This is a genomic window from Streptomyces sp. NBC_00988, assembly GCF_045162645.1.
In the GTDB taxonomy this organism is placed as follows: Bacteria; Actinomycetota; Actinomycetes; order Streptomycetales; family Streptomycetaceae; genus Streptomyces.
The window spans coordinates 3,613,186-3,670,062 of the sequence record NZ_CP108730.1; the positions used below are offsets into that span (position 1 = coordinate 3,613,186).

50 protein-coding genes (1 of these 50 only partly in view) are annotated in these 56,877 nt (G+C 69.1%); 16 read left to right on the top strand and 34 right to left on the bottom strand.

The window, feature by feature from the left end:
* Nucleotides 1-88: 88 nt before the first annotated feature.
* From OG496_RS16430 to OG496_RS16440, 3 genes are all read right to left on the bottom strand, one after another.
* A complete protein-coding gene (locus tag OG496_RS16430; protein WP_405971373.1) occupies nt 89-808 on the bottom strand; it encodes a hypothetical protein in 720 nt (239 codons plus the stop codon).
* A 208-nt stretch (nt 809-1,016) separates the two neighbouring features.
* Nucleotides 1,017-2,720, bottom strand: coding sequence for a tetratricopeptide repeat protein (locus OG496_RS16435; RefSeq protein ID WP_405971374.1), 1,704 nt, complete (start codon nt 2,718-2,720; stop codon nt 1,017-1,019).
* A complete protein-coding gene (locus OG496_RS16440) occupies nt 2,717-3,154 on the bottom strand; it encodes a hypothetical protein (protein WP_405971375.1) in 438 nt (145 codons plus the stop codon). The genes OG496_RS16435 and OG496_RS16440 overlap by 4 nt, the downstream gene beginning before the upstream one ends.
* Before the next feature lie 694 nt (nt 3,155-3,848).
* Between OG496_RS16440 and OG496_RS16445 the strand changes: the two genes are divergently transcribed.
* Nucleotides 3,849-5,591 (top strand): IS481 family transposase, encoded by a 1,743-nt coding sequence (locus OG496_RS16445; protein WP_405971376.1) that lies wholly within the window; start codon nt 3,849-3,851, stop codon nt 5,589-5,591.
* A gap of 8 nt (nt 5,592-5,599) precedes the next feature.
* On the opposite strand, the gene OG496_RS16450 is transcribed toward OG496_RS16445, so the two are convergent.
* The 4 genes from OG496_RS16450 to OG496_RS16465 form a co-directional block, all read right to left on the bottom strand.
* Nucleotides 5,600-6,043 carry a hypothetical protein gene (locus tag OG496_RS16450; RefSeq protein ID WP_405971377.1) on the bottom strand — a complete coding sequence of 148 codons (444 nt, stop codon included), beginning with the start codon at nt 6,041-6,043 and terminating at the stop codon, nt 5,600-5,602.
* A gap of 134 nt (nt 6,044-6,177) precedes the next feature.
* Complete coding sequence (locus OG496_RS16455; protein ID WP_405971378.1) at nt 6,178-6,900, bottom strand: SMI1/KNR4 family protein; 723 nt, start codon at nt 6,898-6,900, stop codon at nt 6,178-6,180.
* A gap of 430 nt (nt 6,901-7,330) precedes the next feature.
* On the bottom strand, nt 7,331-7,849 hold the full coding sequence (locus OG496_RS16460; protein ID WP_405971379.1) for a GNAT family N-acetyltransferase: 519 nt from the start codon (nt 7,847-7,849) through the stop codon (nt 7,331-7,333).
* Nucleotides 7,849-9,105, bottom strand: coding sequence for an XRE family transcriptional regulator (locus tag OG496_RS16465; protein WP_405971380.1), 1,257 nt, complete (start codon nt 9,103-9,105; stop codon nt 7,849-7,851). The genes OG496_RS16460 and OG496_RS16465 overlap by 1 nt, the downstream gene beginning before the upstream one ends.
* 158 nt (nt 9,106-9,263) lie before the next feature.
* Between OG496_RS16465 and OG496_RS16470 the strand changes: the two genes are divergently transcribed.
* Both OG496_RS16470 and OG496_RS16475 read left to right on the top strand, forming a co-directional pair.
* On the top strand, nt 9,264-9,686 hold the full coding sequence (locus OG496_RS16470; protein WP_405971381.1) for an ATP-binding protein: 423 nt from the start codon (nt 9,264-9,266) through the stop codon (nt 9,684-9,686).
* Complete coding sequence (locus OG496_RS16475; RefSeq protein WP_405971382.1) at nt 9,683-9,901, top strand: hypothetical protein; 219 nt, start codon at nt 9,683-9,685, stop codon at nt 9,899-9,901. Before OG496_RS16470 ends, OG496_RS16475 begins: the two co-directional genes overlap by 4 nt.
* 110 nt (nt 9,902-10,011) lie before the next feature.
* Here the strand turns inward: OG496_RS16475 and OG496_RS16480 are convergent, their stop codons facing one another.
* On the bottom strand, nt 10,012-11,166 hold the full coding sequence (locus OG496_RS16480; RefSeq protein ID WP_405971383.1) for a right-handed parallel beta-helix repeat-containing protein: 1,155 nt from the start codon (nt 11,164-11,166) through the stop codon (nt 10,012-10,014).
* Nucleotides 11,167-11,430: 264 nt separating this feature from the next.
* Between OG496_RS16480 and OG496_RS16485 the strand changes: the two genes are divergently transcribed.
* Nucleotides 11,431-13,668 carry a family 43 glycosylhydrolase gene (locus OG496_RS16485; protein WP_405971384.1) on the top strand — a complete coding sequence of 746 codons (2,238 nt, stop codon included), beginning with the start codon at nt 11,431-11,433 and terminating at the stop codon, nt 13,666-13,668.
* On the opposite strand, the gene OG496_RS16490 is transcribed toward OG496_RS16485, so the two are convergent.
* A complete protein-coding gene (locus OG496_RS16490; RefSeq protein ID WP_366494292.1) occupies nt 13,665-14,456 on the bottom strand; it encodes an HAD family acid phosphatase in 792 nt (263 codons plus the stop codon). The genes OG496_RS16485 and OG496_RS16490 overlap by 4 nt on opposite strands.
* A gap of 477 nt (nt 14,457-14,933) precedes the next feature.
* Here OG496_RS16490 and OG496_RS16495 point away from each other — a divergent pair, with 477 nt between their 5' ends.
* Nucleotides 14,934-15,398 (top strand): hypothetical protein, encoded by a 465-nt coding sequence (locus OG496_RS16495; protein WP_405971385.1) that lies wholly within the window; start codon nt 14,934-14,936, stop codon nt 15,396-15,398.
* A gap of 45 nt (nt 15,399-15,443) precedes the next feature.
* Here OG496_RS16495 and OG496_RS16500 read toward each other — a convergent pair whose 3' ends face one another.
* The 16 genes from OG496_RS16500 to OG496_RS16575 all read right to left on the bottom strand — a co-directional run bounded on the left by OG496_RS16500 (nt 15,444) and on the right by OG496_RS16575 (nt 33,563).
* Complete coding sequence (locus tag OG496_RS16500) at nt 15,444-16,556, bottom strand: right-handed parallel beta-helix repeat-containing protein (RefSeq protein ID WP_405971386.1); 1,113 nt, start codon at nt 16,554-16,556, stop codon at nt 15,444-15,446.
* Between the two features lie 66 nt (nt 16,557-16,622).
* Nucleotides 16,623-17,645, bottom strand: coding sequence for a pectinesterase family protein (locus OG496_RS16505; RefSeq protein WP_405976636.1), 1,023 nt, complete (start codon nt 17,643-17,645; stop codon nt 16,623-16,625).
* A gap of 7 nt (nt 17,646-17,652) precedes the next feature.
* The gene (locus tag OG496_RS16510; RefSeq protein ID WP_405971387.1) at nt 17,653-18,825 is read right to left on the bottom strand and encodes a pectinesterase family protein; all 1,173 of its coding nucleotides are present in this window, start codon (nt 18,823-18,825) and stop codon (nt 17,653-17,655) included.
* An 88-nt stretch (nt 18,826-18,913) separates the two neighbouring features.
* The gene (locus OG496_RS16515; RefSeq protein ID WP_405976637.1) at nt 18,914-20,212 is read right to left on the bottom strand and encodes a polysaccharide lyase family 1 protein; all 1,299 of its coding nucleotides are present in this window, start codon (nt 20,210-20,212) and stop codon (nt 18,914-18,916) included.
* Between the two features lie 29 nt (nt 20,213-20,241).
* Entirely contained in the window at nt 20,242-21,030 is a 789-nt protein-coding gene (locus OG496_RS16520; protein WP_405971388.1) for a rhamnogalacturonan acetylesterase, read from the bottom strand.
* A gap of 99 nt (nt 21,031-21,129) precedes the next feature.
* Entirely contained in the window at nt 21,130-22,467 is a 1,338-nt protein-coding gene (locus tag OG496_RS16525) for a sugar ABC transporter substrate-binding protein (protein WP_366494285.1), read from the bottom strand.
* 114 nt (nt 22,468-22,581) lie between these two features.
* Nucleotides 22,582-24,090, bottom strand: coding sequence for a family 43 glycosylhydrolase (locus OG496_RS16530; protein ID WP_405971389.1), 1,509 nt, complete (start codon nt 24,088-24,090; stop codon nt 22,582-22,584).
* Nucleotides 24,087-24,932 carry a PmoA family protein gene (locus OG496_RS16535; protein WP_405971390.1) on the bottom strand — a complete coding sequence of 282 codons (846 nt, stop codon included), beginning with the start codon at nt 24,930-24,932 and terminating at the stop codon, nt 24,087-24,089. Before OG496_RS16535 ends, OG496_RS16530 begins: the two co-directional genes overlap by 4 nt.
* Entirely contained in the window at nt 24,932-26,137 is a 1,206-nt protein-coding gene (locus OG496_RS16540) for a Gfo/Idh/MocA family protein (protein ID WP_405971391.1), read from the bottom strand. The genes OG496_RS16535 and OG496_RS16540 overlap by 1 nt, the downstream gene beginning before the upstream one ends.
* Nucleotides 26,138-26,186: 49 nt before the next feature.
* On the bottom strand, nt 26,187-27,071 hold the full coding sequence (locus OG496_RS16545; RefSeq protein ID WP_405971392.1) for a carbohydrate ABC transporter permease: 885 nt from the start codon (nt 27,069-27,071) through the stop codon (nt 26,187-26,189).
* Nucleotides 27,068-28,003, bottom strand: a complete 936-nt coding sequence (locus OG496_RS16550) for a carbohydrate ABC transporter permease (RefSeq protein WP_405971393.1) — start codon at nt 28,001-28,003, stop codon at nt 27,068-27,070. Before OG496_RS16550 ends, OG496_RS16545 begins: the two co-directional genes overlap by 4 nt.
* Nucleotides 28,004-28,093: 90 nt before the next feature.
* Nucleotides 28,094-29,824 (bottom strand): L-arabinonate dehydratase, encoded by a 1,731-nt coding sequence (gene araD / locus OG496_RS16555; RefSeq protein WP_405971394.1) that lies wholly within the window; start codon nt 29,822-29,824, stop codon nt 28,094-28,096.
* A complete protein-coding gene (locus OG496_RS16560) occupies nt 29,812-30,720 on the bottom strand; it encodes a dihydrodipicolinate synthase family protein (RefSeq protein ID WP_405971395.1) in 909 nt (302 codons plus the stop codon). The genes araD and OG496_RS16560 overlap by 13 nt, the downstream gene beginning before the upstream one ends.
* Nucleotides 30,717-31,430 carry a GntR family transcriptional regulator gene (locus OG496_RS16565; RefSeq protein ID WP_405971396.1) on the bottom strand — a complete coding sequence of 238 codons (714 nt, stop codon included), beginning with the start codon at nt 31,428-31,430 and terminating at the stop codon, nt 30,717-30,719. Before OG496_RS16565 ends, OG496_RS16560 begins: the two co-directional genes overlap by 4 nt.
* A 161-nt stretch (nt 31,431-31,591) precedes the next feature.
* Nucleotides 31,592-32,341 carry an MBL fold metallo-hydrolase gene (locus tag OG496_RS16570; RefSeq protein WP_405971397.1) on the bottom strand — a complete coding sequence of 250 codons (750 nt, stop codon included), beginning with the start codon at nt 32,339-32,341 and terminating at the stop codon, nt 31,592-31,594.
* Nucleotides 32,342-32,972: 631 nt separating this feature from the next.
* Complete coding sequence (locus OG496_RS16575) at nt 32,973-33,563, bottom strand: TIGR03086 family metal-binding protein (RefSeq protein ID WP_405971398.1); 591 nt, start codon at nt 33,561-33,563, stop codon at nt 32,973-32,975.
* A 153-nt stretch (nt 33,564-33,716) separates the two neighbouring features.
* Between OG496_RS16575 and OG496_RS16580 the strand changes: the two genes are divergently transcribed.
* Nucleotides 33,717-35,024: an MFS transporter gene (locus tag OG496_RS16580; protein ID WP_405971399.1), complete on the top strand. Its 1,308-nt coding sequence runs from the start codon at nt 33,717-33,719 to the stop codon at nt 35,022-35,024.
* Here OG496_RS16580 and OG496_RS16585 read toward each other — a convergent pair.
* Complete coding sequence (locus OG496_RS16585; RefSeq protein WP_405971400.1) at nt 34,961-36,124, bottom strand: hypothetical protein; 1,164 nt, start codon at nt 36,122-36,124, stop codon at nt 34,961-34,963. The genes OG496_RS16580 and OG496_RS16585 overlap by 64 nt on opposite strands.
* Nucleotides 36,121-37,086 carry a 5-dehydro-4-deoxyglucarate dehydratase gene (locus tag OG496_RS16590; RefSeq protein ID WP_405971401.1) on the bottom strand — a complete coding sequence of 322 codons (966 nt, stop codon included), beginning with the start codon at nt 37,084-37,086 and terminating at the stop codon, nt 36,121-36,123. Before OG496_RS16590 ends, OG496_RS16585 begins: the two co-directional genes overlap by 4 nt.
* Before the next feature lie 241 nt (nt 37,087-37,327).
* On the opposite strand from OG496_RS16590, the gene OG496_RS16595 reads away from it, so the two are divergent.
* The 7 genes from OG496_RS16595 (at nt 37,328) to OG496_RS16625 (ending at nt 44,768) form a co-directional block, all read left to right on the top strand.
* Nucleotides 37,328-38,137, top strand: a complete 810-nt coding sequence (locus OG496_RS16595; RefSeq protein WP_405971402.1) for an NAD-dependent epimerase/dehydratase family protein — start codon at nt 37,328-37,330, stop codon at nt 38,135-38,137.
* Nucleotides 38,138-38,448: 311 nt separating this feature from the next.
* Nucleotides 38,449-39,219, top strand: a complete 771-nt coding sequence (locus OG496_RS16600; protein WP_366494267.1) for a DeoR/GlpR family DNA-binding transcription regulator — start codon at nt 38,449-38,451, stop codon at nt 39,217-39,219.
* Between the two features lie 105 nt (nt 39,220-39,324).
* Entirely contained in the window at nt 39,325-40,695 is a 1,371-nt protein-coding gene (locus tag OG496_RS16605) for a sugar ABC transporter substrate-binding protein (RefSeq protein WP_366494265.1), read from the top strand.
* Nucleotides 40,692-41,630 carry a sugar ABC transporter permease gene (locus tag OG496_RS16610; protein WP_366494264.1) on the top strand — a complete coding sequence of 313 codons (939 nt, stop codon included), beginning with the start codon at nt 40,692-40,694 and terminating at the stop codon, nt 41,628-41,630. Before OG496_RS16605 ends, OG496_RS16610 begins: the two co-directional genes overlap by 4 nt.
* A complete protein-coding gene (locus OG496_RS16615) occupies nt 41,627-42,475 on the top strand; it encodes a carbohydrate ABC transporter permease (RefSeq protein ID WP_366494263.1) in 849 nt (282 codons plus the stop codon). The genes OG496_RS16610 and OG496_RS16615 overlap by 4 nt, the downstream gene beginning before the upstream one ends.
* Nucleotides 42,472-43,461: a zinc-dependent alcohol dehydrogenase family protein gene (locus OG496_RS16620; RefSeq protein ID WP_327404972.1), complete on the top strand. Its 990-nt coding sequence runs from the start codon at nt 42,472-42,474 to the stop codon at nt 43,459-43,461. The genes OG496_RS16615 and OG496_RS16620 overlap by 4 nt, the downstream gene beginning before the upstream one ends.
* Nucleotides 43,462-43,574: 113 nt before the next feature.
* On the top strand, nt 43,575-44,768 hold the full coding sequence (locus OG496_RS16625) for a TerD family protein (RefSeq protein WP_405976638.1): 1,194 nt from the start codon (nt 43,575-43,577) through the stop codon (nt 44,766-44,768).
* A 48-nt stretch (nt 44,769-44,816) separates the two neighbouring features.
* On the opposite strand, the gene OG496_RS16630 is transcribed toward OG496_RS16625, so the two are convergent.
* Nucleotides 44,817-45,398 (bottom strand): helix-turn-helix domain-containing protein, encoded by a 582-nt coding sequence (locus tag OG496_RS16630; RefSeq protein ID WP_366494262.1) that lies wholly within the window; start codon nt 45,396-45,398, stop codon nt 44,817-44,819.
* 137 nt (nt 45,399-45,535) lie between these two features.
* On the opposite strand from OG496_RS16630, the gene OG496_RS16635 reads away from it, so the two are divergent.
* Nucleotides 45,536-46,990: an MFS transporter gene (locus tag OG496_RS16635; RefSeq protein WP_405971403.1), complete on the top strand. Its 1,455-nt coding sequence runs from the start codon at nt 45,536-45,538 to the stop codon at nt 46,988-46,990.
* Nucleotides 46,991-47,067: 77 nt separating this feature from the next.
* On the opposite strand, the gene OG496_RS16640 is transcribed toward OG496_RS16635, so the two are convergent.
* Both OG496_RS16640 and OG496_RS16645 read right to left on the bottom strand, forming a co-directional pair.
* Nucleotides 47,068-48,597 (bottom strand): amino acid permease, encoded by a 1,530-nt coding sequence (locus OG496_RS16640; protein WP_405971404.1) that lies wholly within the window; start codon nt 48,595-48,597, stop codon nt 47,068-47,070.
* Nucleotides 48,594-49,934, bottom strand: coding sequence for an aspartate aminotransferase family protein (locus OG496_RS16645; protein ID WP_405971405.1), 1,341 nt, complete (start codon nt 49,932-49,934; stop codon nt 48,594-48,596). Before OG496_RS16645 ends, OG496_RS16640 begins: the two co-directional genes overlap by 4 nt.
* 91 nt (nt 49,935-50,025) lie before the next feature.
* Here OG496_RS16645 and OG496_RS16650 point away from each other — a divergent pair, with 91 nt between their 5' ends.
* Complete coding sequence (locus OG496_RS16650; protein WP_405971406.1) at nt 50,026-50,940, top strand: LysR family transcriptional regulator; 915 nt, start codon at nt 50,026-50,028, stop codon at nt 50,938-50,940.
* Between the two features lie 167 nt (nt 50,941-51,107).
* On the opposite strand, the gene OG496_RS16655 is transcribed toward OG496_RS16650, so the two are convergent.
* The 4 genes from OG496_RS16655 to OG496_RS16670 all read right to left on the bottom strand — a co-directional run bounded on the left by OG496_RS16655 (nt 51,108) and on the right by OG496_RS16670 (nt 56,305).
* Complete coding sequence (locus OG496_RS16655) at nt 51,108-52,124, bottom strand: 1-aminocyclopropane-1-carboxylate deaminase (RefSeq protein ID WP_405971407.1); 1,017 nt, start codon at nt 52,122-52,124, stop codon at nt 51,108-51,110.
* Between the two features lie 13 nt (nt 52,125-52,137).
* On the bottom strand, nt 52,138-52,785 hold the full coding sequence (locus tag OG496_RS16660; protein WP_405971408.1) for a GntR family transcriptional regulator: 648 nt from the start codon (nt 52,783-52,785) through the stop codon (nt 52,138-52,140).
* Nucleotides 52,786-52,894: 109 nt separating this feature from the next.
* The gene (locus OG496_RS16665) at nt 52,895-54,478 is read right to left on the bottom strand and encodes a TROVE domain-containing protein (protein WP_405971409.1); all 1,584 of its coding nucleotides are present in this window, start codon (nt 54,476-54,478) and stop codon (nt 52,895-52,897) included.
* A 375-nt stretch (nt 54,479-54,853) separates the two neighbouring features.
* Nucleotides 54,854-56,305 carry an alkaline phosphatase PhoX gene (locus tag OG496_RS16670; RefSeq protein ID WP_405971410.1) on the bottom strand — a complete coding sequence of 484 codons (1,452 nt, stop codon included), beginning with the start codon at nt 56,303-56,305 and terminating at the stop codon, nt 54,854-54,856.
* 436 nt (nt 56,306-56,741) lie between these two features.
* Here OG496_RS16670 and OG496_RS16675 point away from each other — a divergent pair, with 436 nt between their 5' ends.
* Nucleotides 56,742-56,877: the start of a hypothetical protein gene (locus OG496_RS16675; protein WP_399396562.1), read on the top strand. Its footprint extends 1,028 nt past the window's final position; only the first 136 of its 1,164 coding nucleotides appear in the window; its start codon is at nt 56,742-56,744; its stop codon lies beyond the right edge, outside the window.

Below are 56,877 nucleotides of genomic sequence, written 5' to 3' on the forward strand. Positions count from 1 at the left end.
GGCCTTGCCCGGCCCAGGCCGCCTACACCGTGGTTCCCCGCTCGACCTGGTGCGGTTGTGGTGCGACCGCTGAGACTTGGCAACGAGGTCAGTGCTCGCGTCGGCCGCACTCAGCTGGGTAGAGGACCGAACCCGGGAGGGCCTCGTACTGTATGCGGCCGAGTTGGAAGCACGCGGCGCCTGAGACGTCGGCCGTCAGTGCGTCGATCCACACGGAGGCTGCAGGTCGTTCGGAAAGCGGGCTGTGAAACTCGGCCTCGCCCGGTGTTTCGAAGGGTGTGCCTTCGAGCATGGCGAGGGCGGTCAGAGTGCCGCCAGGCTGGAGTTCTGTCTCCTCGATGGTCATCCGCCAGTGAAGCTCTGCCTCTGCCAGGAGTCGCTTACCGCGATTCCCGTGGGCGAGGAGAGCGCTGCGACGGCCGCGGATGAGGCGCGCGATGGCGCAGCAGAGCGGGATGTCTGTGCCGTAGGGAGTGTCCACCCGGTTGTGGCCGGCGGTCGGGAAGTAGCCCAGTGCGTCTGCCAGGAGCCCGAGGGCTGCCTCCTTGATGCGCGGCCGCTGGCCATGCTCGACGAGATCCAGCAGGATCGGGGTGGCAGCGTAGGCCGCTGGGAACACCATGGCAGCGTGGCTGCAGACGAATCCTCCATCGGCAAGCAGAGACGCGGCGTCGCCCGTCTCGTTGGCCGTGGTGGACACCGTCAGCAGTCGTAGTGCGTGAGCAACCCGTTCCGGTTCGTCGCACTGGTCCCACGTTGGGTTGGGTATCGTCGACCAGTCCACGGAGTCAATGGCGTCAAGGGACACCCCCGCATTCTGTCGGACTGAGCCCTGAGCTTGGGAAGCTCAGGTGATCCACGGCGGTTCACGCGGCTGACCTGTGGCGGGGCCACATTGTGCTCTGTAGGTCGCTGTCTTGATCCCCGTGGTTCCCCGCACGATCTGGCACGGGTCTGGCACGGTCTCTTCGATCCGGACTACGGGCGGGGCCAGTCGCTGAGGTCCACTGGACTGGTCACGCGGCTGGTGGGGGTTGTTGAGGGCTGGTGGCAGTTGCTGGGGTTGTTGGATTTCCTTGCTGTTCAGCTTCGGCTTCTCGGCGGGCGGTCGCGAGGTTGTTGCGGCTGGTCAGGGTGTAAGGGTGGGTGTCGCCCAGTACCTGCTCGGACTGGGCGAGGGTGGCCTCGTACAGGGGGATGGCCCGGCCCAGGTCTCCCGCCGACCGGTAGGCAAGGGCGAGGTTGTTGCGGCTGGTCAGGGTGTCGGGGTGGGTGTCGCCCAGTACCTGCTCGGACTGGGTGAGGGTGGCGGTGCGCAGGGGGATGGTGTGGGCGTCGCGGCCTTGCCGGTACAGGTACTGGGCGGCCTGATAATAGGTGTCGGCGGTGTCGGCCGAGGCGGGGCTGTCCGGTGGTGTGGACTCGGCCAGGGCCAGGACGTGCGGGAGCAGGCGCTCCCACGGGGCGGCGGGTTCGGGCAGGTGGCCGTCCGGCGGGGTGGGCAGGGCCTGGCGGACGGCCTGTTCGGCCTCTGAGCGGCCCGGGGCGTAGGCGTCGGTCTCTGGCTCTGCCGGGGTGCGGGTGCGTAGGACGGTCTGTACGAGGCGGTGGACGCTGACGCCGTGGCGGTCGTCGGTGAAGGCGATCATGTTGTAGGTGTGCAGGTCTCCCAGCGCGTTGCCCAATGCGATCGGGTCGGGGGCGAGGGGCGTGAGGAGGGTGCGGGGGATGTCGTTGGGGGCCAGCCAGGCCATGGTGTACAGGAGGGTGACGGCCAGCGGGTCGCGGCCGGTGATGGCGGTGAGTGTCTTCTCCCAGATCCGGGCGATAGTCCGCGCGGGGTCGATGACGTCACGGTCCTCATCCAGGACCAGCCCCAGGGAGCGGCGGTAGGTGTCCAGGTCGATGCCGGTCCGGTAGGCGTAGGCGCCGGCCTGTTCCAGTGCCAGCGGCAGACGCCCCAGATCCTCGGCCAGCCGCCGCGCCTGTTCCCTCTGTTCACCCGTGGGGGTACGGCTGGGGAAGGCGATGGTGCACAGCAGGTCGGCGGCTTCGTCCAGGGGAAGCAGGCCCAGGGCCATGGTGGGGGCCAGGGTGTGCCATCCGGTGGCCTTGCGGCTAGTGGCCAGATGGTGCCCGCCAGCCAGGGTGCCCAGGTAGGGGCGCAGGTGCGTGGGGTCCTCGACGTTGTCGAAAACCAGCAGCCAGCCCGGATGTGCCTGCAACCAGGTGATCGCCCACCCCGCCCGCTCGTCCGGCCCGGCCGCCTGCGCCCACTGCGGACACAGCCGCATGGCCAGATCCGCCAGGCTGGTCACGATTGATTCAGGGGATTCGGCGGTGATCCACCACACCAGTGTGTACGCGCTGCGGTAGCGGTCGGCGTAGTGCAGGGCCAGGGCACTCTTGCCCACCCCGCCCAGCCCGTGAATCGCCCGCACCCGCGACTGCACCACCGCTGCCGAGCCCCCGCCCGCCAGCATCGCCCGCAGGTCGGTCAGTTCCTGCTCACGGCCGACGAAGACCCCCGACACCGACTCCGGCAAGAACCCTGCCCCCGGGTGAGCCTGAACGGTTCGCGCCCAGTGCACGGCCTCAGGCAGCAGCATCACGACGCGAGCGTTGTCCCCGCTGATCGCCACCCCGATCGACTCGGCCCCGATCGGCCGCTCACCGGACGCCTCCACCCGTACCGGCTCACCCGGGACCGGCGCGCTCACTGCTGGGCTGGGTGGATGGTGGTGTTGTCGCCGGAGGCCGCGATGCCGATGTGCTGTGCGCCGATCGCCCGCGTCCCCGACACGTTCACCGTCACCCCACCCGCTGCGGGCAGCAAGGCAGCCACCTCACGCGCCAGCTCCGCGTCCTCCCGCAAGGCCCGCTTGAGCTGCTGCCGCAACGCCGCTGCCGCATCCTCCTCGTCCGGCTCCTCGGCAGCCTCCTGTACAGCCGTCTCCAAAGCGGCGCGGCCCTGGTCGTCCCGGCGGTGCCAGACTGCCCGCAGAATCCGCTGCCCCAGACTCGCTGTCGCATCGGCCGCCGCGTCCACAGCCACGTCCTGGGCCCGGCTGAATACCGCTGCCCCGTATGCGCCCACCGCGGCCGACAGATAAGGCTCGGCCTGCTCCACCAGCTGAACGATCTCCGCACTCATGCCTGCCCCTGACTGCCCGTCACTTGACCTGTGCCGGTGGCCCAGCGTAGGAACACACGACACTCCGTGAGTGCAAAACGCCGAAACCGCCCGCTGCGGTTCCGCGACACGACCGCGCATGTGGGGTGGGTCCCTCCTCGGTCGGGCAGCTTCGCCGGACCAGGGTTCTCCAGGGGCCGCCAAGGCTCACATCGTGACGCTTGCGCTTGGCCTTGGCGGCCCCTGGAGGTTCCTGGTACGCCTCCGGGGCCCGGCCGAGGAGGGACCCACCCCACGCCCCACCACCCCCAACCACGACGCACCTGCACATGACCTCGGGCCGCCTCCCCTCCGAGAGAGGGCCGGGGTGTGGGGCGGAGCCCCGCGTCTGTGACTAACTTCCCTTGGGTGGCTGCCTGGCTGCGGCGCCGGCCGGGTCGCGCGCCGGAGCGGGGCGAAGACAGGAGCGGCGGCGCGCGGGCCGGACGAGCGCCGCGCGCCGCGCTCGCGCGGCGCCTTGAACCAGTAGAGAAAGTTGTAACTCAGTCGGTCGCGTGGGGCTTGTCCTGTCTCGGTTGATAGTTGACACTGCGGCTTCACCTGATGCTTGACACCGCTTGCCTCGGCTTGGCTGTGCGCCTGGATGTGGCGCATGGGGAGGGCCGGGGCCGTGCTGGTGGAGTTGAGCGTGGTCGAGTAGCGGTATCACGCGGTGATGGAGGTTGCCGCGGGGGTTGCGGTCACTCAGGTCGCGGCCCGGTATGGGGTCTCCAGGCAGTCGGTGCATGCCTGGGTGCGCAAGTACGAGGAGTTGGGCCTGCCGGGGCTGGCGGACCGGTCGCATCGGCCCGTCTCGTGTCCGCACCGGATCGCCGGGGAGGTGGAGGCGGTGGTGTGTGAGCTGCGGCGCCGGCATCCCGGCTGGGGTCCGCGCAGGCTGGTGCACGAGCTGGAACGGCGGGGCATCTCCCCGGTTCCCTCGCGGGCGACGGTCTATCGGGTCCTGGTGCGCAACGGGCTCGTCGAGCCGGGCACTCGCAGGCGGAGACGGTCGGATTACCGCAGGTGGGAGCGGTCTGCGGCGATGGAATTGTGGCAGATGGACATCGTCGGCGGGGTGCTGCTCGCGGGCGGTGGCGAGTGCAAGATGGTCACCGGGATCGACGACCACTCACGGTTCATGGTGATCGCGAAGGTGGTGGAGCGGGCCACGGCCCGCGCGGTGTGTCTGGCCTTCGGGGAGGCACTGCTGCGGTTCGGAGTGCCGGAAGAGGTGCTCACCGACAACGGCAAGCAGTTCACCGCCCGGTTCGGTTCCGGCAGGCCCGGGGAGACGATGTTCGACCGGATCTGCCGGGAGAACGGCATCGCCCACCGGCTCACCAAGCCCAGGTCCCCGACCACCACGGGGAAGATCGAGCGGTTCCATCAGACGCTGCGGCGTGAACTCCTCGACGGCTGCGCCCCGTTCGCGGACCCGGCGGCAGCGCAGGCGGCGGTGGATGTCTGGCTGGCGGACTACAACCGGATGCGGCCGCATCAGTCCTTGGACATGGCCGTCCCGGTCAGCCGGTTCGTTCCCAGGCCGCGGGCCGAGCAGGAAGCACTGCCGGTGATTCTGCCTGCCCGCCTCGACCTGGTCGCCTCCGCGGCACCGCCGGATCCGCCGCCTGAACCGGCGCCCGCAGCCTGGCCGTTGGCCGAGGGAGAGATCGGTGCCGTCGAAGTGGACCGGGTGGTGCCCGCCTCGGGGAACCTGAGCCTGCGCGGGCAGCAGATCTGGTTCGGTCCGGCCCTGGCCGGCACGGCAGTCACCTTGCGCATCGACGTCAACCGGCTGCACGTCCTCATCGGCGGGGCCCGCCACAAGACCCTGCCCTCGAAGCTGTGCGGCCGGGACCTCAAGGCCCTGCTGGCCAGTGGTGACGCCCGCCGGGCCGGGCCCTGGCCGGACGACCCCGGCCCGGCGCAGAAGACGGGTGGGGCGGTGGAGGTGGACCGCACCGTCAACGCGGTCGGCTACGTCGGCCTGGGCGGCGACAAAGTCCTGATCGGCTGGCCGTTCGCCGGACAACGCGTCACCCTGCGGCTGGACGGGCGGGTGCTGCAGGTCCTCGACGGACAGAGGGTCCTCAAGGCCACCCTGCGGAGCCCGCTGCCGCCCTCGGCCTGCAGCCGTCTGCAAGGCGGCCGTCCGGCCGGACCGCCACCGCAACTACCGCCTCCCACTGCGCAGATCCCCGAGCGCACGGTCAGCAGCACCGGCGGCTTCATGGTCGCCGGACAGCGCATCCAGCTCGGCCGCGGTCATGCCCGCCAGGTCGTCACCGCCCACCTGGACGAAGAAGCGATCCGCGTCTTCCAGGGAACCGAGCTGATCACCACCGTCCCCCGTGTCACCAGGAAGGAGGTGGTCGTCCGTAAATCCGGCGAACACAACCGCCGGAAGATCGTGTGATCGCTCCGTCAGGAGGGTTCGGACGGCTGCACGGACGGCCAGTTGGCCAGCCGGGCGAGGGCTTCCTGCGCAATGACCGGCCACGGGTCATCAACCAAACGCACTACCGCCGACCGTGGCGAGTTCGGATGGCCTGCAACGAGCCTCCGCACGGTGTCATGCGGATCGTCGACCAGCCGTTCCAGCAGCTCAGGCGGGCAGTTGCGCTTACTGGCCACCCGGTCTCGAACCCGCCAGTCCGGATCATTGATCAGTTCGGTCAGGATCTCCGACGGCACCGTCCTGCTATGCGCAGCCCAGAAACGCATGTCGGGATGGTTACGCACCAGGTCCCACCAGACAGGCAGCGGCATCGCTGCCCACGCCGAGCGGTTGTACTCCGCCGGGTCCTCGCTCTCCCGCAGCCGGATGAACTCCTGCACGGAGGTGATCTCAGGGAAACGGTCCGCCATGGCAGCCAGTAAGCCACGATGTCTAGGACAGACGTCAAGCATCACCCGACGCCAACCCGTCAACCATCAACTGAGACTCGACACGGTTGCGTGGGGCTTGTCTTGTCTCGGACGGTGCTTGCCTCGGCTTGGGGTCAGTAGACCCACGGCCCAGGGAGCTCTGCGCGGATGGCTTCGAGATCGGCAGGTGTATGTCCATGCGCGTGAATCCAGGACTGGTCCTCGATGCCGTCGCGGCGTATCAGTCGGCCGGGAGCTGCGTACCAGCGCAGCGGTGAATCGTCCTTGCTCGCCCACATCGGATGATCGGGCAGGTCTACCCGCGCATAGCGAGCGTGCAGGCTCGGCACCAGTGCATCCGGGAGCTCGCAGGCGTCGTAGAGGCTGTCCGTCCCGAAGAGTGACTCACTCAGCACGAGTTCCACCCAGGCCAGGGACATCCGATCGAGGAAGGGAATCCAGCCTTCGCGCGATTCCACCACCACTGGCGGATCCTCCTGCTCGATCTCGTCCAGTCGGATCCCCCAGCACGCGCAGTCCTGGTTCTCGCGCCGGAAGACCAGAACACCGTTCAAGGCGTCATGGACGTAAAGTCCAGTCGGCTGGACCAGGGGGTCCTGCTGTCGGGTCAGGTCGTCCCGCCGGCCGAAGAGATGAAGACCTTCGCGCAAGGCGGCCGGGAGTTCGAAGCCCAGATCGGCTTCTGTGACGGCCAACTCGCCCTCGGTGCAACCGTCTTCCGACCGCAGTGGACAGCCCGTCCACGCGTCGGCGAACCAGCGCACGAAGTCGCATGCCTGGGAGCGAGTTTGTACCCCGCCCCGCAGCACCGCAGACACGTCAGGGTCGTCCAGCATGCCGAGGACGCTACCGCCCCCTCCACTACCCGACCACACAGGGAGGCCTCGGGGCCCGGCCTCGTGACCGTTCACGCCTCGACTTGACCCACCGCCCACATAAGATTTCGAGGTCAGACAACTCAAGCCTCCCCCGACGCCAACCCGTCACCCGTCACCCGTCACCCGTCACCCGTCACCCGTCACCCGTCAACAGAGACTCGACAACGGTCGCATGGGGCCTGCGGGGCTTGAGGTCGTGCGTGCGCGCACGCGGGTCGCGCAAGCCGAATCCCCTCGCAGCAGTACGACGGGGGCGGGGCTACCTGAAAAGCGGCTCAACGCCCGCAACAGAGCACTATGGGTACGACAACCTGCTCGCGTTCGTCCAACTCGGCCAATTCGCCCCCTTTACCCCGGTCTAAAGAAGGCGGTCCTCTCTGTTCTTGTCTCACTCCAGGGGCAGTTCAGCCAGCATCACAGCAAAGACAGGGGAGTCCGGGAAGGGGCGCTGTTCGCCCACCTTCTTGAAGCCCCAGTCCTCGTACAGCGCCTGAATGCGAGGGTGTTCGACGTCCACTAGGAGGACGCCCAAGTCCTCGGGCCTTTCCTCCAGCAGAGCCCGGGAGAGCAGGTCGGCGATGCCCTGCTTCCGGTACGCCTGGCGGATGGCCAGTTCGGAGTAAGCAAAGGTCAAGGTCTTCTCGGGTGCAGGGTCGACGTACTCGCGCCACCACTCCCGGCCTTCAACCGCCGGCGCACCGTACGCGAACCCAGCGGCCGTGTCCCCGTCCCACGCGATCACGCAGGAGTAGCCCTCGCGTGAGCCCCACTGGTCGACGAACCAGGGGAACTTCTTGCGGAACTCGTCCAGTCGCTCGCCTTGGGCATCCGCGTGAATGTCGATGATCGTTTGCCGGATCTCCGGCAGGTCCTCACGGCTGTAGCGACGGACGTCCAGGTCGGGCATCAGGCTCGGCTCCATTCGGATCGATAGCGGTCTCCCCACTCTCGGGCGATGGACGCGTCCGGCGCAAGAGTGATCAAGTCCCGGTAGAAGTCGCCGAGAAGGGACCGCATACGGCCGGGGATCGGGTGGCCGGACATCAGCTCGAAGACTTCCGAGGCCGACGTGCACGCCGGGTCGAGATCCCTCTGGTGGACCTGCGTCAGGGCCAGCCGGGCCGTGGCCAGGGCACGGTTTCGCTTGAAGGGTTTCGGAATGCCGCTCAACGCCTTGTGGGAGGCCGCTTCCGCCTCGGCGGAGTCCCCGATCCGGTCCCGCGCGATGGCCGCCATCGCGGTCAGTTCGGCCACCCCGTAGAAGCCCACCCAGCTCGGGCGGGTCTCGTCGTCGGTCGCCTTACCCAATGCCTCCTCCGCATACCCGAGGGACCTGATGGTGGCCTGGCGGTCGCCGACGGTGGCATGGGCAACGGCCGTACGGGCGTGGGCGAGCGAGCCGTAGAACGGATCCCGCCTGGCGATGGTCGTCGCCTGGGCCGCGTACCCGGCGTCCACTGCATCAGTGAAGCTGTCCCGCTGGTGGGCGAGCATCGCGTACGAGTTCCAGACGCGCAGTTCTACGACGGGGTCCTTGGCCATCCCGGCGAGGTAGAGGGCGCGGTCCAACCTGGTCTGGGCACGGTCGAGTTGGCGGCCGTCGATGGCAGCCCACGCGGCAGTCGAAAGGTAGTTGGCGGCAACGGAGTACAGCCGCTGACGGATGCGCTGGGAAGCGGCCTGCACGACCTTGCCAAGTGCCTCGTCCGCGCCGGCGAGAGCCGACCGCTCCAGGTCTTCGTGTCCGCCTCTGGATGCATCCAGGGCCATCAGCGCATCCAGTCCGCTACGGAGGCGGATCACGTCGGAGGTGCCGACGGAGGTCGGCCGCGAATCCAGGATGGGCGCCGCGGCGACAACAGCGGTGCCCGCGAGGAAGTTTCTGCGCCTCACGGATGTCTCCGGTTCGGTGGTGGTGGGTCTTGCCGCTGGCGGGCTGAAGCCCAACTCCTCGGCTGTACAACCGAATACTGCCTCCAAGGCTTCGCGCTGACGGGGGTGGGGCCAGCGGGTTTTTCCGGTGAGCCAGTTGCGGACGGTCCGGTCGCTCACCGTTCCTTCGTCTCCGCGAGTGCGCAGGAAGTCGTTGACAGCCTCGGCCAACTCGGCCTGTTTGAGGGCCGACTCGCGCATGGCGTTGATGAGGCTCGCGTTCCCCTCCATGCACCCACGGTAGCCACTCCACCCCCGTGAGTAGGTGTGAGTGACGAGAAATTTCCGGTTGCCCACGATGCGCACGGGGCCGACTTTTCCTCCTTGTCACGGGTGCGCAGCCGTTGACTTGAGCGAGGCCGTCGTCCACCGACACCCCTGAGGTCCAGATGATCGTGTCAGCGCAGCCACGCCCCATCGGGCACCCCGGATACTCCGAGACCTTCCCTGCATCGGAGGAAAGCGCCGAGGCAGCACGCAAGTTCGTCAAAACGGCGTTAGCCGCCTGGCACTTGGAGGAGCTGACGGACTCCGGAGTCCTCCTCGTCTCCGAACTGGTGGCCAACGCGATCAAGCACACGAACACCCGGAACATCCGAGTCGTCGTATCCAGACCGAGCGAGCGCTTCGTACGGATCGGCGTGGTCGACAAAGCCCGCGCACTGCCGCAGATGGTCAAGCCTGGTGACGATCTCCTCACCAGCGGCCGGGGGCTCCTCCTGATCGATGCCCTGGCCGAGCGCTGGGGAACGGACGTGTACCGCTGGGGGAAGCAGGTCTGGGCCGAACTGCACTGTGAGCGGGCCGCATGACCAATGACAAACCCAGGGTGTGGGTCGGTGATCAGGTCTACGACGCCGACGCGGGCAGAGAGGGCATCGTCACCGACGTGACAGGCGACGGAACGTACGTCCTGGGCCCTGTCCACATGTGGACGGGCACCTGGACGGCTCCCGGCGACGAGGAGCTGGAGGTCACCCTCTCCCGCGAGGAGCGGAACAGGCAGCATCGGGAACTGGGTTGGTGACTCACCCCAGAACGAGAGGAGAGGCCCCGGTCGACTCGCAGCGACCAGGGCCTTTCGCGCATCAACTCTGCGCGTCGCCCCGTGAAAAGCGGAGTCCACGGCAAGGCACGTCAGTTCATCGTGGCACCGATCGTCGTAGACCCCGTCGTAAGGAACGTCGTCGACGGCAGCGTCCCGCCAGACGACCGCGCCCCGTACGCCGCAGTCGCATCCGTCGACCTGAAGGCCGGAGTCGCAACCCCGCCATCCCAGTTGTTCGCCGCTGAGACCGCACCCGAACCCAGCGTGTCCGACCCCCCCTTGTTGCCGATCGCGAGGTTGCGGGCCAGGCGGGACTTGCTCGTGGCGAAGAAGAAGCCGGCCTGGGTGTTGGCGTACGCGGTGTTGCGGTTGAGGATGATCGCGCCGGTGTTGGAGTTCTCGGTGAAGCCGTTGAGGGAGTTGTCCCAGGCCGCGTTGTCGTTGACGACGTGTGCGACGGAGACGCCTCCGCCGCCGAGCTTGAAGCCGTTGCCGTTGCCCTCGAAGGCGGAGTCGTTCCAGCGGTTCTTGCCGTTGCCGAAGGCCCAGGAGTGCTCGATGGTGACCGGCGAGGAGAACTGCCAGAGGTCGAGGCCGTCGTCCGAGTTGTTGTAGAGGCGGGCGCCGGTGACCTTGTTGCCGGTGCCGGAGCCGAACTTGATGGCGATGCCGTCGGCGTTCTGGCCGTGTCCGGCGGCGTCGTAGTTGCCGTAACTGTCCAGGTTCTGGACGAGGTTGTTGGTGGTGCCGTCGCCGCGCAGGGTGAAGCCGGAGTCGCCGTTGTTCGCCGTCACCAGGTTCTTGAAGATGCCGCCTACCGACGACGTGGCTACGAAGCCCTGTGCCGGGGAGTTCTGGAAGGTGAGGTTCTGGACGGTCCAGTAGTCGCCGTAGATACCGGCCAGCCACTGGCCAGCGGGCAGCTTCGAGCCGTCGATCTTCACCTTCTCCGTGCCGTACGCCTGCAAGGTGATGCGGGCCGAACCGGTGCCGTTCACCGTGGACTTGAGGGTCGCGGCCGGGGTGTAGGTGCCCGCCCTGACCTGGATGACCGTCCCCGCCGTGGCGTTGGCGACGGCCGACTCCAGCTGGGCGGTGGTGGACACGGTGACCGTCGACGAAGCGGCTTGCGCACCACCGCTGTTGAGGCCGAGGTAGACGCCGCCAGCCCCCGCGGCGACGGCCACCGCGGCGGCGATCGAGAGGGTGCGGGTCCTGCGGTGGCGTCCGGTGCTCGTACGCACGGCGTTGGTTCCTTTCCTGGATGACGAGGACGAAACGGGCCGGAGGGGCCGCCCCGGCCCGTTTCTGATCCCTGGTCGCCGCCGCGGCCGGAAAGGGTTGCCGCGGGCACGGGAAAAAGCACGGACAAAGACACGGGAGAAGGAGCGAAACTTTCGCTCCGTCCCGTCCCACCCGCACCGATTGACGCACCGCACCCCACTGGTGACACTCCGAAGGCAGCACAGTCATTCAACAGAATCCCCCACACCCCCACAGGATGTGCCATGCGACCCCGCACCGCCCGCACCCTCCTGCTCCCCTTCCTGGCCCTCGTCACCCTCCTCCTCGCTCTGCTCGCCGCCCCGCCCAGTACCGCGCACTCAGGAGCACCGCCCGTGACCCACCCCAAGTACGCCGGATATCTCTTCGCCTACTTCACGGGCGAGGGCACCGCCGACGGCGAACAGATCCGCTACGCCCTCAGCCGCGGCAACGACCCGCTGCACTGGCGGGAGTTGAACCAGGGCAAGCCGGTCCTGACGTCGACGATCGGCGAGAAGGGGCTGCGCGACCCGTTCGTGATCCGCTCCCCCAAGGGCGACAAGTTCTATCTCATCGCCACCGACCTGCGCATGTACCGGAACAGCAGCGGCAGTTGGGACGACGTCCAGCGGCACGGCAGCAAGTCGGTGATGATCTGGGAGTCGACCGACCTGGTCCACTGGACCGACCAGCGGCTGGTGAAGGTGGCCCCGGACAACGCGGGCAACACCTGGGCGCCGGAGGCCTATTGGGACGACTCGCTCGGTGAGTACGTCGTCTTCTGGGCGTCGAAGCTGTACGCCGACGACGACCCCGACCACACCGGCTCGACCTACAACCGCATGATGTACGCGACGACGAAGGACTTCCGCACCTTCAGCGACCCGAAGGTCTGGGACGACCCCGGATACTCCGTCATCGACTCAACTGTCGTGAAGTACAAGGACACTTACTACCGCTACACCAAGGACGAACGCGACCCGTCCTCCAGCTCCCCCTGCTCGAAGTTCATCACCGGTGAGAAGTCGACCTCGCTGACCTCCACGTCGTACGACTTCGTCTCGGAGTGCATCGGCAGCGATGCGATCGAGCGGGGCGAAGGGCCGACGGTGTTCAAGTCCAACACCGAGAAGAAGTGGTACCTGTTCGTCGACGAGTACGGGCTGCGCGGCTACGTCCCCTTCGAGACCACCGACCTCGACTCCGGCGAGTGGACCCCGTCCACGGACTACCAACTGCCGGCAAGTCCCCGGCACGGCACGGTACTTCCGGTGACACAGGCCGAGTACGACCGGCTGCTGGCCGCGTATCCGGCGACACCGACATCGGTCGTGGACGCGACGGCGGGCGGGCAGAAGGGGTACGCGGTCGTCACGGAGGCGTCGTCGAAGGTCGTGCTGCCGATGCAACCGGGCGCGGATCTACGGCACTTGGCGCCGAGCCTCGCGATCGGCGCGGGCGCGACGGTCAGCCCACCGTCCCGGACGCGACGGGACTTCCGCGAGCCGCAGTCGTACACGGTCACGGCGGCGGACGGGACGAGCCGTATCTGGACGGTGGAGGCGGTGCCGACGCGAAGTCCCGTGCTGCCGGGGCTGACCGCCGATCCGGACGTGCACTATCTCGACGGGCAGTACTGGATCTACCCGACGAGCGACGGCTACGCCGGCTGGGGCGGGACGAGCTTCAAGGCGTACTCCTCAAGGGACTTGGTCCACTGGCGGGACCATGGAGTGATCCTCGACCTGGGGCTCGATGTCGCCTGGGCCGACAAGAACGCGTGGGCTCCGGCGGTCGCGGAGCGGGACGGGAAGTACTACTTCTACTTCTGTGCCGAGCAGCAGATCGGGGTCGCGGTGGCGGACTCGCCCGCGGGTCCGTTCAAGGACGCGCTCGGCAAACCCCTTGTGGCGAAGGGGGGTTCACTGAGCGGCCAGATGATCGACCCCGCCGTCTTCACGGACGACGACGGGCAGTCGTATCTCTACTGGGGCAACGGGCACGCGTATGTCGTGCCGTTGAACGACGACATGACGTCGTACGACGCGACGAAGGTGAAGGACATCACGGCGGGCGACTTCCGTGAGGGGTCCTTCGTGGTGAAGCGCGAGGGGACTTACTACTTCATGTGGTCCGAGGACGACACCCGCAGCGAGAACTACCACGTGGCCTACGCGACGGGACCGTCCCCGCTCGGCCCGTGGACCGAGCGGGGCACGATTCTGTCCAAGAACCCCGAGTACGGCATCCTGGGTACCGGCCACCACTCCGTGGTGAACGTGCCGGGGACCGACGACTGGTACATCGTCTATCACCGGTTCGCCCTGAACGGGCCAGGAAAGCCTGGTGGGGACGGCACGCACCGGGAGACCACCATCGACCGCCTGCGGTTCGCGGCGGACGGGACGATTCAGCCGGTGGTGCCCACCCTCGGGTCGATCAGCCCCGTACGGACCAACGGACTACCCCGTACGAACTAGCTGACGAAGTAGGTCGGGTTGGGGATCTTGTACGTCTTGTCGGCGTAGCCCCCGTCGAGGTCCGAGTACTGGTCGCCGAAGTTGGCGACGATGTTGTACCCGAGGTCCTCGATGTGCTTCCGGGTACCGGACTTGTACTGCACGGTGGTGCAGGTCCAGGTACCGGCGGTCGCGCAACTGCTCAGGTACGACGGCGGGTTGGCCGTGTTCTTGAGGAACATGTGGTCGGCGTCGAGGTTGACGTCGGCGCCGACCTTCTTCAGGTTGTCGACCGCGTAGGTGCGCTGCGCCTCGCTGAGACCCGAGTTGTAGAACACCGTGACGCCCTTGGACGCGGCGTACTCGACCAGCTCGGGGGTGCCGAAGACCTCCGGGCGGTTGGCCTGGGCGACGTAGGCGGCCCAAGTGGCCGAGCTGTAGCCGTAGTTGTTCTTCTTCTCGTAGTCGAGGCTGAGCAGCAGCGTGTCGTCGATGTCGAAGACGACCGCGGGCTTGACGCCCTTGTGGTGCTTGCGCACCGCCTCGTCGATGTACTTCTTGGCCGACGCGTCGATGCGCGCCAGGTCCTTGGCGTACGGGCTGGTCGCCGAGGCCTGGTACACGCCGCTGCTGTCGAGCGTGGTGCCGTAGTAGGTGTCGATGTCCTTCGTCAACAGGCCGATGTTGTACGGCTCGTGCGTCGAGTTGGCCGTCGACTGGCCGGCAGTGGCGACGCCACTGCCGTAGAGGGCGGCACCGGCTACGACACAGGCGGCGCCGAGGGCGGCCGCTCTAAGGGACTTCCGCATGGAATCTCCGGATCTGGTTCCGATGGGTGATGCACCAGGTCAGGGACTGTCTACGCGCATCACGCGTCGGGCGCGAGGACCTTTATGCGATCGATACACAACACACAGGACGGTGAATTACCCGCGCATGGGCTCCACTTGACCTTCCCTTGGTCGGCTTCCCCTACCGTCGTGGACGCGACTGCGAACGGGGGAACGCACGATGGGTGACGGCAAGGACCCGGCCGAGGTCCTCGACATCAAGACCGCCAGGCCCTGACCTCACTGGTGAGTCCCTCAACGGGCTGGGCGTGCCCTGGAGAAATGACAACCAGGGCAAGGAGTTCGACGACTCCTACAAGCCGTTGCAGAAGAAGATCGAGGGCGCGGCGGGCACGCCGGTCGGACGATGTGCGGGGCCCGGCCCAGCAGAGCACGTCGTCGAGCATCCACAACAACACCGGTGGCGTCACCCCCGCTCTCGCAGGAAGGTTGTCCATGAAATTCGTCGAGGCGGACTGGGATCCCGAGGTGCCCGGATTCCGTTTGGATGCGCACGCCTACCTGGCCGAACTGCCGCGCCTGAGCGCCAACCTGCCCCCGAGCGCCCTGTCCTTCGCCACAGACCCCGGGCACTACGACATTGCGGGCGCCATCCGCTGTGTGAAGGATCTCGAACTGGCCGGCGTCCATCTCGCCACCGACAAGAGTGGCGGGCTCGTCCTGGAGTTCGCGCCCAACAAGTTCAAGCACGACTCCGGCCTGCGCATCAGCTATTCGGGCGTGACGCACTTCTCCATCGACTATGAGCACTCCGTCGACTGGATGCTGGTCGACACCGTGCTCCTCGACGAGATCCTCCCGGACGAGGACGGCGGCTGCGTGCACGAGATCGCGCTCACCGATACGAGCATCACGGTGCGTTGCCAGGATCTGGAGGCCGTGTGGGGCGACAGGGGCTGACGTGGGCCCGGCCCGGGAACGCCCGAACCGGGCCCACCGTACAGGTCAGTTCATCGTCGCGCCGATGGTCGTGCTCCCCGTCGTCAGGAACGTCGTGGACGGGAGCGTGCCGCTGGAAGAGCGGGCGTTGTACGTCGTTGACGCGTCCGTGGAGATGAAGGACGGGGTGGAGATGCCGGAGTCCCAGTTGTTGCCGGACGAGGTGACCGCGGAGCCCTTGGTGACCGAGCCGCTGCCGTTGCCGACCGCGAGGTTCTTGCCGAGTTTGGCGGAGCTGGTGGTGAAGTAGTAGCCCCACTTGCTGTTGGCGTACGCGGTGGTGCGGTTGATGACGAGGGCACCGGTGTTGGAGTTCTCGGTGAAGCCGTTGCCCGCGTTGCCCCAGGCCGCCGAGTTGTTGATGACGTGCGCGACGACCTCGCCGTCACCGCCCAGCTTGAAGCCGTTGCCGTCGCCCGCGAACGCCGAGTCCGACCAACGGTTGACGCCGTTGCCGAAGGACCAGGTGTGCTCGACGGTGACTGGCGTGGAGAAGGACCAGAAGTCGATCCCGTCGTCCGAGTTGTTGTACAGACGTGCGCCGGTGACGAGGTTCCCGCTGCCGGAGCCGAACTTGATGGCGACCCCGTCCGCGTTCTCGCCGTGCGTCGCGGCGTCGTAATTGCCGTACGAGTCAAGGTTCTTGACCGTGTTGTTGACGGTGCCGTCGCCGGTGAGCGTGAAGCCGGAGTCGCCGCCGTTGATGGTCTTGACGTTGTTCCAGTTGGTGCCGGTGCAGGACTGGCAGACGACCGCGCTGTCCGGGGAGTTCTGGAAGGTGAGGTTGGAGACGTTCCAGTAGTCCGCCGTCAGCTTGAAGATCCAGGACCCCGACGGCAGTGACGAACCGTCGATCTTGACCGTCTCCGAGCCGTACGCGGTGAGCGTGACCGGCGAGGACGACGTGCCGTTCGTCGTGGACTGGAGGGTGGCCGTCGGGTAGTACGTGCCGCCGCGCACCTGAATGACCGTGCCGGCGGCGGCACTTGAGATCGCGCTGGTCAGTTCGGCCGTCGTGTCGACGACGACCGTGGCGGCCTGGGCCTGGGTGGGGAGGACGGCCAGCCCGGCGCCGAACGCCAGGACTGTGCCGAGGGTGAGAGCGGTACGACGAGACATAGGAGTGCGGTCCTTTCGTCGTTCTGTCGCTGATGGGGGATCTGTTCTGTCGCGGATGGGGGGATTTCAGGGACGCCAGTCACCGAGGTAGGCCGCAGGGGTGTGCAACTTGGCCTCGACGACCGTGAGTTGGGGCCGGTTCTCCGCGACGGTGATCACGGCACCCGGTCCCGTGTTGCGGTACTCGTGGAAGCGCATCGACTGCCAGGGATAGGCGTCGCGCATGTTCGTGTAGGGCGCGACCGGGTCGATGCCGGGCCCGATCCGGGTGTCCCGCACGACGAGGGACGGCCAGGCCGTCGTCTCGTACGACGGGACCCACGGCCGGGCCAGCTTGTACGCGGCGTCCTCGGCGCCGGAGGTGATCCGCGAACGGACCGCGAGGATGCCGTGCGGATTGGCGCGCGCGGTGGACGGCGCGAAGACCATGCCCTTGGGGGTGAAGGCCACGTCCCGTTGCAGGGTGTGGAATTGACAGTCAGTGAAGACAGCCGTCGCCCGCCCGAAGACGAAGTCGACGTCCCCCTCGATGTAGCAGTGGGAGAAGTACTGCCGGTCGAAGGCATCCAACGCGGACGTGTCCACGAACAGCGTGTCCTGGTGGGCCAGGACACGGACGTGCGCGAACTGCGAGCGGTCACCCGTGACATACGCGGCCACCGCCTGCGTCCCCGTGATCTCCGGGTGGTCCGCGCGCAGCCAGTCGTTGGCGAGGGTCAGGTCCCGTACGGTCAGCCCGGGCGCCGCCGACGTGAAGGTCGCGGAGCCCGCCGTACCGTACGTCCCCGAACCGTCCGGTTTCCGCGTCCCGTTGGCGTTGTCGTAGACGATGACGACGTCACACGGGTCGTGAGTAGCACCGGACAACGTCAACTCCCCCGCGCCCACAGGGACGTTGACGACCTCGCGGTACGTCCCCGGGTGCACGACGATCGTCCAGCCGCTGCCCTCCACCGCGTCCACGGCCGCCTGCACCGAGTCACCGGGCCGGACGTGCAGGACACGACGACGGTCGAGGGCTACGGCGGGCCCGGCACCGGCGGCCACCAGACCACCGGCGAGCCCGGTCAGAAGGGTGCGTCTGCGCAGGGCCATCTCAGCGCCTCCGCCCGGGTGTCCAGTCGCCGAGATACGCCTCGCGGGTCGCCGACTCGGCCTGCTCTGCGGCGAGTTGGGGCCGGTTCTCCGGGACGCTGATCACGGCACCCGGGCCCGTGTTCCGGTACTCGGCGAACCTCTGCCCCTGCCAGGGATAGGCGTCCGACATGTTGGTGTACGGCGCCACCGCGTCGATTCCCGCACCCAGCGCCGTGTCCCGCACGGTGAGCATCGGGTGGGCGGTGGTGTCGGAGCCGGGCACCCAGGGACGGGCCAACTTGTAGTAGCCGTCCGGGGCTTGGCCGCTCACGCGGCTGCGCGTCACCAGATACCCGCGCGGGTTCGCGACCGCCGTGGACGGCGCGAAGACGAAGCCGTACGGTGCCGTCGCCAGGTCGGTGCGGTTGAGCGTCCGGAAGTGGCAGTGGTCGTAGACGGCGGTCGCCCGCCCGAAGACGAAGTCGACGTCTCCCTCGACGTAGCAGCGCGCGTAGTACTGGCGGGCGAAGACGCCGAGGGCCAACGAGTCAGCGTACAAGGTGTCTTGATGGCCGAGGAAGTGGCAGTCGAAGAACGCCGAGCGGTCGCCCTGCACCTTGATCGCGACCGCCTGCGTACCGGTGATCTCGGGGTGGTCGGCGCGCAGCCAGTCGTTGGCGAAGGTGAGCCGGCGGGCCGTGAAACCGTCGGTGCGGATGGTGGTGGTGGCCGAGCCGGAGGTGCCGTAGGTGCCCGAACCATCGGGTTTCCGCGTCCCGTTGGCGTTGTCGTAGACGATGACGACGTCGCGCGGGTTCTCGCTCGCGCCGATCCAGGTCATCTCCGAGGCGGCGGTGGAGAGTTGGCCGGTCGCCGGGTCGGTGACTCCGGCGGTGACCGTCTCGCGGTAGACGCCGGACGCGATGACCAGGGTGTATCCGGCGCCGGTCGCGGCGGTGACCGCGGCCTGGACGGTGGTGAAGTCGCCCCGGCCGCGCGGGTCGACGTACAGGGTGAGCGGGGTGAGGCGTGCGGCCGGTGAACCGTAGCGGCCGAACGGGCGTGGCCTGCCGACGGCGAGGGCGGGGACGGAGACAGCGGTGAGACCGAGCGCGGCGCCCGCGCCGGCGCTCGCCATGAGGAACCCTCGTCTGGACAAGGGCAGTTGGAGGGAGTGGTGGTGCGAGGGCATGCGGGTGCTCCTTCGCGGTGCGGCTCGTGAGGTGGGCCCCGGCGCCGGGCCGGTCGGACGAGACCGGCCCGGTGTGTATGGGGGTTGGTCAGCGCAGGCGGCCCGCCCCCGCGCCCCGGTCGACGATGAACGGCACGGCCTTCGCGGGGTCGACCTTCGTGCGCAGGGTCGGGGTCCAGCCCGCGCCGGACTGCAGGATCTCGGTCGGAACACCCGCGTTGTGGACGGCGACCAGGTCGGTGAGCCTGCCGTTGACGTAGTTGTCGGCGGCGGTGAGCGGCGCCTCGGACCACTTCTTGAGGATGGTCGCCTCGGAGATGCCGGCCGGGACCGTGAACGCGTTGTGTTCCGCGATGAGTTGGGACTCCAGGCCGATGCCGTAGCTGTAGCCGTAGCCCGGCTCGGCGACGAAGTGGTTGTTGTACGAGTCGACTTGGCCGAAGCGGACACGCGGTGCGCGCTCGACGAGGTTGGAGAACAGGTTGTGATGGAGCGTCACCTTCAGGTGGCCCCGGTCGACGGCGGCCGTGGAGGCGCTGTCGCTGTTGCCGATGAGGATCGTCTTGTCGTGGTCGGCGAAGACGTTCCAGGAGGCGGTGACGTAGTCGGCGCCCTTGACGACGTCGAGTTCGCCGTCGTGCTGCTCGAAGATCCGCCCGTAGTAGGTGGGCAGCGAACTGTCCGGGTGGTCGCCGTCGGTGAACGTGTTGTGGTCCAACCACACATGGGTGGAGCCGTAGATGACGGCGCTGTCGTACTCGGAGTTCCAGTTGCCGGTGTCGCCGTCGGTCGGGTCCCACTGCGGGAAGCAGTCCAACGGGCTCTCGAAGGCCAGGTTCCGGACGATGACGTTGTCGACGGCCTTGATCTGCAGGCTGGCGCCCTTGAAGCCGGCGTTCCTGCCGACGCCGATGATGGTGGTGTTGGCGGGGACGAACGCCTCGATGGCGGTGTGCTGGTTGGCGGCGGAGATGCGGCGCAGGCCCTCGGGGCTGTCGTCGGGTTCGTTGTCGAGGTTCTGGTCGTAGCCCCACACGGCGGGGTCGTAGGTGGCGAGGTACTGGGCGAAGTCGTAGCCGGGCGCGGCGAAGGAGTCGCAGCCCTCGGCGTTGGCGTCGATCACACCCTGCACTCTGATGATCTTCGGCGCGGTGCCGGCGGCGGCCAACGCGGCTTTGAAATCAGCCCAGTTGGACACGGTGTAGACGTGCTCGGGGGTGGCGGCCGCGCCACCGCTGGTGCCGGTGCCGTAGGAGGCCCAGCCGTCACCGGCGCCGAGAGTCTCGCGGGCGAGGCTGTGCGGATGGGCCTGCGCGGTGGTGCTCGTGAGGGCGAGAGCCAGTGCCGTACAGCCCACGAGCGACGCTATGACGCGTGCATGACACATAGAAATACGCACTGTGCGGGTCTCCTTGCTCAGAGGCCCGAGGCGTCCGTCGCCTCGGGCCAGGTGATCCAGGACGTGGGAATGTCGTCGCGCAACCGGACGACGTCACGCGGCGCGAGCACCCGGGTGCGCAGCAACTCCCGCGCCACGAGCCGCGCCACGGCGATCGCACCGGGTGGATTGAAATGCGTGTTGTCCTGCTCGGTGTCGGTCCAGTTGAAGTAGACCTTCGTCTCCTCCACCCCGAGCCGCTGCCACAGCGCGAGTGACAACGCCTCGATGTCGAGCAGCGCGACACGTTCCTCCTGCGCGAGCGCACGCATCGCCGCCGGGTAATCGCCGTGCGTCGGCAGCGCGTTGCCGTCGACGTCGAACCGGCGGCGCTCGACGGGGGTGGCGAGCAGCGGCCGGGCGCCATGAGCCCGGGCCCCGTCGATGTACATCCGCAGATAGTCCTGGTAGGTCGTCCAGGGCTCGGTGTAGCGGGTGGGGTCGGCGGTCTTCTCGTCGTTGTGCGCGAACTGGACGAGGAGGAAGTCGCCGGGCCGGATGGCCGCGAGGATTGCGTCCAGCCGCCCCTCGTCGACGAAACTCTTCGAACTCCGGCCGTTTACGGCTTGGTTGGAGACCTCCACCCCCTTGCGCAGAAAGAAGGGGAGCGCCATTCCCCATCCGGTCTCCGGAGCTTCGGTGGAGTACTTCTGGGCGGCGGTGGAATCCCCGGCGATGTACAGGGACCGATTCCGCCGAACACCGCCACCGCGTAAAGGAACGGCGGCGAGAGCACCTAACGCGACTTGCCGACGGGTAAGAGACACGATCAGCTCACCTTCCGGTCTTTAGGGACGCGGGGAACTGCGCGACCAGCCACAACGGGCCGGCAGTCCCCCACAACCGAAACCACCCGGGCTCAGGGCTCAGTGGTTCTGCTTCCAGTCCGCCTGCGCCTTGTTCAACTGGTCGGCCAACGTGTCCAGGAACTCCTTGGCCGTCACCTTCCCCAGCAACAGCTTCTGGAAGTTCGGCTCGTTGTCCGCCTTGGAGATCGTGTTCCAGTCCGGCAGGTAATACGGCAGCTGCACAATCTTCGTGGAGGCCCCGTTCAACGCCGCCGCAGCCAACTGCGTGGGCTCGGACTTCTGAATCCACGCCGCACCGGCCGCATCCGTGTTTGCCGGAACCTGCCCGGCGGACTCGTTGTACTTGGAGTTCTCCGCGGCGGACACCGCGAACTCGATGAACTTCCAGGCCGCTTCCTTGTTCTTGCTGGACTTGAACAGACTCAGCCCGTCAACCGGGTTGGAGATCTGCACCCGCGTACCGTCGTCCAGCGTCGGATTGGGAATGCCCTTGAACTTGTCCGCGCCCAGAGCCTTCAAGTGGTCCTGATAGGACCCCAGGTTGTGACTCAGCATCCCGATCGTGCCGCTGTCCCACTGCGCGACCATCTTCGTGAAGTCGTTGTTGAGGTCGGCGGACGGAGTGTCCTTCTTGAACAGGCCGACGTACTTCGCCAACGCGGCAACGTTCTTGGGGTCGTTGACCGTCGTCTTGTCCCCGTTCCAGAAGGACGTGATCCCGGTCTGCCCGTACACCGCGTCGAGCGCGGGCGCGATGGACCCCTCGCCACCCCGAATGGTGAACCCGAACTTGTTCTTCGCCTTGTCGGTGAGCTTGTCCGCGGCGGCGTAGAACTTCGACCAGGTCGTCGGCGCGTCAAGACCCGCGGCCTTGAACAGGTCGGTGCGGTACCAGAGTGTGCCGTTGTTGGCGGAGGTGGGAATCTGGTACAGCGTGTCCCCGCCACCCGCGCTCTTGCTCACGTCGAGCAGGTTCTGGCTCAACTTGCCGTTCAGAGAACTCGACTTGAGCCGGCTGTCCAACGGCTCCAACGCCCCCTGCACCGCGACCTCGGCGAGCACCGCGGTCCCCACACCGCCGACGTCGGGCAGACCCCCGCCCTGGATCGCGGTGTCGTACTTGGACTGGGCGCTCGCGGCCGGTATCCCGACGTACTTGACCTTGATGTCGGGGTTCTTCTTCTCGAAGTCCGCGATGATCTGCTTCCAGATGTCGGTGCGGACACCGCCGTTGTTGTCCCAGAAGGTGATCGTGCCCTTGCCGGACCCCTCGTCGCCCTTGTCCCCCGCGGCGCCGCTGCCGTCGTCGCCGCACGCGGTGGCGGTCAGCGCGAGCACGGAGCCCAGGGCGACGGCCACGGCGGCACGCCTGCTTCTGCGGATGCTGGTCTTCATAGAGCGGCTCTCTTCTTGTGGATACGACGGTGTGGTGGCCTCGCGGGCGGTGGGCAAGCGCTTGCCACGGAGGTGCGTCATTGCGACTCCCAACAGGCGTACAGGCAGGGTGAGTTAGAGAGAACTGATCCGGAACCGCGTGAAACCGGCCGCGCCGGCATGTCCCGTGCCGACGGGCGCGAGCGCGAAGAGCCCGAGCAGGGCGCCGACCCAGCGCCAGGGGGTGGCGGCGAAGACCTGGCCGCTCGGACGCGGCCCGTCCCCGACGTCGTAGAAGAAACGGCATCGCGCGCCTGCGCCGATCTCGATGCGCAGCCGGACGCGGCTCTCGGGGGCGAGGCAGGGCTCCGCCGCGTCTCGTTCGCGCTCGGCGCCGGGCTCGGCGAAGCGGTGGACGAACATCACTCTGCCGTCCGCGCCCCGCTCCAGCCCGATCCAGCTGTACGCGTCGCCGAGCACGGCGAGTCCGGCGCGCGCGCCCAACTCCTCGCCGTGCAGCCGCAGTTCGACCTCGACCGCGACGGGTGTGCCGGGGAGGCGTTGGGTGAGGAGGTGCGGGAGTCGGCGCAGGTCGTGGGTGTCGGCGGAGCGGACGCAGGTCAGTCGTAGGCCGTCGCCGGAGTGGTGGGTGGCCCAGCCGTCCTGCGGGTTCGCCGTCCACTGCCACTGGCGGCCGTACCGTCCGCCGGGGAAGTCGTCGTCGGTGGCGGGCGCGGCGGGCGGCTGCGGCGGGAGGTCCGGTTTCCGGTGTACGGCTACGGGGGCGCCCGCGTCGCCCATGACCGGCCAGCCCTCGTCGTCCCAGCGCATCGGCTCGAGGTGGATCAACCGGCCGTAGGCGCCCCGCTGTTGGAAGTGCAGGAACCAGTCCTCGCCGGACGGGGTGCTCACCCACGCACCCTGGTGCGGGCCGTTGATGTCGGTGTCCCCTTGTTCCAGGACGACCTTCTCCTCGTACGGGCCGAAGAAGCCGCGCGAGCGGAACGCGCCCTGCCAGCCGGTCTCGACTCCCCCTGCGGGGGCGAGGATCCAGAACCAGCCGTCGTGCTGGTGGAGTTTGGGGCCCTCCAGGGTGAACCATCCCGGGATGCGGTCCGCGTCGACGATCACCTTGCCGTCGTCGAGCAGGGTCGTGCCGTCGGGGTGCATGCGGTGGCCGGTGAGGCGGTTCTTGATGCCCGCGCGGGACTTGGCCCAGGCGTGGACGAGGTAGGCCTCGTCGGTGTCGTCGTCCCACAGGGGGCATGGGTCGATGAGGCCCTTGCCCTCCTTGAGAAGGTGCGGGCGGGTCCAAGGGCCGCGTATCTCGGGGGCGTTGACCTGGAAGATGCCCTGGTCGGGGTCGCCCCAGAAGATCCAGAAGCGTTCGTCGTGGTACCTCAACGCCGGTGCCCAGACGCCGCAGTCGTGCCGTGGGGTCCTGAACTCCCGTGCCGGTTCGAGGCGTTGGAGGGCGTGGCCGATCAGGGTCCAGTTGACCAGGTCGCGGGTGTGCAGCAGGGGCAGGCCCGGGACGCGGCCGAAGCTGGACGCGGTGAGGTAGAAGTCGTCGCCGACGCGGATGACGTCCGGGTCGGACCAGTCGGCGTTCAGGACGGGGTTCGTGTACGTCTCGTGCGTCACTGGCTGACCGCCTTCCGCACGAGTGTCGCGGTCTCGGCCCGGTCCAGGCGGCCGTCCGCGACGACGGTGACGATCCGTCGTACGACCGTGTCGCCGGGCGGTATCGGCAGCCGCTCGTCCGTCGCCAACGAGGCGCCCACGCCCGGGTATTCGGCGGTGCGGACGAACCACGGGTCCTGGCGGGAGCGGTCCGTGGCGCCGGCGAAGACCAGGGTCCAGCCGGTGCCGGCGAGGGCGAGCCAGTCGGCGCGGGTGCCGTGGATCTCCGGTTCGCCCTCGTGGTCGGCGGTGAAGACGTGCGGGGTCTCCGCCTCCTTGCGGGCCCGCCAGAAGAAGCCGCCGTACGCGGCTCCGGGGCGGCCGTTGGTGGCGGGGCTGCCGATCGAGAGGGGGTCGGGCGTCACGTTGGTGAGGGAGAAGGTGAAGTCCAACGCCCAGGCGGTGTCGGTGAGTTCGGTGGCGGCGACCGTACGGCGTTCACGGAGCAGCTCGGCGCCGGAGGCCACCCAGCGGAGTTCCTCGACGAAGCCGTCGGGGTCGCGGAGCTGGAAGGTGGAGTGGCGTTGGGCGCCGTGGTTGTCCAGTTCCGTGGGGCCCTGGTCACGGACGTAGGTGCGGCCGCCCCAGAAGTTGTGCCCCTCGACGTCGGGAACGGCGACACCGACGCCGAGGTGGTGGGTGTGGTCGACGGGGCTCAGCTCGGTCACCGCGGTGCCCGCCAGGGTGGTGACGGGGTGCAGATACGGGCGCGGGGAGAGCCGGTCGGGCAGCTCGGGCCGGGTGACGTACCGGGCGACCGGGCGGCCCGCTACACGCAGCACCGGCGTGTCATGGGTGATCATCAGGTGCTCACCTCTTTCGGTGGGGCCCAGGAGGCGCCCAGCTCGGAGTAGAGGGCGAGGGTGTCGGCCGCCGCCGTGACCAGTGCGTCGATGCCGGGGACGACCCGGCGGTTCTCGGCGGGGATCAGGTGCCAGGCGTCGGTGGGCAGTTGGGCCGGGTCGGGGGCCTCGCGGATCGCCTCGACCATCTTCATGAAGGCGCCTGTCGCGTCCGGCTCGACCAACAGCGCGTCGCCGTCGGTGAGATGGGCGACCAGGTTCTCCAGCAGGTCCGTGCTGCCGTACTCGAACTCCTCCGGGCCGTGGCCCGCGCGCTGGAGCAGGACGCGGTCCTGCTTGTACCAGTAGGTGATCCGGCCCTCGCTGCCGTGCACCAACACGTAGGGCTCGCCCGGGTGTTCGGCGCACAGGGTCACCGCGACGGTGACCGGGCGGCCCTGGACGGTGGTTACGCGGACGCAGGAGGTGTCGTCGGACTCGATGTCGTTGGCGCGCACGAGTTCCGTCTCGATACGGACGACGTCCTCGGCGCGGGTCGTGCCGTTGAGGGCGAGGGCGGTGGCGACGGCGTGTGCGAGGGGGTTCGTCAGGGCGCCGTCGATGACGTCGACGCCGTTCAGGCGCCGCTTGCCCGCCCAGGGAGCGCGCCGGTAGTACGCCTCGTCGCGGGCCCAGGCACCGGCGCCGCCGACCCCGGTCACCGTGCCGATCGCGCCCTTGGCGATCAGCTCGCGGATCCCGGGCACGGCGTGCGAGCCGAGCGACTGGAACCCGATCTGGCAGACCGCCCCGGCCGCGGCGACCCCGTCGGCCATCCGGCGGAACTCGGCGTACGAGGGCGCGGGCGGCTTCTCCAGAAGCAGGTGCACGCCCCGCTTCGCGGCGGCCAGGGCGAGGTCCGTGTGGGTCGGGATCGGGGTGCAGATCACGGCCACCTGGGCGCCGGTGGAGTCGAGGAGGGCACCGAAGTCCGGTGACTGCGCGGGGAGTTCGCCCCCGAACTCCTCCTCCGTCAGCGGGGTCAACTCGCAGATTCCGGCGAGGCGTACGAGCCCCTTGTCCTGGAGCCGGCGGATGTTCTCGACGTGCCAGCGGCCGTGGCCCCGGGCGCCCGCGAGGACGATGGAGACGGGCGGGGCGAGGTGCGCGGTGACTGCCGTGGCCGCGAGTGCGGTGACGGTCGTAGGACCGGTCTTGGATGTCATGGGATTCTCCCTGCGTCGACGATCTTCGCCAGCAGGGTAAGCGGTTGCCTCATCCCTTCACCGCCCCCGCGCTGAAGCCGGTGATCAGCCACTTCTGGATGAAGGCGAAGACGATGACCACCGGTATCGCCGCGACGATGCCGCCCGCGGCGAGGGCGCCGAGGTCGACGCTGTCCGCGCTCATCAGGGTGTTGAGGCCGACCGGGATCGTCTGCTTGCTCTGGTCGGACAGAAACATCAAGGCGAAGAGGAAGTGGTTCCAGGCGTGCACGAAGGCGAAGGAGCCGACGGCGATCAGCCCGGGGCGCAGCAGCGGGAGGACGACGATGCGGAACGCGGCGAAGCGGTTGCAGCCGTCGACCCAGGCGGCCTCTTCGAGGGACTGCGGGACGTTCCTGATGAAGCCGCTGATGAGGATCATCGACAGCGGCAGCTGGAAGACGGTCTCCGCGAGGATGACGCTGCCGAGGGAGTTGATCATCTGGAGCTTGGCGAAGATCTGGAACAGCGGGACCAACAGCAGCGCGCCCGGCACGAATTGGGAGCAGAGCAGGGCCAGCATGAACGCGCGCTTGATCCTGAACTCGAAGCGGGCGAGTGCGTAGCCGCCGGCCAGCGCGACCACGGTCGTGAGGATCAGGGTGGCCACGCCGACGTAGACGCTGTTCTGGAAGTAGACGCCGAAGCTGCGTTCGGTCCACACCTTCTGGAAGTGGTCGAGGGTCATCGGCCAGGGCACGAGGGAGGTCGAGCCGGCCGGGCGGAACGCGAAGAGCAGGATCCAGTAGAAGGGGATCAGGGTGAAGACGAGGTAGATCCCCAGGGGGACGTAGATCTGCCAGCGCGGGACCTCGTCCCAGGCGCGGCGGACCTTGCGCGGCTGCTGCGGTGCGGCGGACTCCCGTTCGCGGACCGGAGCGATCTCGGTGATCACTTGTCGCCGCCTCCGAACTTGCTCAGGCGCAGATAGATGATCGAGAAGAAGAGCAGGATCACGAACGCGACCGTGGTGAGGGCCGACGCGTAGCCGAAGTTGTGTGCTTCGACGCTGGTGTTGGCGACGTACAGCGGCAGCGTGGTCGTCTCGCCGGCCGGGCCGCCGCCGGTCAGGGTGTAGAGGAGGTCGACGTTGTTGAACTCCCAGACCGCGCGCAGCAGTGTGGACAGCACGATCGCGTCCTTGAGGTGCGGCAGCGTGATGTGCAGGAACTGCTGGAAGCGGCTGGCGCCGTCGACCTCGGCGGCCTCGTAGAGGTCCTTCGACACGGACTGGAGGTCGGCGAGGATGAGGATCGCGAAGAAGGGGACGCCTCGCCAGAGGTCCGCAACGACCGCTGCGGAGAAGACCGTTGAGGGGTCGGACAGCCAACTCGTGCCGTACTGGCCGATGCCCATGTCGGCGAGGTAACGGGTCACGCCCGTCTGGGAGTTGTAGAGCAGCACCCAGATCGCGGAGGTCAGGACGCCCGACACGGCCCACGGGGAGAACACCAGCGCGCGGCCGACGGACCGGCCCACGAAGGTCTGGTTGACGATCAGGGCGAGGGCGAGTCCGAAGAGCAGTTGGAGACCCACCTCTACGACGACCCACTTGGCGCTGAAGGTCAACGTGTCCCAGAACTGGGGGTCGTTGGTGAAGGCGTGGGTGAAGTTGTCGAGGCCCGCGAAGCCGTTGCGCCACGGTTTGGTGGGGTTGTAGTTCTGCAGGCTGTAGTAGAAGACGCTGATGACCGGGTAGGCGATGAAGCCCAGCATGAGCAGGGCCGCCGGGGCGATCAGCAGGTACGGGAGCCTGCGCGGGGTCGCGGAGGTACGACGCCGCCGGGGTGGCGCGGGCGGTTTCGCCACGGCTGCGGCTTGGGCCATGACTGTTCTCCGTTCGCTTGCGGTGGGTCGTGCACGGGGTGAAGCGCTTTCTTCGTGGGCGTGCTGCGACGCTGTGCGTTACGAGGGGGGCTAACCCGCGTACGGGTCGGCGACCTTGCCCGGCCGGGCCAGGAACTCGAAGTCGCAGCCGGTGTCCGCCTGGGTGATCTGGTCGTTGTAGAGCGCGCCGTAGCCGCGCTCGTACCGTGCGGGCGGCGGTGTCCACTCCGCCCGGCGTCGCTCCAACTCCTCGTCGTCCACGTTGAGTTGGAGGGTGCGCGCCTCGACGTCCAGGGTGATGGTGTCCCCGGTCCGCACGAGCGCCAGTGGTCCTCCGACGTACGACTCGGGCGCGATGTGCAGCACGCACGTGCCGTAACTCGTCCCGCTCATCCGGGCGTCGGAGATCCGGACCATGTCCCGGACACCTTGCTTGAGGAGGTGGTCGGGGATTGGGAGCATGCCGTACTCGGGCATGCCGGGGCCGCCCTTGGGGCCCGCGTTGCGCAGCACCAGCACGCTGTCGGCGGTGATGTCCAACTCCGGGTCGTTGATGGTGCGTTGCATGGTCCGGTAGTCGTCGAAGACGACCGCGGGGCCGGTGTGCTTGAGCAGGTGCGGTTCGGCGGCGATGTGCTTGATGACGGCGCCGTCCGGGCAGAGGTTGCCGCGCAGGACGGCGACCCCGCCCTCGTGCGCGACCGGGTTGTCGCGCGGTCGTATGACGTCGTCGTTGTGCACCCGCGCGCCGTCGAGCTGCTCGCGCAGGGTGTCGTACGAGACCGTCGGCCGGTCCAGGTGGAGCAGGTCGGTGATCCGGGAGAGGAAGCCGGGCAGGCCGCCGGCGAAGTGGAAGTCCTCCATGAGGTACGTCTGCCCGCCGGGCCGTACGTTCGCCAGGACCGGGACCGTGCGGGCGATGCGGTCGAAGTCGTCGAGCGTGAGGCGGACACCCGCGCGGCCCGCCATGGCGATCAGGTGGATCACGGCGTTGGTGGAGCCGCCGAGGCCGAGGACGGTGGTGACGGCGTCCTCGAAGGCTTCCGGGGTGAGGATCGACGAGAGAACACGCCCCTTGTGGACTTGTTCGACGATCCTCATGCCGGATTGCGCGGCCATCCGATCGTGCCCCGAGTCCACGGCGGGAATGCTCGACGCACCCGGCACGGTCACCCCGAGCACCTCGGCGGCGGCCGTCAGCGTGGACGCCGTCCCCATGGTCATGCAGTGCCCGGGCGAGCGCGCGAGGCCGCTCTCCAGTTCGGTCATCTCGCACTCGCCGATGAGGCCGGCGCGCTTGTCGTCCCAGTACTTCCACATGTCGGTGCCGGAGCCGAGGATCTCGTTGCGCCAGTGGCCCGGCAGCATCGGCCCGGCGGGGACGAAGACGGTGGGCAGGTCGACGGAGGCGGCACCCATCAGCAGCGCGGGCGTGGACTTGTCGCAGCCGCCCATCAATACGGCGCCGTCCACGGGGTACGAGCGCAGCAGCTCCTCGGTCTCCATCGCGAGGAGGTTGCGGTAGAGCATCGGGGTCGGCTTCTGGAAGGTCTCGCTGAGGGTGGAGACCGGGAATTCGAGCGGGAAGCCGCCCGCCTGCCACACGCCCCGCTTGACCGCCTGGGCACGCTCACGGAGGTGCACATGACAGGGGTTGATGTCCGACCAGGTGTTGAGGATCGCGATGACGGGCTTGCCGAGGTGTTCCTCGGGGAGGTAGCCGAGCTGGCGGGTGCGGGCCCGGTGGCTGAAGGAGCGCAGCCCGTCGGTGCCGTACCACTGGTGGCTTCTGAGCTCTTCCGGTGCCTTCATACGGACCATCCGGCGGCTATCGCGGCGACCTCGGCGCGCTCGCTCTCGGGCAGGGGCTTGCTGGGCGGGCGGACCTCGCGGCGGCACAGGCCGAGGGACGCAAGCGCTTCCTTGACGATCGTGACGTTGTTCGCGGAGCCGTTCGCAGCCCTTAGTTCCTCGAATCGGCGGATCTGTTCCCAGACCTTCATCGCCCCGGGATAGTCCCCTGATCGAAGCGCTTCGATCATGTTCAGCGAGACGGACGGGGCGACGTTCACGAGCCCCGAGGTGAAGCCGGTGGCGCCTGCCGAGAAGTAGGAGGGCGCGTACGGTTCGGCCAGCCCGGCCACCCACACGAAGCGTTCGAGCCCCGCGTCCCGGGCGAAGGCGGCGAAGCGGGCCGCGTCCGGGACGGCGTACTTGACGCCGATGACGTTCGGGCAGTCTTCGGCGAGTTCGGCGAGGCGGGCGCCGAGGAGTTGGGCGTTGCGGATGTACGGGACAACGCCCAGGTCGGGCACGGCCTCGGCGATGGCGCGGTGGTAGTCGACCCAGCCGTCCTGCGAGACGTAGGGGTGGACGGGCTGATGGACCATCACCATCTGGGCGCCCAACTCGCGGGCGTGCAAGGCGGATTGGATGGCGGTGGGTACGTCGTGTCCGATGCCGACGAGGATCGCGGCGCGCTCACCCGCCTCGCCGATGGTCAACTCCGTGACGAGCTGGCGCTCTTGAGGGGTGAGGGCGTAGAACTCGCCGGTGTTCCCGTTCGGCGTGAGGATGCCGACGCCGCCGTCGAGCAGGCGGCGGAGCAGGGCCCGGTGGGTGTCCTGGTCGACGCTGCCGTCCTCGGCGAACGGGGTCACCGGGATCGCCACCACGTCGGCCAGGGCGGCGCGTTGGGCCTCGAACCTCGCCGTCATGCCCGACCGTCCTCTCCGTGGGTGTCCTGTCCGTGGGCGTCTTGTCCGGGGGCGCTCTGACCGTTGGTATCCAACTCGGTGCCGGGGAAGGCCCGTTGGACGAAGGACGCGATGTGGGCGTGCAGTGCGGTGGCCGCGCCGTCCGCGTCGCCGTCGAGGGCGAGCCGCAGGATCTCGCGGTGTTCGCCGGCCTCCCGTTCCCAGGAGGGCGAGGCGGCCCAGGCGACGGCGGAGACGAGGGCGGCCTGGTCGCGGACCTCGTCGAGCATCCGGCCGAGCAGCGGGTTGCCGCACGGCAGGTACAGGGCGCGGTGGAACTCCCGGTTGGCGAGGGAGCGTTCGGCGGTGTCGGTGGCCTCGTCGGCGCGGGTCAGCGCCTCGCGGGCGTCGTCGAGGGAGGCGTGGCGTCGTACGGCACGGCGGAGCGCCTCGGGTTCGAGGAGCAGCCGTACGTCGTACACCTCGCGCGCCATGTCCGCGTCCACCATGCGCACCGTGACGCCCTTGTACTGGTTCATCACGACGAGCCCGGTACCGGCCAGGGTCTTGAGCGCCTCGCGCACCGGGGTCTTGGACACCCCGAACTGCGCGGCGAGGTCGGTCTCGACCAGTGGCTGACCCGGCGTCAACTGTCCGGTGAGGATGCGGCGTTTGATCTCCTCCTGCACGTACTGCGTGCGGGAGGGGATCGGCGTGGGCACAGAGGTCATGCGCGCCTCTCGGATGTCACGTGGCTGATCTCGCATATCGCGTCTCATATATGACGTACGAAGTACGACGGGTTGAAGGTAGGAGCGGCCCTGTGTTTCGTCAATGCTTCTCACAAAGGAAGTTGAGGTTGCCGGGGCCGGCGGGACCACATGGTCCGGGGCTACATGGTCTTGGTGACGCCTTCGAGCGCGGCGGAGGTCCGGCCGGGGAAGATCGCGGCGGCGCGTTCCAGGGCCGCTTCCCTGGTGAGGGTGGGTCCCACGTGGGTGATGAGGAGTTCGCGCGCGCCCTTGGCACAGGCGGCGGCGTCCTCGGGCGTGAGGTGGACCTGGCGTTCGCCTTCGCGATGCCGGTCGATGTCGGCCTCGCAGAGGAACACGTCGGCGCCGCCCGCGAGTTCGGACAGGGCCTCGCAGGGTCCGCTGTCCCCGGAGTACCCGAGGACACTCCCCTGGCACTCGGCGCGCAGCCCGTACGCCTCGGTGTCGTGGACGACGGCCCGTGCGGTGAGCCGGAGGTTCCAGTGCCGGACGGCGTGGCCGTCGTAGAGCGGCCGGAAGTCGAAGACGCTGCTCAGGAACCGTACGTCCGGCTGTCCGAAGAAGCCGGCGAGCCGGCGGGCGCAGTCCTGCGGGGCGTAGAGCGGGATCGGGGAGGTCGGGGTCATCCCGCCGTAGGCGAACGCGTAGGCGGCGGCGAGGAGATCCGCGCTGTGGTCGGCGTGCAGATGCGAGATCCAGATCGCGGTGAGCCGCGCCGGATCCGTGTGCCGCTGCAACTCCGCGAACGTCCCCGTCCCCGCGTCCAGCCACACCTCGGCACCGCCGCCGCGCAGCAGGTACCCGGAGCAGGGGCGGCCGGGACGCGGATGCGGGGAGGCTGTGCCGAGGACGGTCAGACTGAGAGGCATGGTGGGGAAGAGTACGGTTCCGGGGCCCGCGGCGCTCATGTTTCGGGGTGGTGTGTGGGGGCTGGGGGCGAGGTGGGCTATGGGGGTTGGATTCGGGACGTTCGATGTTCGACGGGGTTCGGCTTCGGGTGGTCCGGGGCGGGGGTGCCTGGGTGGCCTACGGCGTTTCGGCGCGCGGGGGCGCATGCGTCGGGTGCGGGCCGGCTGCGGCGCGACGTCCTGGACGCGGGGCCGGAGCGACCTACGGTGATTCGGCTCGCGGGCGTGCAGGCGCCGAGCTGCGGGTGCAGGCTGACTGCGGCGCGGAGGTTCCGGGCGCGAGGGCTCAAGTCGCCTACAGCATCTCGGCTTACGGGCAGGCCGACGTCGAGCTCCGGGGTGCGAGGCTGACAGCGACGCGGGCGTCCCGGGCGCGAGGGCCCGAGCCACCTACGCCGTTTCGGCTCACGGGGCATACGGGCTCCGGGCTCCGGGCTCCGGGCTCCGGGCTCCGGGCTCCGGGCTCCGGGCTCCGGGTGCACGCTGACACCAGCGACCGGCGCCACACCCCCGGCGGTTCACGGCGCGCCGCTCTCCCCGCCGGAGCAAACCACCCCGGCCCGCTCCGTCCGGCGGCCTCCCCCGGCTCCCGCTAGGCCTTCCACCCCGGGTCGCGCCCGCTGAGCCCCAACGCCCGTTCCAGCAGCGGTGCTTCGTCCGGTACCGGGATCACCGGGCCGAAGATGCCGCCGCCGCGGGTCGGGTCTTGCGTGGCTGCGAGGAGGAAGCCGTACGACGTCTGGAGTACGGCCGGGTCGGGGTCGTAGGGGCGGCCGGTGGCCACCGCCAAGTCCCAGCCGTGGATGACCAGTTCGTCGGCGACGACGGCCGCGGCGACCGCGCCGGGGAGGTCCACACCGCCCGCGCGGGTCATGCCGGTCCAGGCGGCCGGGTCGCGCCAGGCCTCGGCCAAGTCGTCGAGGACCTTGGGGAGTTGCTCGCGCCAGCCGGGGCCGATGTCCGGGGCGGCGGCGCCGGGGTTGGTGTCGGTCGTGACGCCCAGGTCCTTGCGCGCGGCGTCGCGGAAGGCGACGGACAGGCCGAGCACGTGCCCCAGCATGTTGCGTACGGCGAGTTCGGGACACGGCGTCCCGTCCGTCAGCTGCTCGTCGGTCACCCCCTCGGCGAGCCGTGCGATGACCCGGGTCTGGGGGCCGAGGTCGAGGATCGTGTCGTCGGTCATGCGAGTCTCCTCAGGGATGGGGCTCCGCTCATGGGGTAGACCGACGGCCGTCCCGAAACTCATCGCGCGCCCCCGCCACGCCTCCACCACCGAGCGTTTCTACGGCACCTGCCCGATGCCACCGCCCCCGCCTTAGACCCACGATGACCAGGCATGACGACAAACTGGACCGTCACGCGCATCCTGCGGGACCGCAACGCGGGGCTGTATTTCGTGGGCCTGGTGGTGTCCGCCTTCGGCTCGTCCGCGATGAACCTGGCGGCCGGCGTGTGGGTGAAGGACCTCACCGGCTCGAACGGTCTGGCCGCGCTCTGCGTGTTCGCGATCTGGGCGCCCACCCTGTTCGGCCCGGCCCTCGGCACGATCGCCGACCGTGTCCGCCGCAAACCCCTGCTGATCAGGACGAACCTCGGCCTGGCCGCCCTCCTCCTCACCCTCTTCGCCGTCCACTCGCGCGCCGACCTGTGGCTCCTCTTCGTGGTCCTGTTCGTCTACGGCACCACCGTCGTCGTCCAGGACCCCGCCGAGTCGGCCCTCCTCACCGCCGCCGTCGACCGGGACCTCCTCGGTGACTTCAACGGGCTGCGGATGACGGCCGTCGAGGGCATGAAGCTGGTCGCGCCGCTGACGGGCGCGGGCCTGTACGCCGCGTTCGGCGGGTCCGCGGTGGGCTTTCTGGACGCGGTCACGTTCGCTCTGGCAGCCGGCCTGTGGCTGCTCGTCCGCGTGCACGAGGAACGGCCGAAGCGCCCCGCCGGCACCTGGAGGACGCAAACCGCTGAGGGCGTACGCGAGTTGTGGGGGCACCCTCTGCTGCGCCCGCTGGTCCTGGCGGGCGGCGCCATGATGTTCCTCGCCTCCCTGAGCAGTTCCACGACCTACGCCCTCGTCGACGCCCTCGGGCACGCCCCGACCTACACCGGCGTGCTGTACACGGCCCAGGGCATCGGCTCGGTGGCGGTCGGGCTGGTCTCCGGGCCCGCGCTGCGACGGCTCGGCGAGCGCCGGTTCGGGGCGGCGGGGATCGCGCTCACCGCGGTCGCGGTGGCCGCGCGGGCGGTACCGTCCGACCCGGTGGTGCTGGCGAGCAGCATGGCGATCGGCCTGGGGCTGCCGTGCGCGCTGATCGCCGCGTTCACCGCCGTACAGCGTGAGGTGCCGGGCCCGCTGCTGGGCCGGGCGAGCGCGACCGCCAACACGCTGATCTTCACACCGAACGTGATCGGGCTGGGGGCGGGAGCGGCGCTGGTCGAACTGGCCGACTTCCGGGTGCTGTTGGTGATGACCGGGGTGGCGTTGTTCGCAACTGGCTTGTTCTTGGCGGTGCTTGGGACGGGGGCATCTCGGGCGTTGCCGGCACGGGACACGCCCCTGCCCACCCCGAACCCAGCCCCGCCTCAGAGCCCGGCCAACGCCCCCCGAACCTCCGCCAAGTCGCCCTCCGACGCCAACCCCGCGTGATACAGCCGCAGTTCGGTCGCCCCGAGGCCCCGTGCCCGTTCGGCGTCGGCCGCAAGCGCTCCCGGTCGGCCGCCCATCCCGGAGACCACCGTGAAGTTGGCGGCCAACACGGCCCCGTCCACGCCCTGTTCGGCGAACGGGGTCAGGAGGCCCGCACCGCCCGTGCAGGGGACGATCACGCCGTCGGCCACGGAGAGGATGTGGCCGGGGTCCACGCCCGCGTTGGCTCCGCAGTGGTACGACACCGGGTCCGCGTGGAGGAGTACCTGGAAGTCGGCGGGTGCGGCCGCGCGGACCGCAGCGACCGCCGTCTCCTGGAGGGTGCGGGCCCGGTCGTCGCGCCACGCGCGTGTGGCCGTCGCGTTCGCGTCGCCGAGGAGTTTCTCGACCCCCGCCCAGCCGCCGTCGGAGGGCGCGCCCTGCCACACCGGTTCCAGCGCGGCGCGTACGACAGCCGCCAACTCGTCGGCATCGAGGCCCTGTTCGCCGTAGCCCTCCTGGCAGGTCGGGCAGAAGCACAGGGCCATCAGGTACTGGCCGGCGTCCCCGAGGGGGATGCCGGCGGTCTTGTCGTGGGCGTGCAGGTGGGTGAGGCCGTACCAGCCGAGGGACTCCAGTTCGGTGCCGCGCGCGCCGGGGCGTACGGCTGCCTCGGCGGCGAGGTCGACGAGGTACGCGCGCGTGGCGGGCTGTGCGATGCAGGGCGCCCAGGGGTAACGGTCGCCGTAGGCGTTGACGACGGAGGTGTCCGGATGGTCCGCGCCCAGGCGGGAGTTGTGGGCGAGGACGACCCAGGTGTGTACCTCCAGGCCCGCGTCCGCGAGAGCCGCGGCGGCCTCGCCGTAGGCGTCGCCCGGCGCCCAGTCGCCGGCCGCGTACGGCCTCAACTCCCGTCCCTGCCAACGGTTGTCCGGCGGGTACAGGACGGCCGCGTGCTCGGCGGTGACGACGCGGTGGCGCGGGTGGCGGGGGGTCAGCGCGCGCGTGGAGTGGTACGCGGAGGCCAAGGTCGCCTGCTGGACGCCGAGTTGGGCGATCCTGGCGCCCGCCTCCGGGTCGCCGTTGACATCCCAGGGGTAGACGAACGCCGATGCCTTCACGCGCCCTCCTCGATCCGCGACGCGACCTCTGACTCGATCAACGTGTAGCCGCGTTCGATGAGTTGGGCGAGCTGCTTGACGTGGTCCTCGGTCGGTTCGGTCAGCGGCGGGCGGACCTCGCCGACGTCCAGCCCCCGCATGCGCACACCCGCCTTGACGAGCGAGACGGCGTATCCGCGTCCCTGGGCGCGCAGTTCGACGAACGGCAGGTAGAAGCCGTCCAGGATGCGGTTGGCCATGGTGTCGTCGCCGGTCGCGAGCGCGCGGTGGAAGGCGAGCGCGATCTCGGGGACGAAGCAGAACACGGCGGAGGAGTAGAGGGTGATGCCGATGCCCCGGTAGGCGAGCTGGGTCTGTTCGGCGGTCGGCAGTCCGTTGAAGTAGAGGAATTCGCCCGGGACTTCGGCGCGTACGGTGCTCACGATCCGCTGCATCAGGTCGAGGTCGCCGAGCCCGTCCTTGAAGCCGATGATGCCGTCGGTGCGGGCGAGTTCGACCACCGTGGCCGGGGTGAAGACCGCGTTGTCGCGCTGGTAGACGATGACGGGCAGCGAGGTCGCCGCGGCCACCTCGCGGTAGTGCCGCAGGAGCCCCTCCTGCCCGGCGACCACGAGGTACGGCGGCATGGCGAGCAGCCCGTCCGCCCCGGCGGCCTCCGCGAGCCGTGCGTACCGTACGGCGAGCGCGGTGCCGTAGCCCGCGCCCGCGATCACCGGCACCCGCCCCTCGGTTGCCTCCACGGCGGCCCGTACGCACGCCTCGAACTCCTCGGGCAGCAGCGCGTGGAACTCCCCGGTGCCGCAGCACGCGAACACGGCGGCGGCCCCGGCCTCGACGCCCCGGCGGACATGCGCGCGGTAGACGTCGAGGTCGACGGAGCCGTCGGGGCCGTAGGCGGTGACGGGGAAGAAGAGCGGCCCGCTGGGGATACTGAGCCGGTCGGCGAGAGGGGCTGGCGTCACGGGCTCTCCCTTGAAACAGGCGCGTACGTTCTTCTGATCAACGTCTACATTTCTGAACAGCCCCACCCTAAGGATCTGCCTCAGGGTGGGTCAAGCAGGCAAATGAGCAAGAAGGAAGCAGATTTCCCAGGTCCACGCCACACTTGACGGGCATGGCGGCCGATCCCTAGCTTATCCATGCATGTGAATACCATTCACGAATGAGGCCAGCCAGTCGCTGTCGATTCCAAGGAGACCGAGGATGCCCGCTCCCCGCACCGTTCTGCTCACCGGCGCCGCAGGCGGGCTCGGCACCCTGATGCGGGACCTGCTCCCCTCCTACGGCTACGACCTCCGGCTGCTCGACCTCCGGCCCATCGAGGGCGAGCCGGACGCGATCACCGCCGACCTCACCGACCGGGCGGCGCTCCGCGAGGCCGTGCGGGGCGTCGACGCGATCATCCATCTCGCGGGCATCTCCCTGGAAGCCTCCTTCGACAAGATCCTCGCGTCGAACATCGAGGGCACGTACAACCTCTACGAGGCCGCCCGCGAGGAGGGTGTCCCCCGCGTCGTCTTCGCCTCCTCCAACCACGCGGTGGGCTACACGCCGAGGCCCCAGGGCGACGACCCCTTGATCCCGATCGACACCCCGCACCGCCCCGACACCTTCTACGGCCTGTCGAAGTCCTTCGGTGAGGACCTGGCGCAGCTCTACTGGGACAAGCACGGCCTGGAGACCGTCTCCGTACGCATCGGCTCCTGCTTCGCGGAGCCCAGCAGCGTGCGCATGCTGTCCGTCTGGATGAGCCCCGCCGACGGCGCCCGCCTCTTCCGCGCGGCCCTCACCGCCGAGGACGTCCAGCACACCGTCGTCTACGGCTCCTCCGCGAACACCCGCCTGTGGTGGGACCTGTCGACCGCGCGGGCACTCGGTTACGAGCCGCAGGACGACTCCGAGCCGTACGCCGAGAAGATCATCGCCGAACAGGGCGAGCTCCAGCCGGACGTCGAGGCGCACGCCTATCTCGGCGGCCACTTCGTGAGCGACCCGCCGATCTGGCCGTACTGACACGGGCGGTACTGACGCGGGCCGTACATCCGGTCGTACCGACGGGAAAAGGGACTCCGGAGACGCGGGCGGGCACCGAACGGGCCCGCCCGCAGGCATGTTCGGGCACGGACGCTGCCCGATCTCACGCCCCGGCGCACAGCCGCGCAGGTCCGCGACGGGCACAGCGCCCGGTAAACGGTCACACACGGGCAGCATCGGGCGTGCAACAGGCCTGGTCAGTGCCGCGCACCCGCTGTAGAACTTCCCCCAAGGGTCCCACCGGGCCCGAACGGGCAGTACTCCAGGTGAGCGGGAAGGCGGTGTCGGCCATGAGCACGAGTTCGGCGGAGGAACGTCAGCGGGAGATCGTGCGGGCCGCGCGCCGCACCGGCTCGGTCGACGTCACCGCGCTCGCCGCCGAGCTGGGCGTGGCCAAGGAGACCGTACGGCGCGATCTGCGGGCCCTGGAGGACCACGGGCTGGTCCGCAGGACCCATGGCGGCGCCTACCCCGTGGAGAGCGCCGGTTTCGAGACGACGCTCGCCTTCCGCGCCACCAGCCATGTCCCGGAGAAGCGCCGGATCGCGATCGCCGCGGCCGAGCTGCTCGGGGACGCCGAGACCGTCTTCGTCGACGAGGGCTTCACCCCACAGCTCATCGCCGAGGCGCTGCCCAGGGACCGGCCGCTGACCGTGGTCACCGCGTCCCTGCCCGTGGCGGGCGTGCTCGCCGAGTCGGAGAACACCTCGGTGCTGCTGCTCGGCGGCCGGGTCCGGCACGGCACCCTCGCCACCGTGGACCACTGGACGACGAAGATGCTCGCCGGCTTCGTCCTCGACCTCGCCTTCATCGGCGCCAACGGCATCTCCCGCGAACACGGCCTGACCACGCCCGACCCCGCCGTCAGCGAGGTCAAGGCACAGGCCATCCGCGCCTCCCGGCGCACCGTGTTCGCGGGCGTGCACACCAAGTTCGGGGCGGTCAGTTTCTGCCGGTTCGCCGAGATCGGCGCCCTGGAGACGATCGTCACGAGCACGCTGCTCCCGTCGGCCGAAGCCCACCGCTACTCGTTGCTGGGGCCACAGGTCATCCGCGTCTAGAACGTCCTGAGCGTCCAGCACACCGTTTGAAATCCCAACTCACCCACCAGGGGTGTGCCATTCCCGTGCGCACCCTTTTTCTCCCCATATCTGCAGGAGCGATCCATGCGAACCCAGAGCCGACGACGGCCGCCGCGAGCCACGCTCGCCCTGGCCGCCGTAGGGACGCTGCTCGCCCCGCTGCTCTCCGGCTGCTGGGTCGGAGCGGGCGGCGCCGGATCAGGCGGCAACTCGATCAACGTCCTGATGGTCAACAACCCCCAGATGACCGAACTCCAGAAGCTGGCCCCGCACTTCACGAAGGAGACCGGCATCAAGGTCAACTTCACGGTGCTACCTGAGAACGACGTCCGCGACAAGATCAGCCAGGACTTCGCCAACCAGGCCGGCCAGTACGACGTGGCGACCCTCTCCAACTACGAGATCCCGATCTACGCCCGCAACGGCTGGCTGCACGAGATGGACTCGTACGTCGCGAAGGACCCGGCCTACGACGAGCAGGACATCCTCAAGCCGATGCGGGAGTCCCTGACCGCCGACGACGGCAAGCTCTACGGGCAGCCGTTCTACGGCGAGTCGTCCTTCCTGATGTACCGCAAGGACATATTCGCCGAGAAGAACCTCACGATGCCCGCGCATCCGACCTGGACCCAGGTGGCCGACCTGGCCGCCAAGGTCGACGGGGCGAAGTCGGGCATGAAGGGCATCTGCCTGCGCGGGCTGCCCGGTTGGGGCGAGCTGATGGCGCCGCTGACCACCGTCGTGAACACCTTCGGCGGCACCTGGTTCACCAAGGACTGGAAGGCGCAGCTCGACTCCCCCGCGTTCAAGAAGGCGACGCAGTTCTATGTCGACCTCGTCCGCAAGCACGGTGAGTCCGGCGCGGCCCAGTCCGGCTTCGCCGAGTGCCTCAACAACATCACCCAGAGCAAGGTCGCCATGTGGTACGACGCCACCTCGGCGGCGGGCTCGCTGGAGGCCAAGGGCTCCCCGGTGAAGGGCAAGATCGGCTACGTCCCCGCCCCGGTCGAGAAGACCGACTCATCCGGCTGGCTCTACACCTGGGCCTGGGGCATCCAGAAGGCGTCCCACAACTCCGACAAGGCCTGGAAGTTCGTGTCCTGGGCGTCCAGCAAGCAGTACGAGCAGCTGGTCGGCGACACGGACGGCTGGTCCAACGTGCCGGCCGGCAAGCGCGCCTCGACGTACACGAACCCGGACTACGTCAAGGAGGCCGCCGCCTTCCAGGAGATGACGAAGGCGGCCATCGAGGGCGCCAAGCCGAATGACCCCGGCGTGCAGCCGCGGCCCGCGCCCGGCATCCAGTTCGTCGACATCCCCGAGTTCACCGACCTCGGCACGAAGGTCTCGCAGGAGATCAGTTCGGCCATCGCCGGACGGCAGTCCGTCGACTCGGCCCTGAAGAAGTCCCAGAAACTCGCCGAGAAGATCTCCAAGGAGTACGAGGGACGATGACCGCCACGACAACGGCCCCTCTGGCCACCAGCCCGACCCGTACCGCGCGGCAGCCCTCGGACCGACTGCGCGCCTGGGCCACCCGCGCCCCGCTGCTCCCCGCCCTGATCTTCATGATCGTCGTGACCCAACTCCCGTTCGTGGCCACGCTGGTGATCTCGTTCTTCGACTGGAACGCCCTCTACCCGAAGGCCCGTCACTTCACCGGTTTCGACAACTACCAGCAGGTCCTCAGCGACGCCGACCTGCGCCACTCGGTGTGGACGACCGTCCTGCTCACCGTGGCGGTGGTACTGGCCAGCCTGGTCCTGGGCCTGCTCCTCGCACTGCTCCTGGACCGGAAGTTCCGCGGCCGGGGCTTCGTCCGCACCCTGCTGATCGCCCCGTTCCTGGTGGTGCCGGTGGCCGCGGCCCTGCTCTGGAAGCATGTGCTCTACAACCCTGAATACGGCCTGCTCAATGGGCTGTTGCACTATGTGGGCGGCCCACAGCCGGACTGGATCTCCAACAACCCGCTGCTCGCGGTCGAGGCCTCCCTGGTGTGGCAGTGGACGCCGTTCATGATGCTGATCCTGCTGGCCGGACTGCAGAGCCGCGACCAGCAGCAGATCGAGGCCGCGAAGGTGGACGGCGCGAACGACTGGCAGGTCTTCCGCTATCTGACCCTCCCGCACCTGCGCCGCTATCTCGAACTCGGCGGTCTGCTGGGCTCCATCTACATCGTGCAGAACTTCGACGCGGTCTTCACGATCACGTCGGGCGGCCTGGGCACCGCCAACCTGCCCTACACCGTCTACCAGAGCTTCTACCAGGCCCACGAGAACGGCCTCGCTTCGGCGGCCGGCGTCCTGGTCGTCATCGGCTCGATCATCATCGCGACCTTCGCCCTGCGCGTCGTGTCGTCCCTGTTCCGTGAGGAGGCGTCCCGCGCATGAGCAGCATCGCCGTACGCGCGCGTGCCCGCCGCAAAGGCGCGGGCCTCGGCCTGGTGGCCTGGGTGCTCGGCATCGTGTTCTTCCTGCCCATCGCCTGGATGGCGCTGACGTCCTTCCACTCGGAGACCGACGCGGCGACCAACCCGCCGTCCTTCGGGGCCGCCCTCACCCTGAGCGGCTACCGGGAGTTCTTCGGCACGGGCGGCGGCGCGAGCCCCTGGCCCGCGCTGGTCAACTCATTGGTCGCGTCCGTGGCTTCGACGCTCTTCGTGCTGCTGCTGGCGTTCCCGGCGGCCTACGCGCTGTCGATCCGCCCGGTAAAGAAGTGGACCGACGTCCTGTTCTTCTTCCTGTCCACGAAGATGCTCCCGGTGGTGGCGGGCCTGCTGCCGATCTACCTGTTCGCGAAGAACGCCGGGATGCTGGACAACATCTGGCTCCTGGTCATCCTCTACACGTCGATGAACCTGCCGATCGCGGTGTGGATGATGCAGTCCTTCCTCGCCGAGGTCCCGGTCGCCGTCATCGAGGCGGCGCAGATCGACGGCGCGCGGCTGCCGACCATCCTCGCGCGCGTGGTGGCCCCGATCGCCCTCCCCGGTATCGCGGCGACCTCCCTGATCTGCTTCATCTTCAGCTGGAACGAGCTGCTGTTCGCCCGGGTCCTCACGGGTGTGGTCGCCGAGACCGCCCCCGTGTTCCTGACCGGCTTCATCACCAGCCAGGGCCTGTTCCTGGCGAAGGTGTGCGCCGCGTCGCTCGTCGTCTCCCTGCCGGTGCTCGCCGCGGGGTTCGCCGCCCAGGACAAGCTGGTCCAGGGCCTCTCCTTGGGAGCCGTGAAATGAAGGCCGCCGTCATCGAGTCCGTGGGCCGCGCCGTCGTCACCGAGGTCCCCGACCCGACGCCGGGCCCCCGCGAGGTCGTCGTCGAGGTCGCCGCCTGCGGGCTGTGCGGCACCGATCTGCACATCCTCCAGGGCGAGTTCGCGCCCAAGCTGCCGATCGTGCCGGGCCACGAGTTCGCCGGCGAGATCGTCGCGGTCGGCACCCAGGTCACCGAGGTGTCGGTCGGCGACCAGGTCGCCGTAGACCCCTCCCTGTACTGCTACGAGTGCCGGCAGTGCCGCAACGGCCACAACAACCTCTGCGAACGCTGGGCCGCGATCGGCGTCACCACGGCGGGCGGCGCGGCCCAGTACGCACTCGCCCCGGTGGCGAACTGCGTGAAACTCCCCGAGCACGTCCGCACCCAGGACGCGGCCCTCGTAGAACCACTGTCCTGCGCGGTGCGCGGCTACGACGTCCTCAAGTCCCGCCTGGGCGCCCATGTCCTGATCTACGGCTCCGGGACCATGGGCCTGATGATGCTGGAGCTGGCCAAGCGGACCGGCGCGGCGAGCGTCGACATCGTGGACCTGAACCCGGCCCGCCTGGAGACGGCCCGCACGCTCGGGGTCTCCGGGTCGGCGGCGAACGCGGACGAGCTGGACCGGCCGCAGGGCTGGGACCTCGTCGTCGACGCGACCGGCAACGCGGCGGCGATCCAGGACGGCCTGGACCGGGTGGCGAAGGCGGGTACGTTCCTGCAGTTCGGGGTGGCCGACTACGCGACCCGGGTGTCGATCGACCCGTACCGCATCTACAACCAGGAGATCACCATCACCGGCTCCATGGCGGTGCTGCACAGCTTCGAGCGGGCGGCGGAGCTGTTCGCGAACGGCGTCCTCGACCCGGAGATCTTCATCAGCGACCGGATCGAGCTGGAGCGGTACCCGCAGGCGCTGGAGCAGTTCGCGGCGGGGGTGGGCCGGAAGATCGTGGTGATTCCCTAGTCCGCAGAAGGGATCAGGGGCGGTTTCGAGCCGGTGGATCCAAGAGTTGGCCAATTGGTCGCTTGGTAAGGGAACGGCAAAATGGTCTCGGTCGTTCACGAGTCATGACAGCTATGACCCCCGGCTCGAACATCCCTCTCTCCGCCGCGCGCGTGACGGTGGACGTCGCCGCCCCGGTGCGGCTCGACGTATCGGGCCTGCTGCTCACGGGCGACGGCAAGGTGCGCTCCGACGACGACTTCATCTTCTACAACCAGCCGACGGGCCCCGGCGTGACCTACCGCTCCGGCGGCGGTACGGCACCCGACGCGATCACCGTCGACACCGGCGCCGTCCCGCCGGGCATCGAGAAGATCGTCGTCACCGCCAGCCCGGACGCGGCCGGCCAGAGCTTCCAGGGCATCGAGCCCACGGCCACGATCCGCAACGCGGACGACAACAGCGTCCTGGGCACCTTCACGCCCCCGCAGCTCGGCGCCGAGACCGCACTCGTGGTCGTCGAGATCTACCTCCGCAACGGCGTCTGGAAGGCCCGCGCGGTCGGCCAGGGCTACGCGAACGGCCTGGCGGGCATCGCCACGGACTTCGGCGTCTCGGTGGAGGAACCAGCCGCGGCTCCGGCCCCGGTGGCCCCGCCCACCCCGACGGTGCAGACCCCGGTGGCACCTCCCGTGCCGCAGGCTGCCGCGGTTCCCCCGCCGCCGCCCGCCGCACCGCCGCTCGGCGCCGGAAAGATCAACCTCGACAAGGGCCGCGTCAGCCTCCAGAAGAACCAGACGGTGTCCCTGGTCAAGGGCGGCCGCGCGCTGCTCTCCCAGGTCAAGATGGGCCTCGGCTGGGAGCCCGCGTACCGCGGCAAGGACATCGACCTGGACGCCTCGGTCATCGCCTACGGCCCGCAGCGCAACCACATCGACAGCTGCTACTTCGGCAAGCTCTCGATCCTGAACGGCGCGATCAAGCACTCCGGCGACAACCTCACGGGCGAGGGCGGCGGTGACGACGAGGTGATCGTGGTCGACCTCGGCCGCATCCCCCAGGAGGTCACCGGCCTGGTCTTCACGGTCAACTCCTTCTCCGGCCAGAAGTTCACCGAGGTCGCCAAGGCCTACTGCCGCCTCCTGGACGCCGCGACCGGCGAGGAACTGGTCCGCTTCGACCTCACCAACGCCGAGTCCCAAACCGGGGTGATGATGGCCAAGCTGGTCAAGCAGTTCTCCGGCGAATGGGACATGACAGCGATGGGCGACTTCGTGAAGTCCCGCACGGTGCGGGGGATGGTGAAGCCGGCGGCCCAGTCACTGTAAGCAGCTCTACGACCGCTGCGGGCGCCCCTTCCGAGGGGCGCCCGGCGTTCACTCCGACTGGGCGGCGGGCCGCAGCCCGTCCGTCAGCAGGGACAGATAGCGGCGGATGTACTTCCCCTGCCCGTTCGCCAGCTCCGAGGCCGTGGATACCCCGTGGGCCAGCCGCAGGACCTCGATCGGCTCGATGTCCTGACGCAGGGTCCCCTCCCGCTGCGCCGCCTCGACCAGCCGCCGCGCCGCCCCCGTCATGGACGTGCCGCAGGCCGTGAGCGCGGCCTTGCTGCCGTCCGTGACGGCCGAGCCGAGCAGGGTCTTCATCCCGCGCACCTGGATCGTGCCGACGCACACCTCGTACAGCCACTCGGCCAGCGCCTCGCCCGGGGGCAGTTCCTTCGCGAGCTCGTCGGCGCGGGTCCCGAGCGCCTCGATCCGGTCGACGTAGGCCGCCTCCAACAGCGCCTGCCGGGTGGGGAAATGCCGGTACAGCGTCCCTGACCCGACCCCCGCGCGCTTGGCGATGTCGTCGAGGGACGCGTTCTCCCCGTGCTCGGCGAAGGCCTCCGCCGCCACCTTCAGCAGCCGCTCATAGTTGCGCCGGGCGTCCGCGCGCATGGGTCTGACCTGCGCCATCCAGATACTCCTTGCGAACCGGGGACTGTCTCCGTATCTTACCGAGTACTAAACGGAGACAGTCCCCGCTTACCTTCGCGGGCAGTCCGTGCTGCCCGCACGCCGTTCACACGGGGACGCCAGACCGGGAGAACTCCATGTCCACCCCGTCCGCACCGTCCACCACCGATGCTCTCTCCGCACCACCCCGACCCGCCAGGCTCGGTACCGTCCTCTTCGTCGTCGTCACCGCCTACTTGATGGTCGGCGTCGACTCCACTGTCGTCAACGTAGCGCTGCCGGACATCCAGAAGGACCTCGGCTTCAGCCCCACCGGGCTGTCCTGGGTCCTCAACGCCTACACGCTCGCCTTCGGCGGGCTGCTCCTGCTGGGCGGCCGGGTCGGAGACATCGCCGGCCGCCGCCGTACGCTCACGATCGGCGTCCTGCTCTTCGCGACCTCGTCACTCCTCGGCGGACTCGCGACCGACAGCGCCTGGCTGCTCGCGGCCCGCGCGCTGCAGGGCGTGGGCGCCGCGCTCATCGCACCCAACACGCTCGCCCTGATCACCACCAACTTCCCGGAGGGCCCGCGCCGTCACCACGCGCTCGGCATCTACACCTCCATGGCCGGCATCGGCGCCTCGATAGGCCTGGTCATCGGCGGCATGCTCACCTCCTGGGCCTCCTGGCGCTGGTCCCTGCTGATCAACGTGCCGATCGGCGCCGGGGTGGCCCTCACCCTCCCCCGCTTCGTCACCGAAACCCCGCGCCACGCAGGGCAGTTCGACGCGGCGGGCGCGCTCACCGGCACCGCCGGGATGACCTCGCTGGTGTACGCGTTCATCCGGGTCTCGTCGGACGGATGGGGCGACGCGCAGGCGCAGTTGGGGTTCAGTTTCGCGGCGGCCCTGCTGGCGGGCTTCACCCTGGTCGAGTCCCGGGCCGCCCAACCCATCATGCCGCTGCGCCTGTTCACCAGCCGCAACCGCGCGGGTGGCTACGTGGGCGTCCTGTTGCTGCCGGCGGGCATGTTCGGCGCTTTCTACTTCCTCACCCTGATCAGCCAACGGGTCCTGGACTACAGCCCGTTGCGCGCGGGCTTCGCCTTCCTGCCGATGACCCTGGTGATGTTCACCGTCGTCCGGTTCGTACCGCGCCTGCTGGCCCGCTTCGGCGCCAAGCCGGTCCTGCTCACCGGCATGGCCCTGCTCGTCGTATCGGCGGCATGGTTGTCCCAACTCCACTCGGACGACGGCTACTTGACCGGACTGCTGGGCCCACTGCTCCTGCTGGGCGTAGGCGTCGGCCTCAGCTTCATGCCCCTCAACGCGACGATCCTCGCGGGCATCCAGCCCCGCGAGGCGGGCTCCGCGTCCGGCCTCCTCCAGACCCTGCAGTGGCTCGGCGGCACCCTCGGTCTGTCGATCCTGGTCACGGTCTTCGGTACGGCGACCCGGCATGCGACCGGGTCACCGTCCGAGATCCTCGTCCACGGTTCGGCCCGGGCGTTCGGCGTCGGCGCGCTGATCGCCCTGACCGCGCTGCTGGTGTCGGCGTTCGTGATCACCGGCAGGAAGACCCGGGGGGCTGCCCAGAGCGTGTCTCCCTGACGGGTTCGTCGGGCGGACCAGCGCCCCGGGTGCGCGGGGACCGTCGTCACCCGCGCACCCGGAGCACATGGTCCCGCTCAGTGGGCCGGCGGTGGAGCGGCGTTCTGCTCGGCCGGTCGCGTGCTCGCCTCCCTGAGCGTCCGGGATGCGCCCGGAGGCCCAGCGGTACCGGCGTTCAGGCGGCGTCGCAGGACGAGCACCCACCACAGGAAGCCGACGACCAGGACGACCGACACCGTCACGGCGTTCTGGTTGTTCTCCGCGGGGAACGTGAGCACGGCGATGACGATGCCGCACCACAGGAGTGCGAACCCGACGACGGGGTTCAGCCAGCGACCGAGGTCGAAGACGCCTTTGGTGGCCACGGGAATGGTGCCGCGCCGTTCGGCGATCGCCGTGGCGGTCATCGTCAGCGCGTAGGTCAGGTAGTAGGTGAGCCCGACCATCGCGTAGATCTTGCCCACCAGTCCGGAGTTGAGCAGGTTGAGCACGACGGCCACGACGGTGACGGCGACAATGGCCGGGACCGGGGCCCTGCTGCGCCGCCCGACGCTCTGCAGGCCCTTCGACGCGGGGAGCATGTTGTCGCGGGAGAGCGCGAAGACCATCCGGGTGGCGACCGCCATGTTGGCGATGAGGCAGGCGAAGATGGAGGCGAAGGCCACCACGATCATCAGCGCCCGGGCGAACGGCCCGATCTGCTCGGAGACGAGCTTCAGCACAGGGTTCTCAGACCCGGTCAGGAAGGCCGCCGGACTGCTCGGCAGGGCCATCGCCAGCAGGGCGAAGACCACGAAGCCGATGATCCCGGAGACGACGACCGAGCGGAACATGGCGCGTGGCGCCGCCCTGCGCAGGTCGACCGTCTCCTCGGCGAGGTCCGCCGCGCCCTCCCACCCGAGCAGCACGTAGACCGGCAGCAGACCGGCCAGCGCGACGCTCGTCAGCGTGACCGGCTTCCCGGTCAGCGGCTTGGCGTCGGTGAGGATCGACAGCCCCTGGGTGTGCTTGAAGAACACCAGGACACCCGCGGCCAGGACCAGCACCAGCACGAACGTGCCGATCAACTCGATCGACGCGCCGATGTTGTTGATCCGGGTCGCGACCTTGACCCCGATGATGTTGAGCGCCGCGGCGACGAGCGTGCAGCCGATCGACAACGCCTGGATCTGGTGGGTGGTCGGGTGCTGCCAGATCTCCGGGGCGAAGACCGTGCCGACCGCGGCGGCGGTCCCGGCGGTACCCGCGAGGAAGGAGACCAGCGCGATCCAGCCGGTGAACCAGCCGAAGTGCGGCCCCACCAGACGGCTGGACCACTGGTAGGCGTAGCCGGTGATCGGCATCCGCCCGGACAGGTGGGCGTAGACCGCGACCAGGGTGAGCACCATGGGCAGGACGAGCAGCCACAGCAGCACCGCGGCGCCGCCGACCCGCGAGAACGGGTCCATGAACAGGGTGACGATGCCGGTGTTGATGGAGACCATCGAGAAGGCGAGCGCGAACGCGGTGAAGGAACTCATCGACCGGTTCAGCTGCTGGCCGTAACCCAGCGCCGCGAGGTCGTCGGCGTCGGTGGTTCTCGCCGACAGGTCTTCGGCAGCGGTCATGACAGCTCTCCTGTGGTGGTCCCGGCGGTCCTCTCGACCTCGGTCAGCACCTCGTCCAGGACGTCGAGTGCGGTGGCCAGGTGGTCCCGGCTGATGTCGAGCGGTGGCTTGACCTTGATCAGGTTGCCGAGTCCGGCGTAGCGGCTCTCGCCGAAGATGACGCCGCGCTCCTGGGCCAGCTCGAACACGGCGTGCGCCTCGGTGGTGGCCGGCTCCTTGGTGACCCGGTCGCGGACCAGCTCGATCGACACCATCAGTCCCGGCGAGCGTACGTCGCCGATGAGCGGATGACGGGTCTGCATCTCGCGCAGCCGTTCGGTGGCGTACTCGCCGTGCGCGGCCGCGCGGTCGCACAGGCCGTCGTCGATGATCGCCCGGACGGCGGCGAGGCCCGCGGCGACGGAGACCGGGAACTGGCCGAAGGTGAGCTGGTCGTCGCCGGGAAGGAAGGCGGCGAAGCGGTTCTTGGCCAGTACTCCGGCGAGCGGGAAGCCGCCGCCGACGCCCTTGCCGAAGACGAGGACGTCCGGCTCGATGCCGTAGTAGTCGCTGGCCCACATGCGGCCGGTGCGGCCGAGGCCGGTCTGCACCTCGTCGATGATCAGCATGATGCCGAGTTCGTCGCAGATCTCGCGGATGCCGCGATGCCAGCGTGCGGAGAAGCCGTTGTGGCCGCCGTTGCCCTGGATGGGCTCGTAGACCAGCGCGGCGACGGGGCCTTCGGTGCCCTTGGTGAGGATCTCGCGGACGATCCGGAGCGACAGTTCGGTGTCCTGGTCCGCGGTCAGGCCGGGGCGCGGCCGGTACAGGTCGGGCCGCGGGAGCCGGAGGAACTGGGGCTGAAGTACCCCGAAGGCGTTGCCCGGGTGCGGCCAGCTCGCCGCCATGGTGGTGATCGAGCGGCCGTGGTAGGCGTCGTGCAGGACGGCCACGTGTCGGGCATCCGGGCGGTTGCGCAGCGCGAGCTTGAGCGCCATCTCCACCGCCATCGAGCCGTGCAGGGTGAAGCCGACGCGGTCCAGACCGTCGGGGGCTATCGACACGAGCAGTTCGGCGAGTTCCAGCAGAGCGGGGGTGTGGAACGTCGGCCGGGCATGGGTGATCTGCCGGGTCTGCTCGATCGCCGCCTCGATGACGCGCGGGTCATTGGCGCCGAGGTTGTTCGACCAGGCCTGCGCGGTGCAGTCGATGTACTCCCTGCCCGCGTCGTCCCACACCAGCGAGCCACGCGCCTTGACGAGCGTGAGCTTGTCCGGATCGCCGCCCGCCGGCTCGTGCAGCAGAACCTCCCGGCCCCGGGCGTGGGCCTGTGTCTGGTGAATGAGGGTGTCCGTCACGATATCTCCGTCTCGCGGTGTGAGCTGTGTCTCAGCAGGCTAGGAGCGGGGCTGCCCTCCTGTGAAAGACCGAATTCCGTAGACTTCATAGATGGCATCTATGAATGTCGAGCTCCGGCACCTGCGTGCGTTCGTCGCCGTCGCCCGGACGGCGAACTTCACCCGGGCCGCCGAGCAGTTGCACATCGCGCAACCTTCGCTGAGCCACACCATCCGTCAGCTGGAGACGGCGCTCGGCATCCGTCTGTTCGCGCGGACAACGCGCTCCACCGCCCTCACGCAGGACGGCGAGCGCTTTCTCGTCGAGGCGCAGGCCGTCCTCGACCGCTTCGACGTGGCGATGGAACAGTCCTCGCGGATGGCGAGCGGTGAACTCGGCCGACTGCGCGTCGGCTACCTGATCGGAGCCGCTGTCGATCACGTGCCCGCGATCCTGCGGGCATTCGCCGGCCAGTACCCCGATGTGACCCTCGAACTCACCGAGTACGACTTCACTTCCCCCAACGGCGGCCTGGACAGCGGGGACACCGACGTCGCCCTGGTCCGGCCGCCGCTGGACGGGGTGCCGGACGCGGTGACCACCACCCTGCTCAGCGAGCGGTGCGTGGCCTGCGTATCCGCGCTGCACCCCTTCGCGGCGCTGCCTCGGGTGACCGTCGCACAGGTCCTGACCGAGCCCATCGTCGCGGCACCCGGCGACAACGCCTGGCGGGACTACTGGATCCTCGCCTCCTACCGCAGCACCCCGGCGAACATCACCCATGAAGCAGCCACCTTCGAGGCCGAGTTGCAGTCCGTGGCCATCGGCCGCGGCCTCTCCGTGGTCCCCGAATCCGTCGCCCGCCTCTACGGCCGGCAGGGCGTCCGCTACGTACCCATCGAGGGCATGGCCGACTGCGAGGTGGCGGTCGTCCACCGCGAGGACGCACCTCGGTCCGCCGCCAATTTCGCCCGGATCGCGGCCCAGGTCACAAGGGAGGGAAACGGCCCGCACGTGCGTGGCTGACCCCGGGCAGTCCCGTCCGGATCAGCGGGCGGACCACGGGAAGACGCCCGGGAGAGTTCCGACTGCCGCACGCCCAGCGGGAGTTGGACATCCCTCGGACCCAGGACGGGTACGGGGCACGCGTCCGCATGCTCGACCGCACCCCGTCCGTCGCGACCCGCTCCCTGTCAGAACAGCGCGCTGTACGCGTTCAGCGCGGGCTGGCCGCCGAGGTGGGCGTAGAGCACGGTGGAGTCGGCGGCGATCTCGCCACGGGCGACCAGGTCGATCATCCCGGCCATGGACTTGCCCTCGTACACGGGGTCGGTGACCATCCCCTCCGTGCGGGCGGCGAGGCGCATCGCCTCCAGGGTGGTCTCGTCCGGGATGCCGTAGATGCCGGCGTGGTAGCGGTCGTCCAGTTCGACGTCGTCGACGGTCAACTCCCGCTTGACTCCGATCAGTTGGCCGGTGCCGTGCGCGATACGGGCCACCTGCTCGCGGGTCTCGGCGGGCTTGGCCGAGGCGTCGATGCCGAGCACCCGGCGCTCGCGCCCGCCCGCCTCCTCGATCGCCCGGAACCCGGCGACCATGCCGGCCTGGGTGGAGCCGGTCACCGAGCACACCACCACGGTGTCGAAGAAGACGCCCAACTCCCGCTCCTGCTCGGCGACTTCGTGGGCCCAGTTGGCGAAGCCGAGGCCGCCGAGCGGGTGGTCGGAGGCGCCGGCCGGGATGGCGTACGGCTTACCGCCCGATTCCTCGACCTCCCTCAATGCCTGCTCCCAGCTCTCCTTGAAGCCGATACCGAACCCGGCCTTCACCAGGCGTACGTCCGCTCCGGCCAGCCGGCTGATCAGGATGTTGCCGACCTTGTCGTAGACGGAGTCGGGCCACTCCACCCAACTCTCCTGGATCAGCACGCACTTGAGACCGGCACGGGCGGCGCAGGCGGCGACCTGGCGGGTGTGGTTGGACTGCACGCCGCCGATCGAGACGAGGGTGTCGCAGCCCTGCGCGAGGGCGTCGGCGACGAGGTACTCCAGCTTGCGGGTCTTGTTGCCGCCGTACGCCACACCGGAGTTGCAGTCCTCGCGCTTGGCCCACAGGGCGGCACCGCCGAGGTGGGCGGTGAGGCGCTCCAGTGGGTGGACGGGTGAGGGGCCGAAGAGGAGGGGGTAACGGTCGTACGAGGAAAGGGACATGAGTTCTCCAGGGTCAGTCGGCGTCGGCCAGGTCCGCGAGGGTGTGCCAGATGTCGGCCGTGACGCGGACCGCACCGTCCGCGTCACCTTCGGCGCAGGCCTCGATCAGCCGCTCGTGCAGTCCGGCCGAGCGGCAGGAGCCGCCCTCGCCGAAGCGTCGTCGCTCCAGCCGGCGGATGAGCGGGGTGTAGCGGGCGATGGTGGCGGCGGCGGCGCGATTGCCGCTCACCCGCACCGGTACGTCGTGGAGTTCGTCGTCGGCGCGCAGGGCCGCGTCCACGGCACCGGCGGCCACGGCAGCGGCGAACCGGTCGTTGGCCGCACGCATCACGTCGACGTCCGTGTCCCGCAAGAGGGGTACGGCGACCCGCGTCACCAACTCGTGCATGGCCCCGACCACGGCGGCGGCGTCCCGCACCTCGGCGGCCACGACCGGCGTCACCCGGGTGTAGCTCTGCGGCTTGCTCTCCAGCAGCCCCTCCTCCACCAGCCGCGAGAACGCCTCGCGAACCGGCGCGCGCGACAACCCGAGCCGCTCGGCGAGATCGGCGTCCCGCACGACCGCGCCGGGCTCGATGTCACCGGCCACGATGGCGTCGCGGATCGCTTCGTAGGCGCGGTCGCGGAGGAGGGTGCGCGGGACGGGCCGTAGGGCTTCCATGAATCGAATAGTAGAACTGAAATGTTAGATGTCAATGGCTCGCCCACACCCTTGTCCGGACATGGGTGTGGCCCGCACCCATGTGCGGGTGCGGGCCACACGGCATCGTTCAGGCAGCCCAGGGCCAGTCCGCGTCGCGGGCCGCCTCCAGCAGCGGCACCATCCGGAAGGCCGCGTCCGAGAGGCCACCGAAGGTGTGCCGGTTCGCCTTGCCGGACGGGCCGTGGCCCGCTCGGTACCCGGCGAGGTTCCAGGTGTAGACCGGCACGTGGGCCGGGACCTGCTCGGTCGGGTCGCCGTAGTGGCTGTACGCAGCCTGCTCGTCGGTGATGATCAGCACCCGGTCCTGGCCCCGGTAGTGCGAGCGGACCGCGGAGGTGGTGTCGGTGCCGCCCAGGTCGCCGAAGCGGCCCAGGACCTTGAGCACCGACTCGCCCGCGCCGAGGTCCAGGCGCTTGCTCGTCGTACCGAACTCGACGAGGTCCGCGTCCGCCGCCCGCAGCGCGAGCGCCGTGCCGAAGATCGCCGCCGCGTCGGCCCGGTTGAGCTCCGAGCGGTCGGACAGCCGGGAGTAGAACATCGACCCCGAGCGGTCCACGAGCACCAGCGTGCGGCCCGGCAGCGCGGGCACGTTGGCCAGCGAGTGGCCGAGCGCCCGCTCCAGCGGGTACGACCAGCGCAGCGAGGGCGCGTGCTGGTACGCGGCGAGGTACCGGAAGGGGAACTGCCGCGAGCGCGCGACCTCCGCCGGGTCGCTGATCTTCGCCGCGACCCGGGCCGCGACCTCGTCGCAGACCCCGGCCTCGTCGAAGTTCCGGAGGTTGCGGACGAGCGACATCGAACCCATGGACGGAATGACCGCCTCCCAGGCCGCCTTGTCCATCGGGCCCTGCAGCCAGCCGGCCAGCGCCTCCCACGTCATTCCGGCCGCCGCGAGCCGCTCCGAGCCGTCGGCCGCCGTGACGACCGCGCGCCGCTTCGGGACCGGCAGCGCCATCAACTCGCGGTGTGCGGTGAGGACTTGGTTCGACGCGGGCGGTACGGCGGTGTCCGGGTGGTGCCGCCGGTCCAGCGCGTACTGGAACAGCTCGCCCTGCCACGCCTTGTCCGGGTCCGGCGCCGCGTGCACCAGGTTCAGGATGTCGCCGAAGCGGTAGCCCTTGGACGCGGTGTCGTACTTGAGCAGCGACTTGCCGCCGTAGAGACGTCGTACGGCGTCGGCGACACCGCGCTTGACCGGCTTCGGGATCGCGCGGCCGTAGTGCGCGGTCCAGTACGCGAGGAGCTCGCCGGGCTCGTCCGGGCGCCGGAGCACGGAGTCGACGACCTGCCGGTTCGAGGGGCCGTCGGTGGCGCCGGCGTCGAGGCGGGCCTTCACGTACTCGGCGGCGCCCACGACGGCGGCCGTACGGAGGTTGCCCTCGCCGCGCAGCCAGCCGAGGAGGCCGGCCGTCCAGGCCGGGTCGGTGACGGCGAGCTCGCGCACGAGGGTCGCGAAGCGGTCGTCACGGTCGGCGCCGGACTCGTAAAAGGTCTGCTGGGAAACGAAGTTGGCGACGGCGAGCAGGAAGAGCTCGGAGCGCGCGTCGCGCTCACTGCCTCGGCCGCCCTGGTAGGTACGGAGCACTCGGCCCGTGGAGGTGACTCGCGAGGTGGGCTGGGCCTTCGCCGCCTTGGTGTTGAAACGCGCCATGGTGAATTCCCCCGAATTCATTGTCCCTTGTTCCTCGGAACATGGGTTTTTCGGAGGAAGACGCAGCGAAAGGTGGATGCCCGAGATCAGAGAGCGGCGACGGACTTGTCAGATGCTCTACCCAATTGAGCTACACCGACCCGAAGTCGATGACGGGACTCGAACCCGCAACCGTCCGGTCCAATGAAGTAACCGTTGCCTGCGCACCGGGCACCCACCATGAGCTGCGCCTCCCGAGATCAAGAACGGCTGCGGTGTCTTTTTCGGTTGCAACGAAGTAACCGCGGCCTGCGCACCGGGAGGTGCGTGCTGTTGTGATCTCAGAGTAGGAGGCACAGCTCTGGAGGGGCCAACCAATTAATTCCGTACGGGAGTTCAGCCGCGCTTCTGCCGCTTCCAGGGCCCGGTGATCGCGAGCATGATGCCCGGGGTCTGGATGTTCGCGTACAGGGTCTTGCCGTCGGGTGAGAAGGTGACCCCCGTGAACTCGCTGTATTCCGGCTTCTCTGCGGTGCCGATGTTGAGTTCGTTGCGGGCGATCGGGTACGTGCGGCCGCTGTCCGTCGCGCCGAACAGGTGCTGGACGCCCTCGCCGTCCTCGGCGATGACGAGGCCGCCGTAGGGCGAGACCGTGATGTTGTCGGGGCCGTCGAACACGCCGTCCACGGACGGGTCGGGGTTGACGCCGATGAGGACCTTGAGGGTGAGGGTGCGGCGCTTGGGGTCGTAGAACCAGACGGCGCCGTCGTGCTGGACGGGGCTCTCCGTGCGGGCGAACGAGGAGACGATGTACGTGCCGCCGTCACCCCACCACATGCCCTCCAGCTTGCGGGCGCGGGTGACCTCGCCGGTGGCGAACTGCTTGCGGACGGAGGTGGTCTTGGCGTCGCGGTCGGGGACGGTCACCCAGTCGACGCCGTACACCGTGCCGATCTTCGTGGCGCGGGAGAGGTCGTCGACGAACTTGCCGCCGGAGTCGAAGCACTTGAAGGCCTGGAGGACGCCCGCGTCGTCGGCGAGGGTGCGGAGCTTGCCGCGGCCGTGGTGGAAGTGCTCGGGCGGGGTCCAGCGGTAGAGGAGGCCGTTCGGGTTGGCCGCGTCCTCCGTCAGGTAGAGGTGGCCGCGCTTGGGGTCGACGACGACGGCCTCGTGGGCGTAGCGGCCAAGTGCCTTGATCGGCTTGGGGTTCCGGTTGGCGCGGCGGTCGACGGGGTCGACCTCGAAGACGTAACCGTGGTCCTTGGTGAAGCCGTTGGTGCCGGCCTTGTCCTCGGTCTCCTCGCAGGTGAGCCAGGTGTCCCAAGGGGTGTTGCCGCCCGCGCAGTTGGTGGCGGTGCCGGCGATGCCGACCCACTCGGCGACGTGGTCGCGGCGGACCTCGACGACCGTGCAGCCGCCGGCCGCGGCGGGATCGTAGACCAGACCCTCGGTGAGCGGAACGGGGTGGGGCCACTGGGCGCGGGGGCCGGCCAGTTCGTGGTTGTTGACGAGGAGGGTGGCGCCGCGCGGGCCGTCGAAGGTGGACGTGCCGTCGTGGTTGGAGGGGGTGAACTCGCCCGACTCCAGCTTGGTCTTGCCGCTGTAGGTGATGACGCGGTACTTGAAGCCGGCGGGGAGGGCGAGGATGCCGTCCGGGTCGGGGATCAGCGTGCCGTAGCCGACGCCGGTGTGCCCGTGCCCGTGATCGGCCGCCGACTCCTCGCCGTAGGTGTCGGTGGAAGCGAGGGCGTTGGGCGCGGTGGCGAGGGCGCCGACGCTGCCCGCCAGCGCGACCCCGGCACCGGTCATCGCGGACTTGGCGGTGAAATCCCTGCGGGTGAGCGACATGCGTGTCTCCTGTGACGGTGGGTGTGCCGTGGAGGGTGGCGGACCTCGGTCGGCGCCACGCTTCCGCCCATGTCTGAACGGGAGTTGAACGCGGGGCGACATCGCCTGCCTCTCTTCCATGAATCCGTATGCACCGACCCACGGGACCCAAAAGTCCCACGCTTCGGAAGATGTGAGCGGACGCATTGCGAAAGCAAGGTCAAAAGGCACGAGCAGGACGGAAAGTATGGATCAGGATGAAATTCGTGATTCATTTCAGATTGCCTTGACTCCGCCCGCCCTCCGGCCATAGACCTGAAGAGCACACCGCGGAAGGCCGGTTCACGAATCCGGCCCGTGTGAGCGGGAAGTGCCCCCTTGAACGGCCCTTTCGAGAAGGCGCGATCGCCGCAGCCGATAAGGGACCAAGAGCCGTAATCTGATGAGGTGGTCTGGCGTGAGCCAGCCCGAGATGATGCGAGGACCGACTGGTGGTCAGCTGAGTGACAGCTCCCGCCAGCAAGCGAATTCAGACTTCCTGCGGCCGCAGTCGCCGCTGGCCAACGTCGTCGGCTTCGGCCACGGCGTGAAGT

Excerpts from the sequence above, each read along its gene's own strand:
- OG496_RS16440 (WP_405971375.1), bottom strand. The coding sequence starts at position 3,154 with ATGAGTGCGGAGATCGTTCAGCTGGTGGAGCAGGCCGAGCCTTATCTG.
- OG496_RS16445 (WP_405971376.1), top strand. The coding sequence starts at position 3,849 with ATGGAGGTTGCCGCGGGGGTTGCGGTCACTCAGGTCGCGGCCCGGTAT.
- OG496_RS16450 (WP_405971377.1), bottom strand. The coding sequence starts at position 6,043 with ATGGCGGACCGTTTCCCTGAGATCACCTCCGTGCAGGAGTTCATCCGG.
- OG496_RS16455 (WP_405971378.1), bottom strand. The coding sequence starts at position 6,900 with ATGCTGGACGACCCTGACGTGTCTGCGGTGCTGCGGGGCGGGGTACAA.
- OG496_RS16460 (WP_405971379.1), bottom strand. The coding sequence starts at position 7,849 with ATGCCCGACCTGGACGTCCGTCGCTACAGCCGTGAGGACCTGCCGGAG.
- OG496_RS16465 (WP_405971380.1), bottom strand. The coding sequence starts at position 9,105 with ATGGAGGGGAACGCGAGCCTCATCAACGCCATGCGCGAGTCGGCCCTC.
- OG496_RS16470 (WP_405971381.1), top strand. The coding sequence starts at position 9,264 with ATGATCGTGTCAGCGCAGCCACGCCCCATCGGGCACCCCGGATACTCC.
- OG496_RS16475 (WP_405971382.1), top strand. The coding sequence starts at position 9,683 with ATGACCAATGACAAACCCAGGGTGTGGGTCGGTGATCAGGTCTACGAC.
- OG496_RS16485 (WP_405971384.1), top strand. The coding sequence starts at position 11,431 with ATGCGACCCCGCACCGCCCGCACCCTCCTGCTCCCCTTCCTGGCCCTC.
- OG496_RS16490 (WP_366494292.1), bottom strand. The coding sequence starts at position 14,456 with ATGCGGAAGTCCCTTAGAGCGGCCGCCCTCGGCGCCGCCTGTGTCGTA.
- OG496_RS16495 (WP_405971385.1), top strand. The coding sequence starts at position 14,934 with ATGAAATTCGTCGAGGCGGACTGGGATCCCGAGGTGCCCGGATTCCGT.
- OG496_RS16500 (WP_405971386.1), bottom strand. The coding sequence starts at position 16,556 with ATGTCTCGTCGTACCGCTCTCACCCTCGGCACAGTCCTGGCGTTCGGC.
- OG496_RS16510 (WP_405971387.1), bottom strand. The coding sequence starts at position 18,825 with ATGCCCTCGCACCACCACTCCCTCCAACTGCCCTTGTCCAGACGAGGG.
- OG496_RS16515 (WP_405976637.1), bottom strand. The coding sequence starts at position 20,212 with ATGTGTCATGCACGCGTCATAGCGTCGCTCGTGGGCTGTACGGCACTG.
- OG496_RS16525 (WP_366494285.1), bottom strand. The coding sequence starts at position 22,467 with ATGAAGACCAGCATCCGCAGAAGCAGGCGTGCCGCCGTGGCCGTCGCC.
- OG496_RS16535 (WP_405971390.1), bottom strand. The coding sequence starts at position 24,932 with ATGATCACCCATGACACGCCGGTGCTGCGTGTAGCGGGCCGCCCGGTC.
- OG496_RS16540 (WP_405971391.1), bottom strand. The coding sequence starts at position 26,137 with ATGACATCCAAGACCGGTCCTACGACCGTCACCGCACTCGCGGCCACG.
- OG496_RS16550 (WP_405971393.1), bottom strand. The coding sequence starts at position 28,003 with ATGGCCCAAGCCGCAGCCGTGGCGAAACCGCCCGCGCCACCCCGGCGG.
- araD (WP_405971394.1), bottom strand. The coding sequence starts at position 29,824 with ATGGTCCGTATGAAGGCACCGGAAGAGCTCAGAAGCCACCAGTGGTAC.
- OG496_RS16560 (WP_405971395.1), bottom strand. The coding sequence starts at position 30,720 with ATGACGGCGAGGTTCGAGGCCCAACGCGCCGCCCTGGCCGACGTGGTG.
- OG496_RS16565 (WP_405971396.1), bottom strand. The coding sequence starts at position 31,430 with ATGACCTCTGTGCCCACGCCGATCCCCTCCCGCACGCAGTACGTGCAG.
- OG496_RS16570 (WP_405971397.1), bottom strand. The coding sequence starts at position 32,341 with ATGCCTCTCAGTCTGACCGTCCTCGGCACAGCCTCCCCGCATCCGCGT.
- OG496_RS16575 (WP_405971398.1), bottom strand. The coding sequence starts at position 33,563 with ATGACCGACGACACGATCCTCGACCTCGGCCCCCAGACCCGGGTCATC.
- OG496_RS16580 (WP_405971399.1), top strand. The coding sequence starts at position 33,717 with ATGACGACAAACTGGACCGTCACGCGCATCCTGCGGGACCGCAACGCG.
- OG496_RS16595 (WP_405971402.1), top strand. The coding sequence starts at position 37,328 with ATGCCCGCTCCCCGCACCGTTCTGCTCACCGGCGCCGCAGGCGGGCTC.
- OG496_RS16600 (WP_366494267.1), top strand. The coding sequence starts at position 38,449 with ATGAGCACGAGTTCGGCGGAGGAACGTCAGCGGGAGATCGTGCGGGCC.
- OG496_RS16605 (WP_366494265.1), top strand. The coding sequence starts at position 39,325 with ATGCGAACCCAGAGCCGACGACGGCCGCCGCGAGCCACGCTCGCCCTG.
- OG496_RS16610 (WP_366494264.1), top strand. The coding sequence starts at position 40,692 with ATGACCGCCACGACAACGGCCCCTCTGGCCACCAGCCCGACCCGTACC.
- OG496_RS16615 (WP_366494263.1), top strand. The coding sequence starts at position 41,627 with ATGAGCAGCATCGCCGTACGCGCGCGTGCCCGCCGCAAAGGCGCGGGC.
- OG496_RS16620 (WP_327404972.1), top strand. The coding sequence starts at position 42,472 with ATGAAGGCCGCCGTCATCGAGTCCGTGGGCCGCGCCGTCGTCACCGAG.
- OG496_RS16625 (WP_405976638.1), top strand. The coding sequence starts at position 43,575 with ATGACCCCCGGCTCGAACATCCCTCTCTCCGCCGCGCGCGTGACGGTG.
- OG496_RS16630 (WP_366494262.1), bottom strand. The coding sequence starts at position 45,398 with ATGGCGCAGGTCAGACCCATGCGCGCGGACGCCCGGCGCAACTATGAG.
- OG496_RS16635 (WP_405971403.1), top strand. The coding sequence starts at position 45,536 with ATGTCCACCCCGTCCGCACCGTCCACCACCGATGCTCTCTCCGCACCA.
- OG496_RS16640 (WP_405971404.1), bottom strand. The coding sequence starts at position 48,597 with ATGACCGCTGCCGAAGACCTGTCGGCGAGAACCACCGACGCCGACGAC.
- OG496_RS16650 (WP_405971406.1), top strand. The coding sequence starts at position 50,026 with ATGGCATCTATGAATGTCGAGCTCCGGCACCTGCGTGCGTTCGTCGCC.
- OG496_RS16655 (WP_405971407.1), bottom strand. The coding sequence starts at position 52,124 with ATGTCCCTTTCCTCGTACGACCGTTACCCCCTCCTCTTCGGCCCCTCA.
- OG496_RS16660 (WP_405971408.1), bottom strand. The coding sequence starts at position 52,785 with ATGGAAGCCCTACGGCCCGTCCCGCGCACCCTCCTCCGCGACCGCGCC.
- OG496_RS16665 (WP_405971409.1), bottom strand. The coding sequence starts at position 54,478 with ATGGCGCGTTTCAACACCAAGGCGGCGAAGGCCCAGCCCACCTCGCGA.
- OG496_RS16670 (WP_405971410.1), bottom strand. The coding sequence starts at position 56,305 with ATGTCGCTCACCCGCAGGGATTTCACCGCCAAGTCCGCGATGACCGGT.